The organism is Kitasatospora sp. NPDC089913 (assembly GCF_044748625.1).
Lineage (GTDB): Bacteria > Actinomycetota > Actinomycetes > Streptomycetales > Streptomycetaceae > Kitasatospora.
This window is the reverse complement of sequence record NZ_JBIVGI010000032.1, coordinates 57,672-99,329: the sequence shown is the minus strand read 5'-3', so window position 1 is coordinate 99,329 and position 41,658 is coordinate 57,672. Positions and strand designations below refer to the sequence as shown.

Sequence of the window (41,658 nt, the reverse complement as noted above, 5' to 3'; positions counted from 1 at the left end):
CCGCGGAGACCACCACCGTGTGCGACACCCCGGGGGTGTTGTCCACGAAATTGGTGATCAGCCAGTTCAGGTTCTGTGCGGCCTGGCTCATCTGATTCAACTCAACGCTCCTGATGATCTGCGGCGTTGCCGTCGGTCCGGCCTCCGAAGCTATCGAACCCGGCCTGCTGGGCACCATGGTGGGAACCGGCCGGATTGGCCGGCGGCTGACCCGCGGCCTGCTCGGCACCCGCCCGGCGGCCCTGCTGGATGCCGCGGCGCAGGTTGGTCAGGCGGCCGCGGACCTCCTCGGGCGCCCGGGACACCTGCGGACCCGTCATCGGGGACGACTCGGCGGTCCCGGAGACCAGGTTGGCCTGAGGGGTGCGCCGGGGCAGGCCCGACATGGTGACCCCGCTGGTCGAGGGCTCGCGGACCTGTTCGGCCCGGCGCCAGCGCTCGTCGTTGGCGGACGGGCGCCACGGCGCGTCGCCGGGCTGCTGCTGGCCCGGGGCCTGCTGCTGGGCCTGCTGCTGGGGCGCCTGCTGCTCGGGCCGCGACTGCGGGGCCTGGGCCTGCGGTGCCTGCTGCTGCGGTGCCTGGCGCTGGGCCTGCGGCTGCTGGGCCTGCTGCTGGGGCTGCCGCTGCTGCGGCGCCTGCTGCTGCGGGCCCTGCGGTCGCTGCGGCCGGCCCTGGGGGGCCTGTCGGCCGCCGTCCTGGGCCGGGAAGCCCGGGGCCGTGGTGCCGGGACGGCGCGGCTGGTACGCCTGCTCGCCCGGGCGGCCCTCCTCGCGGTACCAGCCCTGCTCGGCCGGCGCCCCGCCCTCGGACGGGCCGGACGGCAGCGCCATCGGCTCCTGCCGCACGGGCGGCTGTGCCGCCTGCTGCTGCGGGGCCTGCGGCGGCTGGACGTTCCGCTCCGGACGGCCCGGGTTCGGCACGCTCGGCAGCACCGGCTCGACCAGGCCGAGGCCCAGCGGGTCGCGCGGGTCGATGTCACTGGCCTCGAACCGGGGCCGGGCGAGCTGCTGGGTGCTCTCCGCCGAGGAGGGGTCGGCCGCCGGCAGCGGCTGGGGCTGCTGGGCCTGCGGCAGCGGCTGCTGCCGGCCCGGCTGCGGGCGGTCGCCCTGGGCGGGCTGCTGCGGACGGCCGCCCTGGCCCTGCTGCGGGCCCTGCTGCGGCCGGCCCTGCGGACCGGGACGGCCCTGGCCGGGGCGCTGGCGCTGCGGCAGCCCGTCCTGCGGGCGCTCGCCGGGGCGGGCACCCTGCGGTGCCGGCGCGCCGGGACGGCCCGACTGGTCGGCCCAGCCGTGCTGCGGCTGCTCGCCGCCGCGGGCGGCGGGGGCACCGGCGCCCTGCGGACGCTCCTGGCCGGGACGGCGTGCCCCCGGACCGCTCTGCTGCGGACCGTTCTGCTGGGGACCCTGCGGGCCCTGGGGGCCGCCGGGCTGCCGCTCGCGACGGGGCAGACCACCGGGCGCGCCCTGCGGCGGCCCCTGCCGGCCGGGGGAGCGCTGCGGGAGGCCGCCCTGCTGGTTCGGGGTGCCCTGCTGCGGCGGGGTCTGCCGGCCCGGAGCCGGTCGGCCCTGGCCGGCACCCGGCTGGTTCGGGGCCTGCTGGCCGGGACCCTGCTGGGTGGGAGTGGCCGGACGACCGGCCTGCGGCGGGTTCTCCCGCAGCGACTGGCCGATCTGGCGGGTCGGCAGACCGCTGGCCGGGGCGCCCGGGGCACCCTGGCCGCCGGACGGGCCGGGACCGCCCTGGCCGAGCTGCGGCCGGCCCTGCGGAGCGCCGCCCGCCGGAGCCTGGCCGAGCGCGGCCCGGTCGCCGCCGCGGCCGCCCTGGCCGGCCGGCATCTGGCGCTGCTGGCGCGGCGTCGGGGCGACCCCGCGCTGCTGCTTGGGCTGCTGGCCGCCGCCGGGGCGACCGGCGCCGCGACGGTCGGCGGAGTTGGTGACGTCCACCGGGAGCATGACCAGCGCGGTGGTGCCACCGGAGTCGCTGGGACGGAGCTGGATGCGGATGCCGTGTCGCAGGGACAGGCGGCCGACCACGAAGAGGCCCATGCGGCGGGAGACGGAGACGTCCACCGTCGGCGGGTTGGCGAGGCGCTCGTTGATCTCGGCCAGGTCGTCCGGGCTGAGACCGATACCGGTGTCGTGGATCTCGACCAGCACCCGGCCGTCCGGCAGGGCGTGGCCGGTGACCCGGACCCGGGTCTGCGGGCTGGAGAACGAGGTGGCGTTCTCGAGCAGCTCGGCGAGCAGGTGGACGAGGTCGTTGACGACGCGGCCGGCGACCTCGGCCGACGGCACGGCGGCGAGCTCGATGCGCTCGTACTGCTCCACCTCGGAGGCGGCGGCGCGGAGCACGTCGACCAGCGGGACGGGGCGGGTCCAGCGGCGGCCCGGGTCCTCACCGGCGAGGACGAGGAGGTTTTCGCCGTTGCGGCGCATACGGGTCGCGAGGTGGTCCAGCTTGAAGAGGTTGGCCAGCTGGTCCGGGTCCGCCTCGCGGCTCTCCAGCTCGGAGATGAGCGACAGCTGGCGCTGGATGAGGCCCTGGCTGCGGCGCGAGAGGTTGGTGAACATCGCGTTGATGTTGCCGCGGAGGAGGGCCTGCTCGGCGGCGAGGCGGACGGCCTCGCTGTGCACCATGTCGAAGGCGTGGGCCACGTGGCCGATCTCGTCCGCGGAGTCGACGCCGACGGGTTCGACGGCGACGTCGACGTCGTGCGGGTCGGTCTCGGAGAGCGTCTTGACCAGCTCGGGCAGTCGCCGCTCGGCGACGTCCTCGGCCGCGGACTGGAGCCGGGTCAGCGAGCGCACCATCGAGCGGGCGATCAGACCGGCGCCACCGAGGGCGACGAGCAGCACCAGCGCGACGGCGGCACCGATGATCAGGGCCTCGGTGTCGGCCTGGGACTGGAGTTCCTGGGCCTTTCCGTCGAGGTCCTCGATGAGCTTGGACTCGATCCGGCGCTCGGCGGCGATCTTGGCGGTGGACTGCTCGTACCAGTCCTTGTAGCTGACGACCTCGCTCTGGTGGATACCGCTCTGCTGCAGGATCGAGCGGGCGTAGCGGTCGGCCGCGGCGACGACCGAGTTGTAGCTCAGCTGGCCGCGCAGGTTGTCCAGGTCGTGCGAGGTGTAGATGTTGTTGAAGCCGGTCAGCGCGTTGTCGTAGGACGACTTCAGCCGGATACCGAAGGACTCGTCGCTCAGGCTGAGGTCGGGGCCGCCCGGGTTGGCGAGCGCGGCGCTGATCAGCGCGCGCTGCTGCGAGGTGGAGTTCTTGGCGAGCGAGAACTGCTGCAGGGCGCGGGTCGCGCGGACCAGCTCGCGGTTGTTCGACGCGAGCGCGATGTCCTGGGTGATCGACAGCAGGTCGCGGATGATCACGTCGTATGCGGTGATCGTCGCCTGGATGTTCTGGTTGTTCTGGTACGGGTTGCCACGAGCGTCGGAGACCGAGTTCAGGTCCTTGCGGATCTGGAAGAGCAGGGCCTTCCCGCCGGAGAGCTCGAGGTTCTCGAACTTGTCGGCGGACGCGGTGAAGGTGCGGCTGAGGTCGTCGGTGACCTTGCGCGCGGCGACGATGTCGTCGTCCAGCGGCGCGTTGGGCTTGTTGGTCATCGGCCCCGCGCTGACGTCCCGCTCGTTCTGCAGGGCGTTGGCGAGGTCGGTCGCCTTCTTGGCCAGGTCGGAGAGGTTGGCCATCTGGGCCAGCTGCTGCGAGGTCTCGAGCGAGGTCTGGATGCGCAGGCCACCGAGGACCAGCGCGACCATGACCGGGAGCGCGAGCAGCGCGATCAGCTTGCTGCGGATCCGCCAGTTGCGCATGGCGAGCCGGCTCATGCCCTTGGCCCGGCGCCGGGTCAGCGAGGACCGGAGCTTGCCGCGGGCCGACTTCCGCTCCGCGCCCTCCTCCTCGGGCCGCCCGATCACGTCGGGCGCCGGTTCGGCCGGACCGCCGGGGGCCGCCGCCGGCTGGGGGGCTGCCACCGGCTCACGCGACTCAGGGTCACCCGCGCCGCCGCTACCCCTTTTGAAACGTCCCTGCACTGGCGTCGCAACCTCTGGACCGGGCGTCCCGCCGCGTCGCCGCGGCCTGGACGGTGTGGAGTTTCCATCCGCACCCCGGCCGGTCCGGGAGAGCGGGTCACCGGGGTGGAGTACTCCCTACCCACGGTCCGTGGCATTCCAGCACAGCCGGGGAATCCCAACAAGGGCGAGCGGGGCACATCGGGCGGCACTACCGAACGCGCGCGGAATCTCACGGTCTGTACGGCAACCGGACCTGAATACCGCATTTTTCGGACACTCGTCAGATACATGCCAAGCAGAGCCGAGATCAACCTGATGCACGGCGCTTCGGGTATGACCGATATATCCGATATGCCGGTAAAAACTGATGCAGCGACATGTCGGATATAGGCATTATGTTCCGTGATTTGTGACGAAAATCACAGATGAATGTGTAGCTTTGGTCACGGTGCCTGTGGAAAGAGATCCGTAACCTTGCGGTATCCGGAGCACGGCCCCGATCAGCCTGCCCAGAATCCTCCCGAATCACTCAGGCCGGGGCCGATCTCGGTCGCCCGGCCACGACCTTGAGGTGCTGACGAGATGTCCCAGGCGAATAAGGCCGCCGAGTCCACGCTGTCCGCCGTCTCCACCGCGAACCCGCGCCGGACGACGCTGGCCTCGGTCGAGGACTTCGGCCAGATCCCCGGCGCCCGCGGGCCCGAGGCCGCCGTGACCTACCCGACCGACCTGCCCACCTCCACCGCCAACCCGCGACGCACCCGGCTGATGGTCGCTCCGGTGGTGAACGTCCCGCAGGACTGAAGCGTTCCGCATACGCCCCGAAGGGCCCCGCCACCCGGTGGCGGGGCCCTTCGCGTACCCGGGCGCCCCCGCCTGCGCCCGGACACCCCGGGTCGGCGGAGCGGCCGGTCCGGGGCCCGCGCGATAGCCTGGGCGGCGATTGAGCGGGGCCGGGTCCGAGGTGGGACCGGCCTCCACCAGCGCCCGGGCGCGCCCCGGGCGGCCGACGACGCGAGGGGTGCCCGAGCCGTGCGCATTGCCAGGTTTTCCGTCCGGGAAGGGAGCCCTGCCGCCGGCAGCGTCTCCTTCGGTGTGGTCGAGGGGGACCCGGCGCGGCCCGAGTCGCTGGTGGTCCACGGGCTGGCGGGCCACCCGTTCGGCCAGCCCCGGCCGACCGGTGAGAGCTACCGCTTCCAGGACGTCAGGCTGCTGAGCCCGATCCTGCCCAACAAGATCGTCGCGGTCGGCCGCAACTACGCCGCGCACGCCGCCGAGCTGGGCAACGCCGTCCCGGACGTCCCGCTCACCTTCTTCAAGCCCTCGACCTCGGTGATCGGGCCGACCGAGAGCATCGCCTACCCGCCGTTCTCCTCGGACGTCCAGCACGAGGCGGAACTGGCCGTGGTGATCGGCCGGATGTGCCGGGAGGTGCCGCTGGAGCGGGTCCCCGAGGTGATCCTCGGTTACACCTGCGCCAACGACGTCACCGCCCGCGACGTCCAGCAGCGCGAGGGCCAGTGGGCCCGCGCCAAGGGCTTCGACACCGCCTGCCCGCTCGGCCCCTGGATCGAGACCGACCTCGACCCCTCCGACCTCGCCGTCACCTGCACGGTCAACGGCGAGCTCCGGCAGACCGGCCGCACCTCCCTGATGGTCCGCTCGGTCGCCGAGCTGATCGTCCACATCTCCGAGGCGATGACGCTGCTGCCCGGCGACGTCGTCCTCACCGGCACCCCCGCCGGCGTGGGCCCGATCCAGGTCGGCGACGAGGTCGCGGTCACCGTCGAGGGCATCGGCACCCTCGCCAACAAGGTGGTCGAGCGCGCCTAGCGGCACCCTCGCGGACCCGGCCCCGGTGCCGGGTCCGCGGCGCCCCCGGAGGTCACCGGACGGCCCCCTTCCCGCTGCCTGGGGTTATCGATTTTGGAGCCGGGGCGGACGTCGGGTAATGTTCTTTCTGCGCCGCCCGGGAGGGCAACGACGAGGGAGTCAAAGCCCCCGCCGGAGCCGAGCGGGAGGCGCAAGCCCGAGATGGTCCCCCGACGGGGGTTCAACTCTGGTGGGGTATGGTGTAATTGGCAGCACGAGTGATTCTGGTTCATTTAGTCTAGGTTCGAGTCCTGGTACCCCAGCGCAGTACCCGCGGTCCACACCGCGACAAGTGAAGACAAGCCCCCGTTGTGTAGCGGCCTAGCACGCTGCCCTCTCACGGCAGTAGCGCCGGTTCGAATCCGGTCGGGGGTACTGGTCCCGCAAGGGACCGCCTGGAAAGCCCCCGTTGTGTAGCGGCCTAGCACGCTGCCCTCTCACGGCAGTAGCGCCGGTTCGAATCCGGTCGGGGGTACTGATTCCGCAAGGAATCGCCAGGATGCCCCCGTTGTGTAGCGGCCTAGCACGCTGCCCTCTCACGGCAGTAGCGCCGGTTCGAATCCGGTCGGGGGTACTGAAGCAGGAAGCCGATGGGGTTGCTCATCGGCTGATTGCTTTGTGTTGGGGTATGGTGTAATTGGCAGCACGAGTGATTCTGGTTCATTTAGTCTAGGTTCGAGTCCTGGTACCCCAGCCAGAAAAGAAAGGCCCCGGTCCCCGGGGTCTTTTTTGATTTCCCGGCCCTCCGGAATCCACCGGGAATCCACGGCGGTCCTCGACGGCAGTCCTCGTCCGAAGGGCCCCGCTCGACAACGAGCGGGGCCCTTCGCGGTTCGTGGGTGGGGGAGCGTGGGGGAACGCGGGGCGGTGCGGGGGTGGGTGGGGGACGGGCGGGTCAGCTGCGGCGCAGGGCCTCGGTGAGCCGGTTGGCGGCCTCGATGATGGCCTGGGCGTGCAGCCGCCCGGGGTGGCGGGTGAGGCGCTCGATCGGCCCGGAGACCGAGACGGCGGCCACGACGCGGTTGGAGGGGCCGCGGACCGGCGCGGAGACGGAGGCGACGCCCGGCTCCCGCTCGCCGATCGACTGGGCCCAGCCGCGCCGCCGGACCCCGCTCAGCGCGGTGGCGGTGAACCGGGCGCCCTGCAGGCCGCGGTGCAGCCGCTCGGGCTCCTCCCAGGCCAGCAGGACCTGGGCGGCCGAGCCGGCCTTCATCGGCAGGGTGCTGCCGACCGGGACGGTGTCCCGCAGACCGGAGAGCCGCTCGGCGGCCGCGACACAGATCCGCATCTCGCCCTGACGGCGGTAGAGCTGTGCGCTCTCGCCGGTGACGTCGCGCAGGTGGGTCAGGACCGGGCCCGCGGTGGCGAGCAGCCGGTCCTCGCCCGCCGCGGCGGAGAGTTCGGACAGCCGCGGGCCGAGGATGAACCGGCCCTGCATGTCCCTGGTGACCAGACGGTGGTGTTCGAGTGCGACGGCGAGTCTGTGGGCCGTGGGGCGCGCCAGACCGGTGGCGGCGACCAGCCCCGCCAACGTGGCGGGGCCCGACTCCAGTGCGCTCAGCACCAGAGCGGCCTTGTCGAGCACGCCGACGCCGCTAGAGTTGTCCATGCGCTAAGACTGCAGTCTCATTCCGCGAGACGCAAGTTCAATCTTCTGCGAAAAGCGCCACTCTGGATGCAGCAGCCCGGGAGACATCCAGGATGCGACCCCGCCGAGGTGTCCGCATCGTGGACACCGATCCGGTGTGCAGGTCGCTCGTCACGTGCCGCACCGGGCCGCGACAGCTTCGACCTCGACGACACGAGAAGGCCGGCAACGCGGCCGGCTGGAGGGATTCCGATGGGACGGACACTCGCAGAGAAGGTCTGGGACGACCACGTCGTGCGGCGCGCGGAGGGCGAGCCCGACCTGCTCTTCATCGACCTGCACCTGCTCCACGAGGTGACCAGCCCGCAGGCCTTCGACGGCCTCCGGCTGGCCGGGCGCACGGTCCGCCGCACCGATCTCACGATCGCCACCGAGGACCACAACACCCCGACCCTGGACATCGACAAGCCGATCGCCGACCCGGTCTCCCGCGTCCAGCTGGAGACCCTGCGCAAGAACGCGGCCGAGTTCGGCGTCCGGATCCACTCCCTGGGCGACATCGAGCAGGGCGTCGTGCACGTCGTCGGCCCCCAGCTGGGCCTGACCCAGCCCGGCACGACCGTGGTCTGCGGCGATTCCCACACCTCCACCCACGGCGCGTTCGGCGCCCTGGCGTTCGGCATCGGCACCAGCCAGGTCGAGCACGTGCTCGCCACCCAGACGCTGCCGCTGGCCCCGTTCCGGACCATGGCGATCACCGTCGAGGGCGAACTGCCCGAGGGCGTCACCGCCAAGGACCTCATCCTGGCGATCATCACCCGGATCGGCACCGGCGGCGGCCAGGGCTACGTCCTGGAGTACCGGGGTTCGGCGATCCGCGGCCTCTCCATGGAGGCCCGGATGACCATCTGCAACATGTCCATCGAGGCGGGTGCCCGGGCCGGCATGATCGCCCCGGACGAGACCACCTTCGCCTACCTCGAGGGCCGCCCGCACGCGCCGCAGGGCGAGGACTGGGACGCCGCCGTCGAGTACTGGCGGACCCTGGTCACCGACGAGGACGCGGTCTTCGACCACGAGATCTTCATCGACGCCGCCGAGCTGACCCCCTTCGTCACCTGGGGCACCAACCCCGGCCAGGGCGCCCCGCTCGGCGCCTCGGTGCCGGACCCGGCCTCCTTCGCCGACCCGCAGGAGCGGATCGCCGCCGAGAACGCCCTCGCCTACATGGGGCTGGAGGCCGGCACCCCGCTGCGCGAGGTCGCGGTCGACGCGGTCTTCGTCGGCTCCTGCACCAACGGCCGGATCGAGGACCTGCGCGCCGCCGCCGATCTGCTGCGCGGCCGCCGGATCGCCGACGGCGTGCGGATGCTGGTCGTCCCGGGCTCCGTCCGGGTCGCCCTCCAGGCCGTCGAGGAGGGGCTGGACAAGGTGTTCACCGCGGCCGGCGCCGAATGGCGGCACGCGGGCTGCTCGATGTGCCTGGGCATGAACCCGGACCAGCTCGCCCCCGGCGAGCGCTGCGCCTCGACCTCGAACCGCAACTTCGAGGGCCGCCAGGGCAAGGGCGGCCGCACCCACCTGGTCTCGCCCCAGGTCGCCGCCGCGACCGCCGTCCTGGGCCGCCTCGCGGCCCCCGCCGATCTGGCGTCCAGCGCCGCCGTGGAGGTCTGAGCAGCATGGAGAAGTTCACCACCCACACCGGGCGGGCCGTGCCGCTGCGCCGCAGCAACGTCGACACGGACCAGATCATCCCCGCCCATTGGCTGAAGAAGGTCACCCGTTCCGGTTTCGAGGACGGTCTGTTCGAGGCCTGGCGCCGGGACGAGTCGTTCGTTCTCAACCGGCCCGAGCGGCAGGGTGCCACCGTCCTGGTGGCCGGGCCCGAGTTCGGCACCGGCTCCTCCCGCGAGCACGCCGTCTGGGCCCTGCAGAACTACGGCTTCCACGCCGTGATCTCCTCGCGCTTCGCCGACATCTTCCGCGGCAACTCGCTGAAGAACGGCCTGCTCACCGTGGTCCTCCCGCAGGAGACCGTGGAGCGGCTCTGGGAGCTGACCGAGGCGGACCCGACCGCCCCCGTCACGGTCGACCTGGAGGCCCGCGAGGTGCGGGCCGAGGGCATCACCGCGCCGTTCGAACTGGACGACAACCTCCGGTGGCGGCTGCTCAACGGCCTGGACGACATCAGCATCACGCTGCGGAACGAGGCCGACATCGCGGCCTTCGAGGCGAGCCGTCCGGCGTTCAAGCCGCGCACCCTGCCGGCGGCCTGACCGCCCGTTCTGAACAAGCATTCTGACGATCCGCCGGATGGCCCGTCTCCCCCCTCGGGGGGGCGGGCCATCCGGCGTTCCGGGGCGGGAGTTGTGCCCGCCCGCGGGCCCCGGATTGACGATTCGGTTTTGCGGCGGAGGGCCCCGCGCATGCACAACTGCGCGTAGATGGCACAATCAGTGCATGCACCGGCACCATGAACCTCCGTACGCGGGCGGCGAACCCGCGTCACCGGAGTCCACGGGCCGGGGATCCGAACGCCGAATTGACGATCGGCCGGACGCCGCCACCTCAGCTGCTGAGGGGCCGGACGACCCGGAAGTCGCAGCGCTCTTCGCGCTTGTGGCCGAGCGGTTGAAGCAAGCTCACGACCGCGTGCATGCGCTGAACGTGTCTGCCGATGCAAAGACCGCTCTCACCCGTCAACTGCTCATCGTCACCGAGGCCGCCAAGCGCGATCTTCCGGAGGCGGCGCGGCGGTTGAGTCGCTTTGTGCAGGACCTCGACGAGGGGCGCCCGCCCGTCGTCTGAGGTCGCCGACGCGCAAATCCATTGCGACACTAGGGTGATTCGCGCGTTTGGTAATTGAAAGTCCGCAGATACATACCTAACGTGCGAAATGAACGGATGGAATCATCCGGCGCCCGTTTCTGAAGGGGAAGACGTGAACAAGGCTCAGCTTGTCGAAGCGGTGGCCGAGCAGCTGGGCGGTCGCAAGGCTGCCGCAGAGGCCGTCGACGCAGTGCTCGACACCATGGTGCGCGCCGTCGTGGCCGGCGACCGTGTTTCGGTCACCGGTTTCGGCACCTTCGAGAAGGTGGAGCGCTCCGCGCGCTTCGCCCGCAACCCGCAGACCGGCGAGAAGGTCAAGGTCAAGAAGACCTCGGTGCCCCGCTTCCGTCCGGGCCAGGGCTTCAAGGACCTGGTCAGCGGCGCCAAGAAGCTGCCGAAGGAAGGCCCCTCGGTGAAGAAGGCGCCCAAGGGCTCCCTCACCCCGGGCAAGAGCGGTGTCGCCGCCACCCCGGCCGCCAAGCGTGCCGCCACCAAGCGCGCCGCCACGGCCGCTGCCGCCGCCGCTGCCGCCACCCCGGCGAAGAAGGCCGCTGCCAAGAAGACGGCCACCAAGGCGACCGCCACCAAGGCGACCGCGACCAAGGCCGCCGCCACCAAGACGGCCGCCACCAAGAAGACGGCCGCCGTCAAGAAGGCCACCACCACCGCCGCCGCGAAGAAGACCACCGCGACCGCGACCAAGAAGGCGACCACCACGGCCGCCAAGAAGGCGACCACCGCCGCCGCCGCGAAGAAGACCACCGCGACCGCCAAGAAGGCGACCGCCACGGCCAAGAAGACGGCGCCGGCGAAGAAGACCGCCACCCGCAAGACCACCGCGCGCAAGACCACCGCCAAGTAGTCGGTGCGCGTCGTCGTCGGACGGCCTTCGCGAGCCGTGGCGCCGCCCTCCTCCGGGAATTCCCGGCAGGGTGGTGCCACGGCTTTTCGCTTTTCCGGGATTTCCCCCCCGCGACCGCCGCGAGCACGGCTCCCGGTGGCTCGGCGCCTCCTGAGGGCGCCGCCGCCCCGGTCAGTCCGCGGCCGGGTCCGGGAAGGTCTGCAGCGTCAGGAAGACCACCCGCCGGGCCTCACCGGCGCCCTCGGTGCGGATCCGCACCCGCTGGCCCGGGCGCAGCAGCCGCAGCCCGCCGGCGTCGAAGGCGGCCGCGTCGAACGGCACCGGGGTCCCGTCGTCGAGCAGCACGGAGCCGGCCCGGGTGGCGGGGTCGAAGGTGAACGCGGTGGCCTGCATGCCAGCAGCATAGCGAGGGGCACCGACAGTCCCCGGCGGTGCCTCAGCCGGGCAGCGGCGCGCCGGACCGGGGTTGCCGCGGCAGGTACCCGAGCCGGGTGGCCAGGGCCCGGGTGTGCGGCCCCACGCCGAGCACCAGCGCCTCGGCCAGGTCCTCGCCGGTGTCGACGTCCCGGCGGACCGACTCCACGCCGGACAGCCGCAGTTCGCGGGCGCCGCCGGCCGCGTGCCGGGCGCGCGAGCCGTCCCCGAACGCGGGGTCGAGCGGACTGCCCGGGGCGCAGGCCAACAGGGTGGTGCCCAGCCCGGGAGCGTCCGGCAGGAAGGCGCGGCCGGTCGCCGGGACGGCGGCCAGCACCCGGTCCAGCTCGGCCGCGCGCAGGGCCGGAAGGTCCGCCGAGAGGGCGGCCACCGGCGCGTGGGGCGCGAGCACCAGCGCGGCCGCCGCGCCGTGCGCCAGGGCCTGGTTGAGGCCGCCGCCGGGCTCGTCGTCGACCACCAGGGCGCCGAGCGCGGCCAGCCGCGCCCCGGCCCCGGCGTCCCGGGTGACCACCAGCACCCGGCCGGTCCCCGGTGCGGCCAGCGCGGCCGCGACGGTGTCCAGGGCGAACGAGAGTGCGAGGTCGGGGCGGTGCGGGCCGGCGAACGGCGCCAGCCGGGACTTGGCCCCGGCGAGCCGCTTGAGCGGCACCACCAGCGACCAGTCGGCGGCGGGTGCGGCGGGCGTGACGGGCCTGCCTGGGCGTACGGTGTCCTGGGTCATCGGCGTCATTGTGACGCCGGTCCCGGAGCCCTCGCCAGGCCGTCCGAACTGTGCGGACGTGCGTTTGATCACGCCCGCCGGACGTCCGGGCGGGGTTGCTCGACAGCCGCCGAGCGGTCGGGCGACACTGTTCCGCCGCCCGCGCCCCGAGCGGGCGGCGGATGGCGAGATCGACCGCGGCACCCCACGTGCCGCACGAATGAGGAGGATCTGGGGTGGCCCGCCGCTCGTACGCCAGCTTCGGCAACGCCGACTACGGCTTCTGGTACCGCTTCGCGGCCGTGCTGGTGAAGCCGGTGACCACCGCGCTGGTCAAGCCCGACTGGCGGGGCTGGGAGCACCTGCCGAAGCGGGGCGGCTTCATCGCCGCGGTCAACCACAACTCGATCATCGACCCGGTCGTGTACGCGCACTGGCAGTACAACAGCGGGCGGCCGCCGCGGATCCTCGGCAAGTCCTCGCTGTTCTCGGTCCCGTTCATCGGGTTCATGCTCCGCAAGACCGGCCAGATCCCGGTGTTCCGCGAGTCGACCGACGCGGCGCAGGCCTTCCGGTCCGCCATCGACGCGGTCAACAGCGGCCAGTGCGTGCAGTTCTACCCGGAGGGAACGCTCACCCGGGATCCGGACCTGTGGCCGATGACCGGCAAGAGCGGGGTCGCCCGGGTGGCGCTGATGACCGGCGCGCCGGTCGTCCCGGTGGCCCACTGGGGCGCCCACGAGATCATCCCGCCGTACGGCCGGGGCGGCGCGGGCAGGAGCAGGTTCAACCTGTTCCCGCGCCACCGGGTGGTCGTGGCGGCCGGACCGGCCGTCGACCTGAGCAAGTACCAGGGGCAGGAGCTGACCGCCCAGGTGCTCAGGGACGCCACCGAGGACATCATGACGGCGATCACCGCCGTGCTGGCCGACATCCGCGGCGAGGAACCGCCCGCGGAGCGGTACGACATGCGGGAGGCGGCCCGGCTCCGGGCCGCCGCCGCGGCCCGCCGCGAGGGCGGCGGCCGTGGCACCGACGAGGCAGGGAAGGAAGCCAAGTGACCCGCTGCGCCGTGTTCGGCACCGGTTCCTGGGGCACCGCGTTCGCGATGGTGCTCGCCGACGCCGGCTGCGAGGTGGCCCTCTGGGGGCGCCGCCAGGAGCTGGCGGACGCCGTCAACGCCACCCACAGCAACCCGGACTACCTGCCCGGGGTCCGGCTGCCGGACACCGTCCGGGCCACCACCGACCCCGCCGAGGCGCTGGCCGGCGCGGACTTCGCGGTGCTGGTGGTGCCCTCGCAGACGCTGCGCGAGAACCTCGCCGCCTGGGCGCCGCTGCTGGAGCCGCAGACCGTCCTGGTCAGCCTGATGAAGGGCATCGAGCTCGGCACCGCGAAGCGGATGAGCGAGGTCGTCGGCGAGGTCGCCGCGGTCGGCCAGGAGCGGATCGCGGTGGTCAGCGGGCCCAACCTGGCCCGGGAGATCGCCAACCGGCAGCCCGCCGCCAGTGTGGTGGCCTGTACCGACGAGGCGGTCGCCAAGCGGCTCCAGTCGGCCTGCCACACGCCGTACTTCCGGCCGTACACCAACACCGACGTGATCGGCTGCGAGCTGGGCGGGGCGGTCAAGAACGTGATCGGCCTGGCGGTCGGCATGGCCGACGGCATGGGCCTCGGCGACAACACCAAGGCGACCCTGATCACCCGGGGTCTGGCCGAGACGACCCGGCTCGGGCTGGCGCTCGGCGCCGACCCGTACACCTTCGCCGGCCTGGCCGGCATGGGCGACCTGGTGGCGACCTGCTCCTCGCCGCTCTCCCGCAACCACACCTTCGGCACCAACCTGGGCCGGGGCATGTCGCTGGCCGAGACCATCGCGGCCACCCGGCAGACCGCGGAGGGCGTCAAGTCCTGCGAATCGGTGCTCGACCTGGCCCGGCGCAACGGCGTCGACATGCCGATCGTCGAGGCGGTGGTGGACGTCGTGCACAACGGGCGGCCCACCCAGGAGGCGCTGCGGGCGCTGATGTCCCGCTCGGCCAAGCCCGAACGGCGCTGACGGGCCGGTGCCCGGCCGGGCACCGGCCCGGGCCCGGTCGGGTCGGTCACCGGCCCGAAACCCGCCTCGGGGTACCCTCTGTCGCGATATGAGCATCGAACAGACCTCCCAGAACCCGTCCGCGAAGCCGCGGGTCGCCGTCGTGTTCGGCGGCCGCAGCTCCGAGCACGCCATCTCGGTCTCCACCGCGGGCAGCGTGCTGAGGGCGATCGACCGCGACAAGTACGAGGTGCTGCCGATCGGCATCACCCACGAGGGCCGCTGGGCGCTGGCCAGCGACGAGCCGGCCCGGATGGCGATCACCGACGGCCGGCTGCCGGACGTCGAGCACGTCGCCGAGTCCACCGAGGGCCGGGTCGCGCTGCCGGTCGACCCGGGCAGCCGCGAGGTGGTCTGGAGCGAGCCCGGTGCCGCCCCCAAGGCGCTCGGCGAGGTGGACGTGGTCTTCCCGCTGCTGCACGGCCCCTGGGGCGAGGACGGCACGCTGCAGGGCCTGCTGGAGCTCTCGGGCGTGCCGTACGTCGGCAACGGCGTGCTGGCCAGCGCGGCGGGCATGGACAAGGAGTTCACCAAGCGCCTGCTGGCCTCGCACGGCCTCGGCGTCGGGCGGTACACCGTGGTCCGCCCGCGCGAGTGGGAGACCGAGGAGGGCCGGGCCGCGGTGCGCGAGCGGGTGGCCGGTCTCGGTCTGCCGCTGTTCGTGAAGCCCTGCCGGGCCGGCTCGAGCATCGGCATCAGCAAGGTCAAGGACCTCTCCGACCTCGACGCCGCGATCGAGGAGGCGCGCCGCCACGACCCCAAGCTGATCATCGAGGCGGGTGTCTCCGGCCGTGAGCTGGAGTGCGCGGTGCTGGAGTTCGAGGACGGCCCGCGGGCGAGCGTCCCGGCCGAGGTGCTGGTCGGCGGCGGCTACGAGTTCTACGACTTCGAGGCCAAGTACATCGACTCCTCCGAGGTCCGGATCCCGGCCGAGCTCACCGACGGGGAGACCGCCGAGATCCGCCGCCAGGCGATCGAGGCCTTCGAGGCGCTCGGCTGCGAGGGCCTGGCCCGGGTGGACTTCTTCCTGCTGGACGACGGCAGCTGGATGGTCAACGAGGTCAACACGATGCCCGGCTTCACCCCGATCTCGGCCTACCCGAAGATGTGGGAGGCGAGCGGGATGTCGTACCCGGAGCTGGTGGACCGGCTGCTGCAGGCGGCCCTGCGCCGCTCGACCGGCCTGCGGTAGCCCCGCGCGGACGGTGCGACGGGGCGGTCCCGGGACGCCGGGGCCGCCCGCGTGCGGGCCGCTGCCCGTGCGGGCCCGTCCGGCCGTGCGGGCCGGTCCGGTCCCGTCCGGCCGGGTCAGGGGATGTTGGCGGCGACCACGGGGGAGAGCGCGGCGACCACGTCCATCGGGTTGGCGAACGAGCCCTTGGGCACGGTGAGCTCCACGTAGGCCTTGCGCATCGTGACGGTGTAGCGGTAGCCGCCGTCCCCCAGCTCCTGCGGCCACCAGGTCACATCGTTGATCATCGGCGAGACGTCCTTGGCGGCGGGGCCGTTCAGGGCCTCGGGCCGGTCCACGCCGCAGCGCAGCACCACCTTCGGCGAGCTGTCCCAGGCGGCCAGGAACGGCGAGGCGGGGGTCGGGTCCTTGCGGGGGTGGCCGAACAGCTCCTGGGGGAGCGCCTCGGCGAGCGCCCGGCAGTAGCCGGCGGCCCGGGGGGCCGGGTTCGGCGTCTCGATCTTCTCGGGCGTGCTCCAGCTGCCGACCAGCACCACGACGGTGCAGGCGAGCGCGGTCGGCACCGCCAGCCACCGGACGGGGGCCGGCAGTGCCGCCAGGAAGCGGGGGACGCGGAGTTCTCGGGTCACCCGCCGATGGTATGCGGCCCTACAGGTGGACCACGGGACAGGTCAGGGTGCGGGTGATGCCCTCGACCTGCTGGACCTTGGCGACGACCAGCCGGCCGAGGTCGTCCACGGTGCCGGCCTCGGCCCGGACGATCACGTCGTACGGTCCGGTGACGTCCTCGGCCTGCAGGACACCGGGGATCTTGGCGATGGACTCGGCGACGGCGCTGGCCTTGCCGACCTCGGTCTGAATCAGGATGTAGGCCTGTACCACGGGGACCTCCGGGCGGCTGGGTACGGGGATCGCGGCCGTGCTCGCCCGCTCGGGCGTCGGGTGGCGAACGGGTTCACGGCAGACTGATCACCACGCTACCCCCCGGTGGGCCGGGGAGGGGAGACCTCTGCGCCGTCGGAGGGCGTACGCTGCGCGCGAGGCGGCGTGGCCGCAGAACGTAGGCGCCCGACCGGGCGCGACCGGGAGGACGGCAGATGCAGGGGACCGTGGGCGAGCTCGGCGAGTTCGGACTCATCAGGGAGCTGACCGCCCGGGTGCCGCTCACCGACGCGGTCGACCTCGGCCCGGGCGACGACGCCGCCGTGGTGAAGGCCCCGGACGGCCGGGTGGTGGCGACCACCGATGTGCTCATCGAGAACCGGCACTTCCGCCGGGACTGGTCCACCGCGTACGACGTGGGCCGCAAGGCGGCGGCGCAGAACCTCGCCGACGTGGCCGCGATGGGCGCGGTGCCGACCGCGATCCTGCTCGGCCTGGTCGCGCCGGCGGACCTGCCGACCACCTGGGCCACCGAGCTGATGGACGGGCTGCGCGACGAGTGCCAGGTGGCCGGCGCGACGGTGGTCGGCGGTGACGTGGTGCGCGGGGACACCATCACGCTCGCCATCACGGCGCTCGGGGACCTTCAGGGGCGCGCGCCGGTGACGCGCGCCGGTGCCCAGGTCGGCGACGTGGTGGCGGTCACCGGCTGGCTCGGCTGGTCGGCGGCTGGTCTGACGGTGCTGCAGCGGGGCTTCCGTTCGCCGCGGGCCTTCGTCGAGGCCCACCGCCGCCCCGAGCCGCCGTACCACGCGGGGCCGTCCGGCGCGGAGCTCGGCGCCACCGCGATGATCGACGTGAGCGACGGGCTGGTGGCCGACCTCGGGCACGTGGCGCTGGCGAGCGGGGTGGACATCGACCTGCGGGCGGCCGACTTCGACGTGCCCGCGCAGATGGCGGACATCGGCCAGGCGGTCGGGGTCGACCCGCTGGTGTGGGTGCTGTCCGGGGGGGAGGACCACGCGATCGTGGCGACCTTCCCGCGCGGGGTCCAACTGCCCGCCCGCTGGCGGGTGGTGGGCGAGGTCGTCGGCCGTTCGCGGGCGGCCAGGGGCGGCCGGGTGACGGTGGACGGCGAGGCCTGGGACCGGGTCGGCGGCTGGGACCACTTCTCGGAGTGACCGGTCCGGGGCCGGGGGCCGGGAACGGGGCGGCGGAGGCCGGTGGTTGACGCCCGGCCGGGGTGCCGCGGGGGCGCGCGACGGGGGCGCGCGACGCTCCCGGGCGCTCGTGCGAACCGGCCCCCGGCGGGGTGAGTGCGTAGGCTTGACCCACAGCCCGGCCACCCGTTCTGACATGAGTGGTCTGGACCACTGTGGTCTGAACCACTTGGAGCGGGAGAGCCACCGGCATGCGCATCGGAGTCCTGACCAGCGGCGGCGACTGCCCCGGCCTGAACGCGGTGATCCGCTCCGTGGTGCACCGCGGCACCGATGTGCACGGCGACGAGATCGTCGGCATCGAGGACGGCTTCCTCGGGCTGATCGAGGGCCGCACCCGCCCGGTCTCGCACGACGACGTCACCGGTCTGCTCACCCTCGGCGGTACCGTCCTCGGCTCGGCCCGGGTGCAGCGCGAGCGGATCGCCTGGGCGGTGGAGAACGCCAAGACCCTCGCCCGGGACATCGGCATCGACGCGCTGATCGCGATCGGCGGCGAGGGCACCCTCACCGCCGCCCGGCTGTTCAGCGAGGCCGGACTCCCGGTGGTCGGCGTCCCGAAGACCATCGACAACGACATCGACGCCACCGACGTCACCTTCGGCTTCGACACTGCCGTGCACGTCGCGACCGAGGCGATCGACCGGCTCAAGACCACCGCGGAATCGCACCAGCGGGTGATGGTCGTCGAGCTGATGGGGCGGCACACCGGCTGGATCACCCTCACGGCCGGCATGGCGGGCGGTGCGCACGGGATCCTGATCCCCGAGAAGCCGTTCGACATCGAGGGGGTGGCCCGGATGGTCGAGGACCGCTTCGCCCGGGGCAAGAAGTTCGCCATCATCGCGGTCGCCGAGGGGGCCTCCCCGATGCCCGGCACCATGCGCTTCGACCACGGCGAGGTCGACCGGTTCGGGCACCGCACCTTCGGCGGGATCGGCAACCGCCTCGCCCACGAACTGGAGAACCTGCTCGGCAAGGAGGCCCGCCCGGTCATCCTCGGCCACGTCCAGCGCGGCGGCACCCCGACCGCCCGCGACCGCGTCCTCGCCACCCGCTTCGGCTGGCACGCCGTGGAGGCCGTCCACCGGGGCGAGTTCGGCCACTTCACCGCGCTGCGCCGGGGCGACATCCGGCTGGTGCCGATCGCCGACGCGGTGACCCGGCTCAAGACCGTCCCCGAGGAGCGCTGGGCGGAGTCGGAGGCCGTGCTCTGACCGCGTAGGTTGGGGGCCATGTCCTCCACCGCACCCCCTCGCGTGCTCACCGTCGCCGGCTCCGACTCCGGCGGCGGCGCCGGCATCCAGGCCGACCTCAAGGCGATGCTCGCCCTCGGCGTCCACGGGATGAGCGTCGTCACCGCCGTCACCGCGCAGAACTCGCTCGGCGTCCAGGGTTACTGGGAGCTGCCGGCCGAGGCGGTCCGGGCCCAGTTCCGCAGTGTGGTCGACGACATCGGCGTCCAGGCCGTGAAGACCGGCATGCTCGCCTCGATCGAGCTGGTCGAGACCGTCTCGGAGCTGCTCGCCGGCGTCGGCGTCCCGGTCGTGGTGGACCCGGTGGGCGTCTCCAAGCACGGCGACGCGCTGCTCGCCGCCGAGGCCGTCGCCACCGTCCGGGAGCGGCTGCTGCCGGTCGCCACCCTCGCCACGCCCAACCTGCACGAGGTGACGCAGCTCACCGGCCGGACGGTCGAGCGCGAGGGCGAGATGCTGGACGCCGCCAAGGCGCTGCTCGACCTCGGGCCGCGCTGGGTGCTGGTCAAGGGCGGGCACCTGGAGGGAGAGGCGGCCGACCTGTTGTACGGGGGCGCGGGGGAGGAGTACTGGTACCGGGCGCCGCGCTACGACAACCGGCACACCCACGGCACCGGCTGCACCCTGGCCAGCGCGATCGCCTCGGGCCTGGCCAAGGGCGAGGAGCTGCCGGCGGCGGTGGCCTCGGCCAAGGAGTACATCACCGGCGCGATCGCCGGCGGCTTCGCGCTCGGCGCCGGCATCGGCCCGGTGGACCACGCCTGGCGGTGGCGCTAGCCGCCGCCCCCGGACATGCCTGTGGGCGGGCCCGAGGGCCCGCCCACATCAGGTCGGTCGGATACCGGAACAACAGAAAGCCGGTTCACCCGGGGATGAACCGACTCACTGGAGGACCGGCATACCGGTCTGCGCGTCAGCGCGAGACCTTACCGGCCTTGATGCACGAGGTGCAGACGTTGAGCCGCTTCGGCGTCCGCCCAACCACAGCGCGCACCGTCTGGATGTTGGGGTTCCAGCGACGGGGGGTACGGCGGTGCGAGTGGGAGATGCTGTTGCCGAAGCCCGGCCCCTTGCCGCAGACGTCGCAGTTGGCAGCCACAGGAGTCACTCCAAGACTTCAGATCATTTACGTGAGACAACCCGCCGGACCAGCGGAGCACTCACGTGAACCGAACCGGACCAAGGGGAGAGCCCGGAATTGTTCCAGGCAACCGGAAGAGCATACAACGCTTGCTTCCGTTCGACGAAACTACCATGACCGGCCGGGTGATCGCTCCGGCCGCCGTGTCCGCCGCCGCCGTCCGGGCCCCGATAACCTGCCCGTACCACCCCTCGCCGTTCACCCTCAGGCCATCACGGCGTCCCACTCCGGAGGAGACCTGGTGCTGCACACGCTCGACGCCCCGGCCGTGCGCAGCTGGTGCCAACTGGCGCTGCGGGCGCTCGGCCAGGCCCGCGAGGAGATCGACGCACTCAACGTCTACCCCGTCCCGGACGGCGACACCGGCACCAACCTGTACCTGACCGTGGAGTCCGCCGCCGCCGCGGTCGAGAGCCGCTTCGCCGAACCGGGCACCGGTCCGGCGCCCGGCCTGGCGGAGACCGCCCGGGCGATGGCCCGCGGCGCCCTCGTCGGCGCCCGCGGCAACTCCGGCGTGATCCTCGCCCAGTGGCTGCGCGGCACCGCCGAGACCCTCGCCCAGGGCGGCGGCGCCGACCAGCTGCGGGCCGCCCTCCAGCGGGCCGCCGACTCCGCCTACCAGGCGGTCGCCGAACCGGTCGAGGGCACCCTGCTGACCGTCGCCCGGATCGCCGCCCGGGAGGCCGCCCGGGCCGGCGACGGCCTCGGCCAGGTCGCCGAGGCCGCCCACCGGGCCGCCCGGGAGGCCCTGCGGCACACCCCCCAGCAGCTCGCCGTGCTCGCGGAGAACGGCGTGGTGGACGCCGGCGGCCGGGGCCTGGTCGCCGTCCTCGGGGCGCTCGCCGACGCGGTCGCCGGCCACCAGCCGATGGGCCCGGTCGCGCTGCGCGACGACCTCCGGCCGCTGGGCGGCTGCGAGCTCCACGTGCGCCCGCCCGGCCCCGGCCACCCCGCCTTCGAGGTGATCTACCTGCTGGACGCGCCAGACGAGGCGCTGCCCGCGCTGCGCGAACGGCTCGCCGGGCTCGGGGACTCGCTGGTGGTCGGCGGCGGCGACGGCCTGTGGAACGTGCACGTCCACGTCGACGACGCGGGCGCCGCCGTCGAGGCCGGGCTCGGGGCCGGGCGCCCGCACCAGATCCGGATCACCCACTTCGCCGAGGCCGCCGCCCGTTCCGGTGCCGCGGCCGGCCGGGACGAGCCCGAGCGGCCGGCCCGCGCGGTGCTGTCGGTGGTCTCCGGCGCGGGCCTCGCCGAACTCTGCGAGCAGGCCGGCGCGGTCGTGCTGCACGCCGAGCCCGGCCGCCCGCCGGCCAGCGCCGAACTCACCGCCGCCGTGCGCCGCGCCGCCGCCCGCGAGGTGGTGCTGCTGCTCAACGACCCCGAGCTGCGGGCCGCCGCCGGGGCCGCCGCCGACCAGCTGCGCGAGGAGGGGGTGCGGATCGCGGTGCTGCCCACCCGCTCGCCGGTGCAGGGACTCGCCGCGCTCGCCGTGCACGAGGCCGGCCGGCGCTTCGACGAGGACGTGGTCGCGATGACCTCGGCGGCCGGTGCCACCCGGTACGCCGAACTGGCCGTCGCCGAGGGCGAGTCCTGGACCATGGCCGGGGTCTGCCAGGCCGGTGACGTGCTCGGGCTGATCGACGGGGACGTCGCGGTGATCGGAGCCGGACTGGCCGCGGTCGGCGCGAGCGTGCTGGACCGGATGCTCGGCGGCGGCGGCGAGCTGGTCACCCTGATCCTCGGCGAGAACGCCCCCGAGGGCCTCGCCGAGCAGCTGGTCGCCCACGCCCGGCACAGCCGTCCGGAGGTGGACGCGGTGGTCTTCCACGGTGGCCAGGAGTCGGCGCCGCTGCTCATCGGCGTCGAGTGACCGGGCGGTGTGCGGGCCGCAATGTCGGTCCGGTGGTGTAGACAGGGGCCTGATGGGCGCTCTCGATGAACCACTGACCAAGCTCGTCGGCGACCGGACCGCCAAGGTGCTCGCCGACAGTCTCAAGCTGCGCACGGTCGGGGACCTGCTGCACCACTATCCGCGCCGCTACGTCGAGCGGGGCCAGCTCACCAGTCTGGACGAGCTGGAGGTCGACGAGCACGTCACCGTGCTGGCGCGGATCGACAAGGTCACCCTGATCCCGTTCCGCGGCCGCAAGGGCGACCGGCTGGAGGTGGTGGTCACCGACGGCCGCAGCCGGCTCACGCTGGTCTTCTTCAACCAGGGCTGGCGGCAGAAGGAGCTGCGACCGGGCACCCAGGGCCTGTTCGCGGGCAAGGTCGGGGTGTTCAACCGGGCCCGCCAGCTGGCCTCCCCCGACTACCAGCTGCTCGACGACACGGACGGCGACGGCGCCGCGGCCAGGTTCGCCGGCCGGCTGATCCCGGTCTACCCGGCCAGTGCCCAGATGCCCAGCTGGAAGCTCGCGCTCTGCGTGGAGACGGCGCTCACCAAGCACGTGTCCGACGTCGGAGAGCCGCTGCCCGCCGAACTCCGCGAGCGGCACGGCCTGATCGCGCTGCCCGAGGCGCTCGAGCTGATCCACCGCCCGCGGAGCCAGGCCGACCGCGAGCGCGCCCAGGAGCGGCTCCGCTGGGACGAGGCCTTCGTCCTCCAGGTCGCCCTCGCCCGGCGCCGGGCCGCCGACTCCGCGCTGCCCGCCAGACCGCGGGTGCCCCGCCCCGGCGGCCTGCTGGACGCCTTCGACGCCCGGCTGCCGTTCACCCTCACCGAGGGCCAGCGGAAGGTCTCCGCCGAGATCGCCGCCGACCTGGCGGGCGAGCACCCCATGCACCGGCTGCTCCAGGGCGAGGTCGGCTCCGGGAAGACCCTCGTGGCGCTGCGGGCCATGCTGGCCGTGGTCGACGCGGGCGGGCAGGCGGTGCTGCTCGCGCCCACCGAGGTGCTGGCCCAGCAGCACCACCGGTCGATCGTGGAGATGATGGGCGACCTCGCCGAGGGCGGCCTGCTCGGCGGCTCCGACCTGGGCACCCGGGTGGCGCTGCTCACCGGGTCGATGGGGGTGCCGGCCCGGCGGCAGGTGCTGCTCGACATGGCCTGCGGGGACGCCGGCATCGCGATCGGCACCCACGCCCTGATCGAGGACAAGGTGCAGTTCCAGGACCTCGGCCTGGTCGTGGTCGACGAGCAGCACCGGTTCGGCGTCGAGCAGCGGGACGCGCTGCGGGCCAAGGGCGAGCAGCCGCCGCACCTGCTGGTGATGACGGCCACCCCGATCCCGCGCACGGTCGCGATGACCGTCTTCGGAGACCTCGAGACCTCGGTCCTGGACCAGCTGCCGGCCGGGCGCTCGCCCATCTCCACCCATGTGGTGCCGGCCGTGGAGAAGCCCAACTTCCTGACCCGGGCCTGGGAGCGGGTCCGCGAGGAGGTGGCCAAGGGCCACCAGGCGTACGTGGTCTGCCCCCGGATCGGCGACGAGGAGCCGGAGCCGGCGAAGGGCGCCAAGCGCGGGCGGCGGCCGGTGGAGGACCTCGAGGAGCTGCTCGACGACGCGCCGGACGAGGGCGCGGCGGCCGACGGCGACCGGCGGCCCCCGCTGTCCGTGGTGGAGACCACCGCCAAGCTGGTGGCGGGCCCGCTGGCCGGGCTGCGGGTGGAGATCCTGCACGGCCGCCTGGCACCGGAGGCCAAGGACGAGGTGATGCGCCGGTTCGCGGCCGGCCAGGTGGACGTCCTGGTCGCCACCACGGTGATCGAGGTCGGCGTCAACGTGCCGAACTCCACCGCGATGGTGATCATGGACGCGGACCGGTTCGGCGTCTCCCAGCTGCACCAGCTGCGCGGCCGGGTCGGGCGCGGGTCCGCCCCCGGGCTCTGCCTGCTGGTCACCGACATGCCGGCGGCCAGCCCCGCCCGGGCCCGGCTGGACGCGGTGGCGGACACCCTGGACGGCTTCCGGCTGTCCCGGATCGACCTCGAACAGCGCCGCGAGGGCGATGTGCTGGGCCAGGCGCAGTCCGGGGTGAAGTCCTCGCTCAAGGTGCTCTCGGTGCTGGAGGACGAGGAGGTCATCGTGACCGCCCGGGCCGAGGCCACCCGGCTGGTCGCCGAGGACCCGGACCTCACCGCCCATCCGGACCTGCGCACGGCCCTGGCCAGCCTGCTGGACGAGGACCGCGCGGCCTACATGGAGAAGGGCTGACCGGTCCGGGGGACGCCCGACCGGCCCGAGGGACGCCCGACCGGCCCGGGGGACGTCGGCCCGGCCCAGGGCCTGCCCGGCCCGCCCGGTCCGTCCGCCGGGCCCTCGGCCGGGCCCGATTGTCAGACCCCCGGGAGAGAATGAAGGTGTTCGGGACGCACCCCCAAGGTGCGTTCCCGGCACGACACTTGGGGGTTTAGCCAATGGCATTCCGTCATCTCAACGAGCTCCCGCTGGGCGACAAGGTCTTCCGGATCGAACTCGCCAGCGACGACGACCGCGAGGTCACCCTCACCCTGGCCGGCTGGCGCGAGGGGGCCGCCGCCACCCCGCTCGCCTCCGGCAAGCTGCGGCTCCCGGTCGAGGACGTCGCCTCGCTGCGGATCGCCCTCAACCGCGCCCTCCGGGCCCTGGCGATCGTCGCCGACGTCTCCGAGCCCATCCCCGACCGCGACGTGCTGCGCGAGCTCTACCCCGGCCACGGCGCCCCCTGGGTGCCGCAGCACGAGGAGGAGCTGGTCCGGCGCTTCCACGAGAGCGAGACCGTCGCCCGGATCGCCGCCCGTTTCGGCCGCACGCCCGATTCCGTCCGCACCAAGCTCCGCGAGCTCGGCCACGACCCGCGCCGTCCCGAGTACTGCCCGCCCGACGGCTGCCTGTCCTGGTCCCGCTACGCCTCGCCGTCGCTGCTCGGCGCGGCCGCCCCGGACCGGGCGGCCGGCTCCGAGGCGAGCTGACCCGACCGGGGGCGGGAACAGGGGGGTAGCGGCGGAGGGGCGTCCCGTGCGGGCGCCCCTTCGGCGTGAGCGGAGGGCGGTGATCGGGATAGCGTGGTCGGGCAGCGACGAAAGGACCCTCCACCACCATGACCCGCGTGATCGCCGGGGCGGCCGGCGGCCGCCGACTGGCCGTACCGCCCGGCCGGGGCACCCGGCCGACCTCCGACAAGGCCCGCGAGGCGATGTTCTCCACCCTGGAGGCGCTGCGCGGCACCCTGCACGGCGCCCGGATGCTGGACCTGTTCGGCGGATCGGGCGCGGTCGGCCTGGAGGCGCTCTCGCGCGGCGCGGCACACGTCCTGCTGGTCGAGGCGGACGCCCAGGCGGCCCGGGTGATCCGGGAGAACGTCCGGACGGTCGGCCTGCCGGGCGCGCTGGTGCAGGCGGCCAGGGCCGAGAAGGTCGTCGCCGGGCCGGCCCCGGAGGAGCCGTACGACCTGGTCTTCCTCGACCCGCCGTACGTGGTGACCGACGACGAGGTCCGGGAGATGCTGATCACACTGTCGGCCGGGGGCTGGCTCGCGGAGGACGTACTCGTCACCGTGGAGCGCAGCACCCGCGGTGGCGCGTTCGGCTGGCCGGAGGGTTTCGAGGAGCTGCGCTCCCGTCGCTACGGCGAGGGCACGCTCTGGTACGGTCGCGCCGCCGACGAGACCCGCGACCACCCCTAGCGGGCCCGGGCCCGCAGCATTCACGTCACCCCACGAGGGAGCACACACGCCATGCGCCGCGCCGTCTGCCCCGGGTCCTTCGACCCGATCACCAACGGTCACCTCGACATCATCGAGCGGGCCTCGAAGCTGTACGACGTGGTGCACGTCGCGGTCGCGATCAACCGCAACAAGCAGGGCATGTTCTCCATCGAGGAGCGGATCGCGCTGATCGAGGAGACCACCGCCCAGTACGGGAACATCGTGGTCGAGTCGCACCTCGGCCTGCTGGTGGACTTCTGCCGGGAGCGGGACATCCCGGCCATCGTCAAGGGCCTGCGGGCGGTCAGCGACTTCGACTACGAGCTGCAGATGGCTCAGATGAACCACGGTCTGACCGGTGTCGAGACGCTCTTCGTACCGACCTCGCCGACGTACAGCTTCCTCTCCTCGACCCTGGTGAAGGAGGTCGCCTCCTACGGCGGCGACGTCTCGCACCTGCTCCCGGAGACGGTGCACCGCCGGCTGGTCGAGCGGATCGCCGAGCGGCGCGCCGAGCGGTAGGGAGCGGCCCGGCGGACGGCGGGCGGTGACCGGTCCGCAGTGACCGGCCGTCCGTTTCTGCCGGTTCGTCACGGTATGCCCGGCAGAGGGGTGAGGCAGCCCGGTCCGGCCGTTGTGAGCTCGCCCGGCGCTGGCCGTACAGTCTGTATTCCTGCCCTGCGGTGACGTCCACCGCGCCGGGCGCTGCCTCCGCCGGACCTCGGCGGCACACGGAAAGACGAATCCCCGTGGACGTGCAGAACAAGGTCGACGAGATCGTGGCGGCCGTCGAGAACGCCCGCTCGATGCCCATGTCGGCCTCCTGCGTGGTGAACCGTGCCGAGCTGATCAGTCTGCTCCAGGAGCTCAGGTCGGCCCTGCCGGCCGAGCTGGCCCAGGCCCGGTCGGTGGTGGCCGACCACGACTCGATGGTCGCCGGCGCCCAGGCCGAGGCCGACCGGATCATCCAGGGCGCGCACGCCGAGCGCGGTTCGCTGATCTCCGACACCGAGGTGGTCCGGCGAGCCCAGTCCGAGGCGGACCGGATCCTCGCCGAGGCCCGCGCCGAGGTCGACACCAAGCGCACCGAGGCCGACGACTACGTGGACAGCAAGCTGGCCAACTTCGAGGTCGTGCTCACCAAGACGCTCGGAGCGGTCGGCCGCGGCCGCACCAAGCTGCGCGGCGACGGCAGTGTCTTCGAGGTCGAGTACGAGGCCGAGACCGACGGCGAGGAGTTCCGGCCGCAGCGGATCAGCCCCAGCCCCGAGGTCGACGAGTACGTCGATGTGAAGCTCGCCACCCTGGAGAACGTGCTCAGCGCGACCCTGGAGGCGGTCGGCAAGGGCCGCGACAAGCTGCTCGGCAAGCGGCCGATCGACGAGCTGGGCGCCTACCTGGCCGCCGCCGACGAGGCGCAGCAGGCCAAGGAGCGCGCCGAGGCGGTCGCGGCGGGCTTCGCCGGGGAGGCGGACGGCAGCGAGCTGGCCTGGTACCGCGAGGAGGTGCCGCAGCAGCAGACCTGGCCGGAGCAGACCCCGGCCGCGGCCGGCTGGCAGGCGCCGGGCGCGGACCAGTACGCGGTGGCCCAGCAGGGCGGCGCCCAGTACGCCGAGGTATACGGCGGCGGCTTCGATCCGGCCGCCGGCCAGGGCGCGGACCCCTACGGCGGCCAGTGGGGCCACCAGGGCCCGGAGACCGGCGGGTACCAGCAGCAGCACCAGGGCTACCCCGACGCCCAGCAGGCCGGCTACGGGTACCCGGCCCAGCAGCAGGGCTACGAGCAGCAGCAGTACGGCGGGGGCGGTTACGACTACCCGCAGCAGCCGGGCAACCCGCCGGCGCCGGTGCCGCAGCAGAACCAGGCCGGACTGGACGAGACCAGCTTCTTCGACACCAGCATGATCGACATGACCCGGCTGCGGGAGCTCGGCGGCCGGTAGCACGGTGCGCGCCCGGCTCCCGGCCCCCGCGGCCGGGAGCGAAGTTGGGCCTGGCGGGAGACTCGGGTAGTCTGACCACTCCGGCCTCTCCGTGTCGGGCCGCAGGTCTGCCCGCGAACCGCCCGACGAGCAGCGCCGCGCACCAGATCCCCCTCAGGAAGTCAGGACATCTTGAACCGCCTCGACCACCGCGACCCCCTCGTGTTCGACACGCACGAGCTGGGCCGTCGTCCGGGTGCGCTGCGCAAGGTGTCCCGCACCCTGGAGGCCCCCGAGGGCCTGGGGATCATCGATGTGATCGGCGTTCCGGAGAAGAGCGGGATCGAGCTGGAGCTCCGCCTGGAGTCCGTGGTCGAGGGCGTGCTGGTCACCGGCACCGCCGGGACCGTGGTCGAGGGCGAGTGCGTCCGGTGCCTGGAGCCGGTCGAGTTCGACCTCGACGTGGACTTCCAGGAGCTGTACTACTACCCGGAGTCCGACGAGCGCCACCGCGCCCGGACCTCCGGGGCCGAGGACCTCGACGAGGACTCGGAAGACGAGACTTACCGCCTGGAGGGCGATTTCTTCGACCTCCAGCCGGTGCTGCGTGACGCGGTGGTGCTCGCACTGCCGCTGCAGCCGGTGTGCCAGGAAGACTGCCTGGGCCTGTGCTCCGAGTGCGGAGCGCGCCTGAGCGACGACCCGGCGCACCACCACGATGCCGCCGACCCCCGGTGGGCGGCTCTGCAGGGACTCTCCGCCGCCCCCGGCGACGAGGGTGACGGAACCAAGAACAGCGGTACCCGTGAGGGTCTCGCCGAGAACCAGGAGAAGTAGCCGTGGCTGTTCCGAAGCGGAAGATGTCGCGCAGCAACACGCGCCACCGCCGTTCCAACTGGAAGGCCGTTGTCCCGGCCCTCGTGGCGTGCGACCGCTGCCACGAGCCGAAGCTGGGCCACATCGCGTGCCCCAGCTGCGGCACGTACAACCGTCGCCAGGTCCTCTCGGTCTGATCGGCGGGGTGTACGGATCGATGTCGGACGGTAACTCTTCCCGCAAGGCGACCAGCGCACCGAAGTCTCCTTCGGGCGGTGGGAAGGCCGGCGGGCCGGCTTCGACCGAATACGACGTCCTGGAAGGGCGCCTCGGGTACACGCTCGAGCGCGCCCTTCTGGTGCGTGCCCTGACCCACCGCTCGTACGCGTACGAGAACGGTGGCCTGCCCACCAACGAGCGCCTGGAGTTCCTCGGCGACTCGGTGCTGGGCCTCGTGGTGACCGACACCCTCTACCGCGTCCACCCGGACGTCCCCGAGGGCACGCTCGCCAAGCTGCGCGCCGCGGTGGTCAACTCGCGCGCGCTCGCCGATGTCGGCCGGGGTCTGGACCTCGGTGTGTTCATCCGGCTCGGCAAGGGCGAGGAGGGCACCGGCGGCCGCGACAAGTCGTCGATCCTCGCCGACACGGTCGAGGCGGTCATCGGCGCGGTCTACCTGGACCAGGGCCTGGACGCCGCCACCGAGTTCGTCCACCGCCTGTTCGACCCGCTGATCGAGGAGTCCTCTCAGCTGGGCGCGGGCCTGGACTGGAAGACCAGCCTCCAGGAGCTCACCGCCTCGGTGGGCATCGGAGTGCCCGAGTACGTGGTCGAGGAGTCCGGTCCGGACCACGAGAAGACTTTCACCGCGGCGGCCCGGGTGGCCGGCGAGGACTTCGGCAGCGGCGTCGGCCGCTCCAAGAAGGAAGCCGAGCAGAAGGCCGCCGAGAGCGCTTGGCGCGCGATCAAGGAGAAGCACGCCGACCGGCTGCCGAGCGGCGCCTGAGCACGCAGTAGCCTTCCTCCTGCAGAGCCGAGTCCGTTCCGCAGGAGGCGTGTTCCCGTGCCCGAACTTCCCGAGGTCGAGGTCGTCCGCCGAGGTCTGGCGAACTGGGTCGCCGGGCGGACGGTCGCCGGAGTCGACGTCCTGCACCCGCGCGCGGTCCGCCGCCAGCCGGCCGGTGCGGCGGACTTCGCGGCCCGGCTGACCGGCGCCACCTTCGGCGCCGCGCAGCGCCGGGGCAAGTACCTCTGGGTGCCGCTGGCCGGCCGGGGGCAGGGGTTCTCGATGATCGGCCACCTCGGAATGAGCGGCCAACTGCTCGTCCAGGACCCGGTCGTGCCGGACGAGAAGCATCTGCGGGTCCGGCTCCGGTTCACCGACGGCGGGCGCGAGCTGCGCTTCGTCGACCAGCGGACCTTCGGCGGGCTGGCGGTCGAGGAGGCCGAGGACGACGATCCCGAGGGCACCCCGGTCTCCATCGCGCACATCGCCCGTGACCCGCTCGACGTCCGGTTCGACGACGCGGTCTTCGTCGCGGCGCTGCGCGCCCGGCGCACCACGGTCAAGCGGGCGCTGCTGGACCAGACGCTGATCAGCGGGGTCGGCAACATCTACGCCGACGAGGCGCTGTGGCGCTCCCGGCTGCACTACGACCGGCCCTCCGCGACGCTCACCCGGCCGCAGGCGGCGCTGCTGCTGGCCAACGCCCGCGAGGTGATGACGGCGGCGCTGGCGGTCGGCGGCACCAGCTTCGACAGCCTGTACGTCAACGTGAACGGCGAGAGCGGCTACTTCTCCCGGGACCTGGACGCCTACGGCCGGGAGAACGAGCCCTGCCGCCGTTGCGGCACCGCGATCCGGCGGGCCGCCTGGATGAACCGGTCCAGTTACTTCTGCCCCCGCTGCCAGCGGGTGCCGCGGCTGCGCGACGGGGGCTGATCCGGCGGTCGCCGGACGGGAGGGAGACGGCAGAGGGGGGGGGGGGCCCCCCCCCCCCCCCCGCCCCTCTCCCGGTTCCGGCCTCAGCGGTCGGCGAGTTCGGGCCGGGCCGGTTCGCCGTCGGGGAGGCCGCCGTGGGTGTCCTGGCCGAAGTAGGCGACACCGACCGCCGAGACCACCGCCAGCACGAAGCCGGCCACGCCGAGCCAGCCCAGCCCGGCCTTGGTGGAGTCGCCGAGCCACAGCACGCCGACCGCGCCCGGCAGCACCGTCTCACCGACCACCAGGGCGGCCGTGGCGCCGTTCACCGAACCGATCTGCAGGGCCACGGTGTGCACGTACATACCGCCGATACCGCCGACCAGGATCGCGTACAGCGCCGGGTCGGAGAGCAGGCTGCCGAGGTCGAAGGGCTCGACCCCGTTCAGGATCCGCACGCCGACGCCGAGCGCGCCGAAGCCGAGGCCGGAGAGCAGACCGGCCACGATCGCGCCGTTGGCGCCCATCCGGCGCACCAGCAGCGCGCCGCCCACCAGCAGCACGGTGGTGACCACCAGCAGCCACCAGTGGAAGGACATCTCGGCGTGGTGCCCGCCCTCCGGGCCGGCCGAGACGGCGAGCAGGACCAGCGCCGAGCAGAGCACGCCGATCGAGGCCCACTCCAGCTGCTTGAGCCGGATGCCGAGCAGCTTGATCGACAGCACCGCGGTGATCACCAGGTTGGCGCTGATGATGGTCTGGGAGAGGAAGAGCGGCAGCAGCCGGGCGGCCAGTGCGCCGAGCCCGAAGCCGATGAAGTCCAGCACCGTGCCGAGGATGAACTCCCAGGTCACAGCGGCCTTGGCGGTGGAGGAGAGGCTCGGCCCGCCGTGCGCGGTGGTGCCGGTGGCGTCGCCGCCCTTGGCGGCCTCCTCGCGGGCGGAGCGCCGGGACCCCACGGCCTGCAGGACCGAACCGGTGCCGTAGCAGGCGGAGGCCGCCACAGCGGTGACGAGGCCGATGATCACACGTGCTCCGATCAGGAGGGGTGGGGCAGGACGGTCGGGAGGTGGTCATGGGGTGACCGTTCGGCCACCACTATGCCTGGTCGCGCGGCGCGGTCGGGACGCTCCGGGACGGGCTCCGCGCCCGCCGGGACACGCCGGTGGTACGACCGGGCCGGTGGCCGGGTTCCCGCCGGTGCCGCGGTTCCGGGGCGGCCGCGGAAAGATCATCCCGTGGAAGGGGGCCCACCCCGGCGGACGGTGGGGGTGCCGGGCCGCCCCGTACCCGGCCGGTATGCCCGGTCGGGGGACCGGTCGCGGTAGCGTCGGTGCCATGAGAACCCTTGCTCGACGACGTTCCCGGGGCGCCGGGCCGCTGGCCCTGGTGGCGGCGCTGCTCGGGCTGCTGCTCCTGCTGGCGCCGGCCGCCTCGGCGGCGGGCGGCCTCGACGATGCGGCCGCCGCGCTCAAGCAGGGCCGGGTGTACGTCGACCCGGCGATGGCGGGCCGGTTCGGCCAGGGCCAGGCCGACGCGCTGACCGAGAAGATCCGCAAGGCGGACAAGCCGATCTTCGTGGCGGTGGTCCCGGCGGCCGACCCGTACGGCGCCTCGACCGTCTTCGACGACCTGCGCACCAAGGTCGGCATCACCGGCGCCTACGCGATCTGGCGCGGCGACCAGTTCCAGGCCCGCTCGGACAAGGGCGCGCTGCCCACCGCCGCCGCCCAGCGGATCGCCGGCGCGGCCTTCCGCGCGCACCCCGGCGACATCGACGCCACCCTCAACGACTTCGTGGACACCGCCGCCCCGCAGGTGAAGGGGCACGGGGTGAACAGCGCGGCGGGCGGTGTCTCCGCCGCCGCGATCGCCGTCCCGCTGGCCCTGCTGGCGCTGGCCGGCACCGGGGTCTTCCTGCTGTTCCGCCGCTCGAAGCGGCGCAAGGAGGAGCAGCGCCGGGCCGAACTGGCCCAGGTCCGCCGGGTGGTGGACGAGGACATCACCGCCTACGGCGAGGAGCTGGACCGACTGGACTTCGTCCCGTCCGCGCCGGACGCCGACGACGTGCAGCGCGGTGACTACACCCACGCGCTGGACTCCTACGAGCGGGCCAAGCTGCTGATGGACGCGGCCAAGGGGCCGGAGGACGTCAAGCCGGTCTCCGAGGCGCTGGAGGACGGCCGGTTCGCGCTGGCCACCCTGGCCGCCCGGCGGGACGGGCACCCGCTGCCCGAGCGGCGTCCCCCGTGCTTCTTCGACCCCCGGCACGGCCCGTCGGTGAAGGATGCCGACTGGGCCCCGGCGGGCGGCGCCGACCGCGCCGTCCCGGTCTGCCGGGCGGACGCGGACCGGCTGGCGGCCGGACAGGACCCGGACATCCGGACCGTGCCGACCGAGCACGGGCCGCAGCCGTACTGGAACGCCGGCCCGGCGTACGGCCCCTGGGCCGGCGGGTACTTCGGCGGCTTCGGCGGCGGTCTGCTGCCCGGTCTGCTGGTCGGCACCATGCTCGGCTCGATGATGGCCACCCCGGCTTACGCGTACGGCCCCGCGGACGCCGGCGCCGGCTACGAGGGCGGGGACCAGTCCGGTGCCGACTTCGACTCCTCCGACTTCGGCGGCGGCTTCGACGGCGGTGGCGGGGACTTCGGCGGCGGTGGCGACTTCGGTGGCGGCGGGGACTTCGGCGGGGGCTTCTGACCCGGCCGCCCCGCGCCGCCCGTTCGCGCCGCCCCCGCCCGGTCCCAGGACCGGGCGGGGGCGGCGTCGTCGTACCGGCTCCGCCGTGACGCGGGCCGCCGCCGCGGCGGATAGGGTCGGGGCATGCACGGTCGCGACGCCCACAGTGACGAGCCGGTCCGCGTCACCGCCTGGGTGCGCGGCAAGGTGCAGCAGGTCGGCTTCCGCTGGTGGACCAGGGCGCGGGCGCTGGAGATCGGACTGACCGGCTACGCCGGCAACCTCGGCGACGGCCGGGTGCAGGTGGTGGCCGAGGGGCTCGCCCCGGACTGCGAGCGACTGCTCGCGCTGCTCAGGGGCCCGGACACGCCCGGCCGGGTCAGCGGGGTGACCGAGATCTGGACCGCCGTCGGACCCGGGTACGGGACCTTCGAGATCCGCTGAGAAACCGCGTCGGCGGAGGCCCGGGCCGGTCGATCGAAAACGATCGTCAACCGGCGGTGTCGTACGGTTGCCATCCGGGCAGACTCGTGGTTGACTCCGCATCGAACGATGATCCACGAGCATGTGGTGGACCCCCCTTCGGAGCCGCCGGGCGTGATGACACCGCCAGGCAGGTGACAGGGGCGCGGTAGCGTGCGGTGATCGTGTTGACCCGTACCGTCTTTGGTGAGACGCTGGAAACCCGCGCACACGACCGCGTTATCCCGGTAGGTGCATGCCCCCGTGAGCCCAGCTCACGGTGGTTGTGCCGTAGTGCCCAGCCAGCACTGCCGGTGCACGCCGCGCGTGCGTCCCCCTTCCCCCTAGACCTGTACCGTTCCGGTTCGGTCACTCAGCGTGGAGGACCATTCATCATGGCAAAGGCGCTTCTCGGGTACGTCGGCGGCCCCGACCCGCGAATGCTCTCCGAGATGCGACGGCTGCAGCAGCGCGTCCAGGATCTCGAAGCCGAGCTCATCAGGATGCAGGCTGTGAACGACGCACTCACCGCTGTCGCCGGCGAGCACTCGTTGCTCAACAGCATCGACCTGGATCAGCGGGAGCCGGCTCTCACCTGAGTCCCGCCCGATCTCCCGGTCGACGCCGCTGTGCACTGAGCCGCCCCGAAAGGGACGCAGCTTGCAAGGGACGCCCCGTGTGGCGTCCCTTCGTCGTGTCCGGCCGCGATCGCCGCAGGTCCCGGAGGGGCGGGCGGATACAGTCGCTCGCGGGGCCCCGCCCAGGGCCCGGCGAGCGAGGGGCGAGGAGAGCGGCGCGTGCACCTGAAGAGTCTGACGCTGCGCGGGTTCAAGTCCTTCGCCTCCGCCACCACCCTGCGCTTCGAGCCCGGCATCACCTGCGTGGTCGGGCCGAACGGCTCCGGCAAGTCCAACGTCGTCGACGCGCTCTCCTGGGTGATGGGCGAGCAGGGCGCCAAGTCGCTGCGCGGCGGCAAGATGGAGGACGTCATCTTCGCCGGGACCAGCGGGCGCGCCCCGCTCGGCCGGGCCGAGGTCAGCCTCACCATCGACAACACCGACGGCGCGCTGCCGATCGAGTACGCCGAAGTGACCATCACCCGGACGATGTTCCGCAACGGCGGCAGCGAGTACGCGCTCAACGGCGACACCTGCCGGCTGCTGGACATCCAGGAACTGCTCTCCGACTCCGGTATCGGCCGCGAGATGCACGTCATCGTCGGGCAGGGCCGGCTCGACTCCGTCCTGCAGGCCGACCCGATGGGCCGGCGCGCCTTCATCGAGGAGGCGGCCGGCGTCCTCAAGCACCGCAAGCGCAAGGAGAAGGCGCTGCGGAAGCTCGACGCGATGCAGGTCAACCTCAACCGGGTCCAGGACCTGGTGGCCGAACTCCGGCGCCAGCTCGGCCCGCTCGGCCGACAGGCCCGGATCGCCCGCCGGGCCGCCGGGATCCAGGCCGACCTGCGCGACGCCCGGCTGCGGCTGCTCGCCGACGACCTGCTCGCCCTGCGCCGGGCGGTCGAGGCGGAGATCGCCGACGAACTGGCCCTGCGGCTGCGCCGTTCCACCGTCGAGCAGGAACTCGGCCGGGCGATCCAGCGCGAGGCCGTGCTGGAGGCGCAGGTCCAGCAGCTCGGCCCCGGCCTGGAGGCCGCCCGGCAGACCTGGTACCGGCTCTCCGCCCTCGCCGAACGCACCCGCGGCACCGTCGGACTGGCCGGGGCGAAGGCCCGGCACGCGGCCGCCGACGGGCAGCCCGAGGAGCGGCGCGGCCGGGACCCGGAGGAGCTCGAGCGCGAGGCCGGGCGGGTCAGGGAGGAGGAGGCCGCGCTGGCCGAGGCCCTGGAACAGGCCCGGGAGGCGCTGGACGAGGCGGTCGACACCAAGGCCGGACTGGAGCGCGACCTGGCCGCCGAGGAACGCCGGCTCAAGGACGCCGCCCGGGCCATCGCCGACCGCCGCGAGGGACTCGCCCGGCTCCAGGGGCAGGCCGCCGCCGCCCGCTCCAAGGCCGCCGCGGCCGAGGCCGAGATCGGCCGGCTCGCCGAGGCCCGGGACGAGGCGCTGCAACGCGCCGGGGCGGCCCAGGAGGAGTACGAGGAACTGAGGGCCAGGGTCGACGCCGAGGCCGAGGACGGCGAACGGGCCGACACCGCGTACGAGGAGGCCGGGGAACTGCTCGCCGCCGTCGAGCGCGAGCTCGCCGTGGCGCGTGAGGAGGCCGCCGTCGCCGAGCGCGAGCGGGCCGCGCTGACCGCCCGGCACGACGCGCTCGCGCTCGGCCTGCGCCGCAAGGACGGCAGCGGCGCGCTGCTCGCCGCCGGGGACCGGCTCACCGGACTGCTCGGCCCGGCCGCCGGACTGCTGAGGATCGCCCCGGGCCACGAGACCGCCGTCGCGGCCGCGCTCGGCGCCGCCGCCGACGCGGTGGCCGTCGACTCGCCCGGCGCCGCCGCCGAGGCGCTGCGGCTGCTGCGCGAGCAGGACGCCGGCCGGGCCGCGCTGCTGATCGCCGGCGCCCCCCGGTCCGGAGCCGGGGCGGGGGAGTCGCCGGCGGGGGAGTTGCCGCCCGGCGCCCGCTGGGCCGTGGACCTGGTCGACGGGCCGCCCGGGCTGATGCCCGCCGTCGGCCTCCTGCTGGCCGGGATCGCCGTGGTGGACACGCTCGACCGGGCGCTCCGGCTGGTCGCCGCGCACCCCGCGCTGAGCGCGGTCACCGCCGAGGGCGACCGGCTCGGCGCCGCCTTCGCCCACGGTGGCTCCGGCGCCGCGCCCAGCCTGCTGGAGACCCGGGCGGCGGTGGACGAGGCCGCCCGGGCGATCGCCGAACTCGACGTCCGCTGCGCCGAGTCGGCCGAACGGCTGGCCGAACTCACCGAACGGCGACGCGAGTCGGCCGCCGCCGCGGAGCAACTCGCCCTCCGGCGCAGGCAGCTGGAGCGCGCGCGGGCCGAGGTGGCGGGCACCCTCGGCCGGCTCGGCGGACAGGCCAGGGCCGCCGCCGGCGAGGCCGAACGGCTGACCGCCGCCGCCGGCCGCGCCGAGGAGGGGCTGGACCGGCTGCTCACCACCGCCGAGGAGCTGGCCGAACGGCTGGCGGTGGCCGAGGAGACCGCCGCCGACGGGGAGGACGAGCCGGACGCCGCCGAGCAGCAGCGGCTGGCCGGGGCCGCAACCTCGGCCCGGGCGACCGAACTGGAGGCCCGGCTCGCGGTGCGCACCCACGAGGAGCGGGTCCGCGCCCTGGCCGGGCGGGCCGACCAGCTGGACCGGGCCGCCCGCGCCGAGCGCGAGGCGCGCACCCGGGCCGCCGAACGCCGCCGCCGGGCCGAGCAGGACGCCGCCGTCGCCGTCGCGGTCGCCGAGGGCGCCCGGCAACTGCTCGCCTGCCTGGAGGTCTCGCTGGCCCGCGCGGACGCCGAACGGGCCGCGATCGAGCAGGCCAGGGCGGCCCGCGAGGCGGAGCTGCGGGAGCACCGCGAGCACGGCCGCGAACTCAAGGACGAGCTGGACAAGTTGGTCGACGCCGGGCACCGCGACGAGGTGCTGCGGGCGGAGAAGCGGCTGCGGATCGAGCAGTTGGAGAGCCGCGCGCTGGAGGAGTTCGGCATCGAGGGCGGCGAACTGCTGGACTCCTACGGGCCCGACCGGCCGGTCCCGCCCTCGGCCCCGGAGGAGGGGCAGGAGCCGGGCGAGCCCCGTCCGTACGTCCGGGCCGAGCAGGAGAAGCGGCTGCGCACGGCCGAGCGGGCGTACCAGCAGCTGGGCAAGGTCAACCCGCTGGCGCTGGAGGAGTTCTCCGCCCTCGAGGAGCGCCACCGGTTCCTCGGCGAGCAGTTGGACGACCTCAAGCGCGGGCGGCGCGATCTGCTGGACATCGTCAAGGACGTCGACCAGCGGGTCGAGCAGCTGTTCACCGCCGCGTACCACGACACCGCCGCGCAGTTCGAGGGCGTGTTCTCCCGGCTGTTCCCGGGCGGCGAGGGGCGGCTGGTGCTGACCGACCCGGACTCCATGCTCACCACCGGGGTCGAGGTGGAGGCCCGCCCGCCCGGCAAGAAGGTCAAGCGGCTCTCGCTGCTCTCCGGCGGCGAGCGCTCGCTCACCGCGGTGGCGCTGCTGGTCTCGATCTTCAAGGCCAGGCCCAGCCCCTTCTACGTGATGGACGAGGTGGAGGCGGCGCTGGACGAGACCAACCTGCGCCGGCTGATCGGGATCATGGAGGAGCTGCGGGAGAGTTCCCAGCTCATCGTGATCACCCACCAGAAGCTGACCATGGAGTCCGCCGACGCGCTCTACGGCGTGACCATGAAGGGCGACGGCATCTCGCAGGTGATCAGCCAGCGGCTGCGGGACGACCGGAAGGAGCCGCGGACCCGCCGCGCGGCCGACCCGGTGGCGGAGCCGGCGGCGGTCCCCTCCTGAGCCGGCTGCGCTCCTGTCCTGAGCCGGCGGTGACCGGCCGGTGATCGGGCGGAGGGGCGCGCGGCGGTCCGTTCCCGGCCCGTTCCCGATCCGTTCCTGATCCGCCCGGCCGCCTGCGGTCCGCGCGGACCGGCGTCACGGATACTGGGGGGGTTATGGAATACGTGATTCTTGCCGTAGTCATCGCGGTGGTCGCCGTCGGCGCGATCGCCGGACTCGTCGTTTCCGGCAGACGACGCCAGCAGCTGCCCCCGAAGTCGCAGGCGCCGGTCATCACGGCGCCCCCGACCCCGCGCGAGCCCGCCGTCGGCGAGGAGGCCGCGCCACCCACCGAGGAACCGCGCCGCACCGTCGAGGAGGTGGAGCTCCCGGCCGCCCCCGAGGAGGAGGCGCCCGCCGAGCCGGCGGCCCCCTCCGTCGAGGTCCCCGAGCCCACCGCCGGCCGCCTGGTCCGGCTGCGCTCGCGGCTCTCCCGCTCGCAGAACTCGCTGGGCAAGGGGCTGCTCTCGCTGCTCTCCCGCGAGCACCTCGACGAGGACACCTGGGAGGAGATCGAGGACACCCTGCTGACCGCCGACGTCGGCGTGGCCCCCACCCAGGAGCTGGTCGAGCGGCTGCGCACCCGGGTGAAGGTGCTCGGCACCCGCAGCCCGGACGAGCTGCGTGCCCTGCTGCGGGAGGAACTGGTCGAGCTGATCGGCAAGGACGCCGACCGCACCGTCCGTTCCACCAAGCACGAGGAGGGCCCCGCGGTCGTCCTCGTGGTCGGCGTCAACGGCGTCGGCAAGACCACCACCACCGGCAAGCTGGCCCGGGTGCTGGTCGCCGACGGCCGCAGCGTGGTGCTCGGCGCGGCCGACACCTTCCGCGCCGCCGCCGCGGACCAGCTGCAGACCTGGGGCGAGCGCGTCGGCGCCCGCACGGTGCGCGGCCCCGAGGGCGGTGACCCGGCCTCGGTCGCCTTCGACGCGGTCAAGGAGGGCATCGCCGAGGGTGTGGACACCGTGCTGGTGGACACCGCCGGCCGCCTGCACACCAAGACCGGTCTGATGGACGAGCTGGGCAAGGTCAAGCGGGTCGTCGAGAAGCACGGCCCGGTGGACGAGGTGCTGCTGGTGCTGGACGCCACCACCGGCCAGAACGGGCTGGTCCAGGCCCGGGTCTTCGCCGAGGTGGTCGACATCACCGGCATCGTGCTGACCAAGCTGGACGGCACCGCCAAGGGCGGCATCGTGATCGCGGTCCAGCGGGAGCTGGGCGTGCCGGTCAAGCTGATCGGTCTGGGCGAGGGCGCCGACGACCTGGCGCCGTTCGAGCCGGGAGCGTTCGTGGACGCGCTGATCGGGGACTGAGGACCGTCGGTCCACCGATGAAGGGTCCGCCCCCGCGAGGGGCGGGCCCTTCGGCGTTCCCGGCCCTGCCCCGAGCGGCCGGCCGGCCCACACACCCGGCCCGCCTGCTTCGACCCCGGACGGCCCGCGCTTCGACCCCGGCCGGCCCCGGACCCGCCCCGGCCGACCCCGGTCCCGCCAGAGCGGGCGAAGATCCGGCTCAGGCGATCCAGGCCGGTTCGGGCGTGCGCTCACGGCCGCGGTGGCAGGCGTAGGCGAGGGTGCCCAGCAGCAGTCGGGCCTCGGGCGGGCAGCCCGCGTTGTCCCGGGTCGGCCGGCGCAGCCAGCGGACCGGGCCGAGGCCGGCCAGCACGGTGGGCGGCGCGGCGACGTAGCTGCCCTCGCCGTGGCAGGTGAGGTCGAGCGCGGCGTCGTCCCAGCCCATCCGGTAGAGCAGGTCCGGCAGCCGGAGCGCGGTACCGGCCGCGACCAGGAACTGCAGCCGTCCGGTGGGCGCGGCGAGCACCGGCCCGACCTGGGTGCCCATCCGCTCCAGCCGGACCAGTGCCTGGAGGCCGGCCTGCTCGGGCACGTCCAGGACGTCGAAGGCGCGGCCGGTGGGGAACAGCACCGAGGCGTCCGCGCCGGGGCCGGCGGCCGGGCCGGCTCCGGGCACGGGGTGCAGGCCGGGGGCGGCGCAGCGCGGGGTGCCGCAGTGGCAGCGCTCCGGGGTGCCGGCGGCGCGGGCCGGCTCGCCGACGACGACGGCCCAGCCCCACCGGCCGGTGTACTCCGCGGCCGCCTGGCTCGTGGTGACGCGGGTGCGACGGCGCGCGCCCAGCGGTGCCAGCCGCAGGCTCCCCAGTCGAAGTTCGCCGAACAGGTTGTCCATGCCTCCCCCAACAGGTTCTGGTTGCCGATGGTTACGGGACGGTGACTTTGTGTTGATTGTCCGTTGCGTGGTGCGTTGTGCGGTGACGGCGCGCAGCGCCCGGTGTGCGCCAGTTGCGAGAGTGTGCCTCGGGCGCCGCCTTGTGGCGGGCGGTACGGATGCCGGATCGTCTTGTGCGCGGGGCGGCCGGTGATCGGTGCGGGTGGCGAAAACCCCTGTGGCGGCGGCGGTTCGCCCGAAGGGCCGGATATCCGTGGGGACTTGGCGGCCCGCATATGCCGGACCGTCGGGACCTCCTAGTGAACCGTCTGTCGACACGCTTCGGTTCACTCCTGGGGGTGGCGAAAGGTGGCGTTTCGCCAGGGCCGCTCCCCGGGGCAGTATGCGGGGCGTTACGTTCAGCACACGGACCTCGTCAGGGGGCCGCTCCGGGCCCTGGGGAGCCGGGAGTTGGGGAACTGACGGTTCGTCTGCGACGGCAGCGCCGCAGTTCGGTCACGGCACGGCTGGCAAGAGCCCGCAACCGTCGGGCGGTCACGATCGGGGCCCCGCGGGGGCCGGGCGGGATGGGGACCCATGGCAGAGAAGCAACCCAACGAGAAGCTGACCACGTGGTTCGCCCGCAGCGGCTGGTCCAAGGGGGAGTTGGCCCGCCAGGTCAACCGCCGGGCCAGGCAGATCGGCGCCCACCACGTTTCCACCGACACCTCGAGGGTGCGCCGCTGGCTGGACGGCGAGCAGCCCAGGGAACCCATCCCCAAGATCATGTCGGAGCTGTTCTCCGAGCGGTTCGGCTCGGTGGTCTCGATCGAGGACCTCGGCCTGCGCGCCGCCGTTCCGGTCTCCACCGTCGGCGGCGGCGTCGACCTGCCGTGGAGCGCCCCGCAGACCGTCCAGTTGATCAGTGACTACTCCCGCAGCGACCTCATGCTCAACCGGCGCGGCTTCCTGGGCACCTCGCTCGCCCTGACCGCCGGCGCCGCCCTGATCGAGCCGATGCAGCGCTGGCTGGCCCCCGGCCCGAACGGCGCCCCGACGCCGATCCTGGCCGCGGCCAACGGCGGAGAGCCGTTCACCGGGCGGCTCTCCGAGCCCGAGCTGGAACTGCTGGAGCAGACCACGGTCATGTTCCGCCAGTGGGACGCCCAGAACGGCGGCGGCCTGCGCCGCAAGGCCGTGGTCGGCCAGCTGCACGAGGTCACCGACCTGCTCCAGGAGACCTACCCGGAGCAGACCACCCGGCGGCTGTTCCGGCTCACGGCCGAGCTCGCCCACCTGGCGGGCTGGATGTCCTACGACGTCGGCATGCACCCGAGCGCGCAGAAGTACTACGTGCTGGCGCTGCACGCCGCCAAGGAGGCCGGGGACCGCCCGTTCGGCGCCCTGATCCTCACCGACATGAGCCGGCAGATGATCCACCTCAACCGGGGCGAGGACGCGCTGGAGCTGATCCACCTCGCCCAGTACGGCAGCCGGG

37 protein-coding genes, 5 tRNA genes and 1 pseudogene (1 of these 43 cut by a window edge) are annotated in these 41,658 nt (G+C 73.7%); 33 read left to right on the top strand and 10 right to left on the bottom strand.

Going from position 1 to position 41,658, the window contains the following annotated elements:
• Both ACIPYS_RS34305 and ACIPYS_RS34300 read right to left on the bottom strand, forming a co-directional pair.
• Nucleotides 1-91, bottom strand: a pseudogene (locus tag ACIPYS_RS34305) (roadblock/LC7 domain-containing protein); the annotation flags it as partial.
• A gap of 10 nt (nt 92-101) precedes the next feature.
• Nucleotides 102-3,983: a nitrate- and nitrite sensing domain-containing protein gene (locus ACIPYS_RS34300; protein ID WP_400753590.1), complete on the bottom strand. Its 3,882-nt coding sequence runs from the start codon at nt 3,981-3,983 to the stop codon at nt 102-104.
• A gap of 624 nt (nt 3,984-4,607) precedes the next feature.
• Here ACIPYS_RS34300 and ACIPYS_RS34295 point away from each other — a divergent pair.
• The 7 genes from ACIPYS_RS34295 to ACIPYS_RS34265 all read left to right on the top strand — a co-directional run bounded on the left by ACIPYS_RS34295 (nt 4,608) and on the right by ACIPYS_RS34265 (nt 6,594).
• Complete coding sequence (locus ACIPYS_RS34295) at nt 4,608-4,829, top strand: hypothetical protein (RefSeq protein ID WP_093860417.1); 222 nt, start codon at nt 4,608-4,610, stop codon at nt 4,827-4,829.
• A gap of 228 nt (nt 4,830-5,057) precedes the next feature.
• Entirely contained in the window at nt 5,058-5,858 is an 801-nt protein-coding gene (locus tag ACIPYS_RS34290) for a fumarylacetoacetate hydrolase family protein (RefSeq protein ID WP_093860416.1), read from the top strand.
• 230 nt (nt 5,859-6,088) lie between these two features.
• Nucleotides 6,089-6,160, top strand: a tRNA-Gln gene (locus ACIPYS_RS34285).
• A 39-nt stretch (nt 6,161-6,199) separates the two neighbouring features.
• Nucleotides 6,200-6,272: transfer RNA gene (locus tag ACIPYS_RS34280), tRNA-Glu, on the top strand.
• A gap of 27 nt (nt 6,273-6,299) precedes the next feature.
• Nucleotides 6,300-6,372: transfer RNA gene (locus ACIPYS_RS34275), tRNA-Glu, on the top strand.
• A gap of 26 nt (nt 6,373-6,398) precedes the next feature.
• Nucleotides 6,399-6,471: transfer RNA gene (locus ACIPYS_RS34270), tRNA-Glu, on the top strand.
• A 48-nt stretch (nt 6,472-6,519) separates the two neighbouring features.
• Nucleotides 6,520-6,594, top strand: a tRNA-Gln gene (locus ACIPYS_RS34265).
• Nucleotides 6,595-6,792: 198 nt separating this feature from the next.
• Here the strand turns inward: ACIPYS_RS34265 and ACIPYS_RS34260 are convergent.
• On the bottom strand, nt 6,793-7,506 hold the full coding sequence (locus ACIPYS_RS34260; protein ID WP_030306825.1) for an IclR family transcriptional regulator: 714 nt from the start codon (nt 7,504-7,506) through the stop codon (nt 6,793-6,795).
• Nucleotides 7,507-7,737: 231 nt separating this feature from the next.
• On the opposite strand from ACIPYS_RS34260, the gene leuC reads away from it, so the two are divergent.
• The 4 genes from leuC (at nt 7,738) to ACIPYS_RS34240 (ending at nt 11,176) form a co-directional block, all read left to right on the top strand.
• On the top strand, nt 7,738-9,159 hold the full coding sequence (leuC, locus tag ACIPYS_RS34255; protein WP_093860415.1) for a 3-isopropylmalate dehydratase large subunit: 1,422 nt from the start codon (nt 7,738-7,740) through the stop codon (nt 9,157-9,159).
• Nucleotides 9,160-9,164: 5 nt separating this feature from the next.
• Nucleotides 9,165-9,761 carry a 3-isopropylmalate dehydratase small subunit gene (gene leuD, locus ACIPYS_RS34250; RefSeq protein ID WP_093860414.1) on the top strand — a complete coding sequence of 199 codons (597 nt, stop codon included), beginning with the start codon at nt 9,165-9,167 and terminating at the stop codon, nt 9,759-9,761.
• A gap of 184 nt (nt 9,762-9,945) precedes the next feature.
• On the top strand, nt 9,946-10,293 hold the full coding sequence (locus ACIPYS_RS34245; protein ID WP_400753583.1) for a hypothetical protein: 348 nt from the start codon (nt 9,946-9,948) through the stop codon (nt 10,291-10,293).
• A gap of 133 nt (nt 10,294-10,426) precedes the next feature.
• The gene (locus ACIPYS_RS34240; RefSeq protein WP_093860413.1) at nt 10,427-11,176 is read left to right on the top strand and encodes an HU family DNA-binding protein; all 750 of its coding nucleotides are present in this window, start codon (nt 10,427-10,429) and stop codon (nt 11,174-11,176) included.
• Nucleotides 11,177-11,347: 171 nt separating this feature from the next.
• On the opposite strand, the gene ACIPYS_RS34235 is transcribed toward ACIPYS_RS34240, so the two are convergent.
• Nucleotides 11,348-11,569: a hypothetical protein gene (locus ACIPYS_RS34235; protein WP_093860412.1), complete on the bottom strand. Its 222-nt coding sequence runs from the start codon at nt 11,567-11,569 to the stop codon at nt 11,348-11,350.
• Between the two features lie 43 nt (nt 11,570-11,612).
• Nucleotides 11,613-12,332: a 2-phospho-L-lactate guanylyltransferase gene (cofC, locus tag ACIPYS_RS34230; RefSeq protein WP_093860411.1), complete on the bottom strand. Its 720-nt coding sequence runs from the start codon at nt 12,330-12,332 to the stop codon at nt 11,613-11,615.
• 215 nt (nt 12,333-12,547) lie between these two features.
• On the opposite strand from cofC, the gene ACIPYS_RS34225 reads away from it, so the two are divergent.
• The 3 genes from ACIPYS_RS34225 (at nt 12,548) to ACIPYS_RS34215 (ending at nt 15,601) form a co-directional block, all read left to right on the top strand.
• Entirely contained in the window at nt 12,548-13,372 is an 825-nt protein-coding gene (locus ACIPYS_RS34225) for a 1-acyl-sn-glycerol-3-phosphate acyltransferase (RefSeq protein WP_093860410.1), read from the top strand.
• A complete protein-coding gene (locus ACIPYS_RS34220) occupies nt 13,369-14,370 on the top strand; it encodes an NAD(P)H-dependent glycerol-3-phosphate dehydrogenase (RefSeq protein ID WP_093860409.1) in 1,002 nt (333 codons plus the stop codon). Before ACIPYS_RS34225 ends, ACIPYS_RS34220 begins: the two co-directional genes overlap by 4 nt.
• Nucleotides 14,371-14,458: 88 nt before the next feature.
• The gene (locus tag ACIPYS_RS34215) at nt 14,459-15,601 is read left to right on the top strand and encodes a D-alanine--D-alanine ligase family protein (protein ID WP_093860408.1); all 1,143 of its coding nucleotides are present in this window, start codon (nt 14,459-14,461) and stop codon (nt 15,599-15,601) included.
• A gap of 116 nt (nt 15,602-15,717) precedes the next feature.
• Here ACIPYS_RS34215 and ACIPYS_RS34210 read toward each other — a convergent pair whose 3' ends face one another.
• Together ACIPYS_RS34210 and ACIPYS_RS34205 are read right to left on the bottom strand one after the other, a co-directional pair.
• The gene (locus tag ACIPYS_RS34210; RefSeq protein ID WP_093860407.1) at nt 15,718-16,230 is read right to left on the bottom strand and encodes a DUF3515 domain-containing protein; all 513 of its coding nucleotides are present in this window, start codon (nt 16,228-16,230) and stop codon (nt 15,718-15,720) included.
• A 19-nt stretch (nt 16,231-16,249) separates the two neighbouring features.
• Nucleotides 16,250-16,483, bottom strand: coding sequence for an Lrp/AsnC family transcriptional regulator (locus tag ACIPYS_RS34205; protein ID WP_093860406.1), 234 nt, complete (start codon nt 16,481-16,483; stop codon nt 16,250-16,252).
• 215 nt (nt 16,484-16,698) lie between these two features.
• On the opposite strand from ACIPYS_RS34205, the gene ACIPYS_RS34200 reads away from it, so the two are divergent.
• The 3 genes from ACIPYS_RS34200 to thiD all read left to right on the top strand — a co-directional run bounded on the left by ACIPYS_RS34200 (nt 16,699) and on the right by thiD (nt 19,736).
• Nucleotides 16,699-17,664 carry a thiamine-phosphate kinase gene (locus ACIPYS_RS34200; protein ID WP_093860405.1) on the top strand — a complete coding sequence of 322 codons (966 nt, stop codon included), beginning with the start codon at nt 16,699-16,701 and terminating at the stop codon, nt 17,662-17,664.
• A 230-nt stretch (nt 17,665-17,894) separates the two neighbouring features.
• Nucleotides 17,895-18,920 carry a 6-phosphofructokinase gene (locus ACIPYS_RS34195; RefSeq protein WP_093860404.1) on the top strand — a complete coding sequence of 342 codons (1,026 nt, stop codon included), beginning with the start codon at nt 17,895-17,897 and terminating at the stop codon, nt 18,918-18,920.
• An 18-nt stretch (nt 18,921-18,938) separates the two neighbouring features.
• Nucleotides 18,939-19,736, top strand: coding sequence for a bifunctional hydroxymethylpyrimidine kinase/phosphomethylpyrimidine kinase (gene thiD, locus ACIPYS_RS34190; protein ID WP_400753572.1), 798 nt, complete (start codon nt 18,939-18,941; stop codon nt 19,734-19,736).
• A 136-nt stretch (nt 19,737-19,872) separates the two neighbouring features.
• Here thiD and rpmB read toward each other — a convergent pair whose 3' ends face one another.
• Nucleotides 19,873-20,058 (bottom strand): 50S ribosomal protein L28, encoded by a 186-nt coding sequence (gene rpmB / locus ACIPYS_RS34185; protein WP_073813963.1) that lies wholly within the window; start codon nt 20,056-20,058, stop codon nt 19,873-19,875.
• 283 nt (nt 20,059-20,341) lie between these two features.
• Between rpmB and ACIPYS_RS34180 the strand changes: the two genes are divergently transcribed.
• The 10 genes from ACIPYS_RS34180 to mutM all read left to right on the top strand — a co-directional run bounded on the left by ACIPYS_RS34180 (nt 20,342) and on the right by mutM (nt 30,411).
• Nucleotides 20,342-21,973 (top strand): DAK2 domain-containing protein, encoded by a 1,632-nt coding sequence (locus ACIPYS_RS34180; protein WP_231978570.1) that lies wholly within the window; start codon nt 20,342-20,344, stop codon nt 21,971-21,973.
• A 52-nt stretch (nt 21,974-22,025) separates the two neighbouring features.
• Entirely contained in the window at nt 22,026-24,260 is a 2,235-nt protein-coding gene (recG, locus tag ACIPYS_RS34175; RefSeq protein WP_400753568.1) for an ATP-dependent DNA helicase RecG, read from the top strand.
• A 203-nt stretch (nt 24,261-24,463) separates the two neighbouring features.
• On the top strand, nt 24,464-24,997 hold the full coding sequence (locus tag ACIPYS_RS34170) for a hypothetical protein (RefSeq protein WP_030396714.1): 534 nt from the start codon (nt 24,464-24,466) through the stop codon (nt 24,995-24,997).
• Nucleotides 24,998-25,125: 128 nt separating this feature from the next.
• Nucleotides 25,126-25,710 (top strand): 16S rRNA (guanine(966)-N(2))-methyltransferase RsmD, encoded by a 585-nt coding sequence (rsmD, locus tag ACIPYS_RS34165; RefSeq protein WP_045941253.1) that lies wholly within the window; start codon nt 25,126-25,128, stop codon nt 25,708-25,710.
• A gap of 51 nt (nt 25,711-25,761) precedes the next feature.
• Nucleotides 25,762-26,253, top strand: a complete 492-nt coding sequence (coaD, locus tag ACIPYS_RS34160) for a pantetheine-phosphate adenylyltransferase (protein ID WP_093860399.1) — start codon at nt 25,762-25,764, stop codon at nt 26,251-26,253.
• Between the two features lie 227 nt (nt 26,254-26,480).
• Nucleotides 26,481-27,674 (top strand): cell division initiation protein, encoded by a 1,194-nt coding sequence (locus tag ACIPYS_RS34155; protein ID WP_400753562.1) that lies wholly within the window; start codon nt 26,481-26,483, stop codon nt 27,672-27,674.
• A gap of 171 nt (nt 27,675-27,845) precedes the next feature.
• A complete protein-coding gene (locus tag ACIPYS_RS34150) occupies nt 27,846-28,490 on the top strand; it encodes a DUF177 domain-containing protein (RefSeq protein WP_093860397.1) in 645 nt (214 codons plus the stop codon).
• 2 nt (nt 28,491-28,492) lie between these two features.
• Entirely contained in the window at nt 28,493-28,666 is a 174-nt protein-coding gene (rpmF, locus tag ACIPYS_RS34145) for a 50S ribosomal protein L32 (RefSeq protein ID WP_030056747.1), read from the top strand.
• A 20-nt stretch (nt 28,667-28,686) separates the two neighbouring features.
• Nucleotides 28,687-29,475, top strand: a complete 789-nt coding sequence (gene rnc / locus ACIPYS_RS34140) for a ribonuclease III (RefSeq protein ID WP_093860396.1) — start codon at nt 28,687-28,689, stop codon at nt 29,473-29,475.
• Nucleotides 29,476-29,532: 57 nt separating this feature from the next.
• Nucleotides 29,533-30,411 (top strand): bifunctional DNA-formamidopyrimidine glycosylase/DNA-(apurinic or apyrimidinic site) lyase, encoded by an 879-nt coding sequence (mutM, locus tag ACIPYS_RS34135; protein WP_093860395.1) that lies wholly within the window; start codon nt 29,533-29,535, stop codon nt 30,409-30,411.
• An 83-nt stretch (nt 30,412-30,494) separates the two neighbouring features.
• On the opposite strand, the gene ACIPYS_RS34130 is transcribed toward mutM, so the two are convergent.
• On the bottom strand, nt 30,495-31,418 hold the full coding sequence (locus tag ACIPYS_RS34130) for a hypothetical protein (protein WP_400753556.1): 924 nt from the start codon (nt 31,416-31,418) through the stop codon (nt 30,495-30,497).
• A gap of 310 nt (nt 31,419-31,728) precedes the next feature.
• On the opposite strand from ACIPYS_RS34130, the gene ACIPYS_RS34125 reads away from it, so the two are divergent.
• The 5 genes from ACIPYS_RS34125 to ftsY all read left to right on the top strand — a co-directional run bounded on the left by ACIPYS_RS34125 (nt 31,729) and on the right by ftsY (nt 39,310).
• Nucleotides 31,729-33,093 carry a hypothetical protein gene (locus ACIPYS_RS34125; RefSeq protein WP_400753553.1) on the top strand — a complete coding sequence of 455 codons (1,365 nt, stop codon included), beginning with the start codon at nt 31,729-31,731 and terminating at the stop codon, nt 33,091-33,093.
• A 123-nt stretch (nt 33,094-33,216) separates the two neighbouring features.
• Nucleotides 33,217-33,516: an acylphosphatase gene (locus tag ACIPYS_RS34120; protein ID WP_093860392.1), complete on the top strand. Its 300-nt coding sequence runs from the start codon at nt 33,217-33,219 to the stop codon at nt 33,514-33,516.
• Nucleotides 33,517-33,929: 413 nt separating this feature from the next.
• On the top strand, nt 33,930-34,133 hold the full coding sequence (locus ACIPYS_RS34115) for a hypothetical protein (protein ID WP_093860391.1): 204 nt from the start codon (nt 33,930-33,932) through the stop codon (nt 34,131-34,133).
• Nucleotides 34,134-34,331: 198 nt separating this feature from the next.
• Entirely contained in the window at nt 34,332-37,958 is a 3,627-nt protein-coding gene (gene smc / locus ACIPYS_RS34110; protein ID WP_400753548.1) for a chromosome segregation protein SMC, read from the top strand.
• A gap of 155 nt (nt 37,959-38,113) precedes the next feature.
• Nucleotides 38,114-39,310 (top strand): signal recognition particle-docking protein FtsY, encoded by a 1,197-nt coding sequence (ftsY, locus tag ACIPYS_RS34105; protein ID WP_093860389.1) that lies wholly within the window; start codon nt 38,114-38,116, stop codon nt 39,308-39,310.
• Between the two features lie 199 nt (nt 39,311-39,509).
• On the opposite strand, the gene ACIPYS_RS34100 is transcribed toward ftsY, so the two are convergent.
• Nucleotides 39,510-40,181, bottom strand: coding sequence for a bifunctional DNA primase/polymerase (locus ACIPYS_RS34100; RefSeq protein WP_093860388.1), 672 nt, complete (start codon nt 40,179-40,181; stop codon nt 39,510-39,512).
• 576 nt (nt 40,182-40,757) lie between these two features.
• Between ACIPYS_RS34100 and ACIPYS_RS34095 the strand changes: the two genes are divergently transcribed.
• On the top strand, nt 40,758-41,658 hold the 5' portion of the coding sequence (locus ACIPYS_RS34095) for a hypothetical protein (RefSeq protein ID WP_030396728.1). 554 nt of this gene lie beyond the right edge of the window; only the first 901 of its 1,455 coding nucleotides appear in the window; its start codon is at nt 40,758-40,760; its stop codon lies beyond the right edge, outside the window.

What these genes read in the sequence shown, in the direction of transcription:
- ACIPYS_RS34260 (WP_030306825.1), bottom strand. Translation starts at nt 7,506, where the DNA reads ATGGACAACTCTAGCGGCGTCGGCGTGCTCGACAAGGCCGCTCTGGTG.
- ACIPYS_RS34170 (WP_030396714.1), top strand. Translation starts at nt 24,464, where the DNA reads ATGGCATTCCGTCATCTCAACGAGCTCCCGCTGGGCGACAAGGTCTTC.
- ACIPYS_RS34195 (WP_093860404.1), top strand. Translation starts at nt 17,895, where the DNA reads ATGCGCATCGGAGTCCTGACCAGCGGCGGCGACTGCCCCGGCCTGAAC.
- thiD (WP_400753572.1), top strand. Translation starts at nt 18,939, where the DNA reads ATGTCCTCCACCGCACCCCCTCGCGTGCTCACCGTCGCCGGCTCCGAC.
- ACIPYS_RS34115 (WP_093860391.1), top strand. Translation starts at nt 33,930, where the DNA reads ATGGCAAAGGCGCTTCTCGGGTACGTCGGCGGCCCCGACCCGCGAATG.
- leuD (WP_093860414.1), top strand. Translation starts at nt 9,165, where the DNA reads ATGGAGAAGTTCACCACCCACACCGGGCGGGCCGTGCCGCTGCGCCGC.
- recG (WP_400753568.1), top strand. Translation starts at nt 22,026, where the DNA reads ATGGGCGCTCTCGATGAACCACTGACCAAGCTCGTCGGCGACCGGACC.
- rnc (WP_093860396.1), top strand. Translation starts at nt 28,687, where the DNA reads ATGTCGGACGGTAACTCTTCCCGCAAGGCGACCAGCGCACCGAAGTCT.
- ACIPYS_RS34235 (WP_093860412.1), bottom strand. Translation starts at nt 11,569, where the DNA reads ATGCAGGCCACCGCGTTCACCTTCGACCCCGCCACCCGGGCCGGCTCC.
- ACIPYS_RS34245 (WP_400753583.1), top strand. Translation starts at nt 9,946, where the DNA reads ATGCACCGGCACCATGAACCTCCGTACGCGGGCGGCGAACCCGCGTCA.
- ACIPYS_RS34125 (WP_400753553.1), top strand. Translation starts at nt 31,729, where the DNA reads ATGAGAACCCTTGCTCGACGACGTTCCCGGGGCGCCGGGCCGCTGGCC.
- ACIPYS_RS34120 (WP_093860392.1), top strand. Translation starts at nt 33,217, where the DNA reads ATGCACGGTCGCGACGCCCACAGTGACGAGCCGGTCCGCGTCACCGCC.
- ACIPYS_RS34200 (WP_093860405.1), top strand. Translation starts at nt 16,699, where the DNA reads ATGCAGGGGACCGTGGGCGAGCTCGGCGAGTTCGGACTCATCAGGGAG.
- ACIPYS_RS34100 (WP_093860388.1), bottom strand. Translation starts at nt 40,181, where the DNA reads ATGGACAACCTGTTCGGCGAACTTCGACTGGGGAGCCTGCGGCTGGCA.
- leuC (WP_093860415.1), top strand. Translation starts at nt 7,738, where the DNA reads ATGGGACGGACACTCGCAGAGAAGGTCTGGGACGACCACGTCGTGCGG.
- ACIPYS_RS34215 (WP_093860408.1), top strand. Translation starts at nt 14,459, where the DNA reads ATGAGCATCGAACAGACCTCCCAGAACCCGTCCGCGAAGCCGCGGGTC.
- cofC (WP_093860411.1), bottom strand. Translation starts at nt 12,332, where the DNA reads ATGACCCAGGACACCGTACGCCCAGGCAGGCCCGTCACGCCCGCCGCA.
- rsmD (WP_045941253.1), top strand. Translation starts at nt 25,126, where the DNA reads ATGACCCGCGTGATCGCCGGGGCGGCCGGCGGCCGCCGACTGGCCGTA.
- ACIPYS_RS34295 (WP_093860417.1), top strand. Translation starts at nt 4,608, where the DNA reads ATGTCCCAGGCGAATAAGGCCGCCGAGTCCACGCTGTCCGCCGTCTCC.
- ftsY (WP_093860389.1), top strand. Translation starts at nt 38,114, where the DNA reads ATGGAATACGTGATTCTTGCCGTAGTCATCGCGGTGGTCGCCGTCGGC.
- coaD (WP_093860399.1), top strand. Translation starts at nt 25,762, where the DNA reads ATGCGCCGCGCCGTCTGCCCCGGGTCCTTCGACCCGATCACCAACGGT.